The sequence below is a fragment of the Dyadobacter jiangsuensis genome (assembly GCF_003014695.1).
GTDB classification, from domain to species: Bacteria; Bacteroidota; Bacteroidia; order Cytophagales; family Spirosomataceae; genus Dyadobacter; species Dyadobacter jiangsuensis.
The window spans coordinates 173,015-230,685 of sequence record NZ_PYAS01000015.1; the positions used below are offsets into that span (position 1 = coordinate 173,015).

General features: G+C 50.6%; 49 protein-coding genes and 1 riboswitch (2 of these 50 running past the window's edge). Of the genes, 42 read left to right on the forward strand and 7 right to left on the reverse strand.

What is annotated here, in order from left to right:
* From CLV60_RS26935 to CLV60_RS26975, 9 genes are all read left to right on the forward strand, one after another.
* Positions 1 to 633, forward strand: partial view of a SusD/RagB family nutrient-binding outer membrane lipoprotein gene (locus tag CLV60_RS26935; protein ID WP_106598498.1) — the end only. It extends 945 nt beyond the left edge of the window; the window shows 633 of its 1,578 coding nt (coding positions 946-1,578); the start codon falls outside the window, past its left edge; it ends in the stop codon at positions 631 to 633.
* 250 nt (positions 634 to 883) lie between these two features.
* Positions 884 to 2,104, forward strand: coding sequence for an aminotransferase class V-fold PLP-dependent enzyme (locus tag CLV60_RS26940; protein ID WP_106598499.1), 1,221 nt, complete (start codon positions 884 to 886; stop codon positions 2,102 to 2,104).
* 54 nt (positions 2,105 to 2,158) lie between these two features.
* Positions 2,159 to 3,412: an amidohydrolase/deacetylase family metallohydrolase gene (locus CLV60_RS26945; protein WP_106598500.1), complete on the forward strand. Its 1,254-nt coding sequence runs from the start codon at positions 2,159 to 2,161 to the stop codon at positions 3,410 to 3,412.
* A 104-nt stretch (positions 3,413 to 3,516) separates the two neighbouring features.
* A complete protein-coding gene (locus CLV60_RS26950; RefSeq protein WP_106598501.1) occupies positions 3,517 to 5,250 on the forward strand; it encodes a PQQ-dependent sugar dehydrogenase in 1,734 nt (577 codons plus the stop codon).
* A 125-nt stretch (positions 5,251 to 5,375) separates the two neighbouring features.
* Positions 5,376 to 5,807, forward strand: a complete 432-nt coding sequence (locus CLV60_RS26955; protein WP_106598502.1) for a c-type cytochrome — start codon at positions 5,376 to 5,378, stop codon at positions 5,805 to 5,807.
* Positions 5,808 to 5,871: 64 nt separating this feature from the next.
* Complete coding sequence (locus CLV60_RS26960) at positions 5,872 to 7,353, forward strand: PQQ-dependent sugar dehydrogenase (RefSeq protein WP_106598503.1); 1,482 nt, start codon at positions 5,872 to 5,874, stop codon at positions 7,351 to 7,353.
* 37 nt (positions 7,354 to 7,390) lie between these two features.
* On the forward strand, positions 7,391 to 7,858 hold the full coding sequence (locus tag CLV60_RS26965; protein ID WP_106598504.1) for a RidA family protein: 468 nt from the start codon (positions 7,391 to 7,393) through the stop codon (positions 7,856 to 7,858).
* Positions 7,859 to 8,174: 316 nt separating this feature from the next.
* Complete coding sequence (locus CLV60_RS26970; RefSeq protein ID WP_106598505.1) at positions 8,175 to 8,786, forward strand: RNA polymerase sigma factor; 612 nt, start codon at positions 8,175 to 8,177, stop codon at positions 8,784 to 8,786.
* A 120-nt stretch (positions 8,787 to 8,906) separates the two neighbouring features.
* A complete protein-coding gene (locus tag CLV60_RS26975; RefSeq protein ID WP_106598506.1) occupies positions 8,907 to 10,082 on the forward strand; it encodes an acyltransferase family protein in 1,176 nt (391 codons plus the stop codon).
* Here the strand turns inward: CLV60_RS26975 and CLV60_RS26980 are convergent.
* Positions 10,066 to 11,019 (reverse strand): type VI immunity family protein, encoded by a 954-nt coding sequence (locus CLV60_RS26980; protein WP_106598507.1) that lies wholly within the window; start codon positions 11,017 to 11,019, stop codon positions 10,066 to 10,068. The genes CLV60_RS26975 and CLV60_RS26980 overlap by 17 nt on opposite strands.
* A gap of 243 nt (positions 11,020 to 11,262) precedes the next feature.
* Here CLV60_RS26980 and CLV60_RS26985 point away from each other — a divergent pair, with 243 nt between their 5' ends.
* From CLV60_RS26985 to CLV60_RS27010, 6 genes are all read left to right on the forward strand, one after another.
* Positions 11,263 to 12,360 carry a FecR family protein gene (locus CLV60_RS26985; protein ID WP_106598508.1) on the forward strand — a complete coding sequence of 366 codons (1,098 nt, stop codon included), beginning with the start codon at positions 11,263 to 11,265 and terminating at the stop codon, positions 12,358 to 12,360.
* 252 nt (positions 12,361 to 12,612) lie between these two features.
* Positions 12,613 to 15,999 carry a SusC/RagA family TonB-linked outer membrane protein gene (locus tag CLV60_RS26990; protein ID WP_229211148.1) on the forward strand — a complete coding sequence of 1,129 codons (3,387 nt, stop codon included), beginning with the start codon at positions 12,613 to 12,615 and terminating at the stop codon, positions 15,997 to 15,999.
* A 14-nt stretch (positions 16,000 to 16,013) separates the two neighbouring features.
* Entirely contained in the window at positions 16,014 to 17,576 is a 1,563-nt protein-coding gene (locus tag CLV60_RS26995) for a SusD/RagB family nutrient-binding outer membrane lipoprotein (protein WP_106598509.1), read from the forward strand.
* Positions 17,577 to 17,745: 169 nt separating this feature from the next.
* On the forward strand, positions 17,746 to 19,020 hold the full coding sequence (locus tag CLV60_RS27000; RefSeq protein ID WP_106598510.1) for an amidohydrolase/deacetylase family metallohydrolase: 1,275 nt from the start codon (positions 17,746 to 17,748) through the stop codon (positions 19,018 to 19,020).
* A gap of 104 nt (positions 19,021 to 19,124) precedes the next feature.
* Positions 19,125 to 20,057: an RraA family protein gene (locus CLV60_RS27005; protein WP_106598511.1), complete on the forward strand. Its 933-nt coding sequence runs from the start codon at positions 19,125 to 19,127 to the stop codon at positions 20,055 to 20,057.
* A 96-nt stretch (positions 20,058 to 20,153) separates the two neighbouring features.
* Positions 20,154 to 21,260, forward strand: a complete 1,107-nt coding sequence (locus CLV60_RS27010) for a bile acid:sodium symporter family protein (RefSeq protein WP_106598512.1) — start codon at positions 20,154 to 20,156, stop codon at positions 21,258 to 21,260.
* A gap of 200 nt (positions 21,261 to 21,460) precedes the next feature.
* Here CLV60_RS27010 and CLV60_RS27015 read toward each other — a convergent pair whose 3' ends face one another.
* Complete coding sequence (locus CLV60_RS27015) at positions 21,461 to 21,964, reverse strand: GNAT family N-acetyltransferase (protein ID WP_106598513.1); 504 nt, start codon at positions 21,962 to 21,964, stop codon at positions 21,461 to 21,463.
* A gap of 141 nt (positions 21,965 to 22,105) precedes the next feature.
* A riboswitch (TPP riboswitch) is annotated at positions 22,106 to 22,202 on the forward strand.
* 73 nt (positions 22,203 to 22,275) lie between these two features.
* On the opposite strand from CLV60_RS27015, the gene thiS reads away from it, so the two are divergent.
* From thiS to CLV60_RS27070, 11 genes are all read left to right on the forward strand, one after another.
* Positions 22,276 to 22,476, forward strand: coding sequence for a sulfur carrier protein ThiS (gene thiS / locus CLV60_RS27020; protein WP_106598514.1), 201 nt, complete (start codon positions 22,276 to 22,278; stop codon positions 22,474 to 22,476).
* 38 nt (positions 22,477 to 22,514) lie between these two features.
* Positions 22,515 to 24,392 (forward strand): phosphomethylpyrimidine synthase ThiC, encoded by a 1,878-nt coding sequence (gene thiC, locus CLV60_RS27025; RefSeq protein ID WP_106598515.1) that lies wholly within the window; start codon positions 22,515 to 22,517, stop codon positions 24,390 to 24,392.
* Entirely contained in the window at positions 24,392 to 25,765 is a 1,374-nt protein-coding gene (locus CLV60_RS27030; protein ID WP_106598516.1) for a thiamine phosphate synthase, read from the forward strand. Before thiC ends, CLV60_RS27030 begins: the two co-directional genes overlap by 1 nt.
* Positions 25,759 to 26,526, forward strand: a complete 768-nt coding sequence (locus CLV60_RS27035) for a thiazole synthase (protein WP_106598517.1) — start codon at positions 25,759 to 25,761, stop codon at positions 26,524 to 26,526. The genes CLV60_RS27030 and CLV60_RS27035 overlap by 7 nt, the downstream gene beginning before the upstream one ends.
* Positions 26,516 to 27,634 carry a 2-iminoacetate synthase ThiH gene (thiH, locus tag CLV60_RS27040; RefSeq protein ID WP_106598518.1) on the forward strand — a complete coding sequence of 373 codons (1,119 nt, stop codon included), beginning with the start codon at positions 26,516 to 26,518 and terminating at the stop codon, positions 27,632 to 27,634. The genes CLV60_RS27035 and thiH overlap by 11 nt, the downstream gene beginning before the upstream one ends.
* A gap of 41 nt (positions 27,635 to 27,675) precedes the next feature.
* Positions 27,676 to 28,722, forward strand: a complete 1,047-nt coding sequence (gene moeB / locus CLV60_RS27045; RefSeq protein WP_106598519.1) for a HesA/MoeB/ThiF family protein — start codon at positions 27,676 to 27,678, stop codon at positions 28,720 to 28,722.
* A gap of 6 nt (positions 28,723 to 28,728) precedes the next feature.
* On the forward strand, positions 28,729 to 29,535 hold the full coding sequence (locus CLV60_RS27050) for a helix-turn-helix transcriptional regulator (RefSeq protein ID WP_106598520.1): 807 nt from the start codon (positions 28,729 to 28,731) through the stop codon (positions 29,533 to 29,535).
* A 74-nt stretch (positions 29,536 to 29,609) separates the two neighbouring features.
* Complete coding sequence (locus CLV60_RS27055; RefSeq protein WP_106598521.1) at positions 29,610 to 30,551, forward strand: nitrilase family protein; 942 nt, start codon at positions 29,610 to 29,612, stop codon at positions 30,549 to 30,551.
* Positions 30,552 to 30,640: 89 nt separating this feature from the next.
* A complete protein-coding gene (locus tag CLV60_RS27060) occupies positions 30,641 to 31,795 on the forward strand; it encodes an ATP-binding protein (protein WP_445438693.1) in 1,155 nt (384 codons plus the stop codon).
* A gap of 115 nt (positions 31,796 to 31,910) precedes the next feature.
* Entirely contained in the window at positions 31,911 to 32,792 is an 882-nt protein-coding gene (locus CLV60_RS27065) for a sulfite exporter TauE/SafE family protein (RefSeq protein ID WP_106598523.1), read from the forward strand.
* Between the two features lie 63 nt (positions 32,793 to 32,855).
* Positions 32,856 to 33,323 carry an NADH-quinone oxidoreductase subunit A gene (locus CLV60_RS27070; RefSeq protein WP_106598524.1) on the forward strand — a complete coding sequence of 156 codons (468 nt, stop codon included), beginning with the start codon at positions 32,856 to 32,858 and terminating at the stop codon, positions 33,321 to 33,323.
* Between the two features lie 5 nt (positions 33,324 to 33,328).
* On the opposite strand, the gene CLV60_RS27075 is transcribed toward CLV60_RS27070, so the two are convergent.
* Complete coding sequence (locus CLV60_RS27075) at positions 33,329 to 33,622, reverse strand: PIN domain-containing protein (protein ID WP_106598525.1); 294 nt, start codon at positions 33,620 to 33,622, stop codon at positions 33,329 to 33,331.
* Between the two features lie 30 nt (positions 33,623 to 33,652).
* Entirely contained in the window at positions 33,653 to 33,895 is a 243-nt protein-coding gene (locus CLV60_RS27080) for a hypothetical protein (protein WP_106598526.1), read from the reverse strand.
* A gap of 230 nt (positions 33,896 to 34,125) precedes the next feature.
* Between CLV60_RS27080 and CLV60_RS27085 the strand changes: the two genes are divergently transcribed.
* Complete coding sequence (locus CLV60_RS27085) at positions 34,126 to 34,461, forward strand: helix-turn-helix domain-containing protein (protein WP_106598527.1); 336 nt, start codon at positions 34,126 to 34,128, stop codon at positions 34,459 to 34,461.
* A 1-nt stretch (position 34,462) separates the two neighbouring features.
* Here the strand turns inward: CLV60_RS27085 and CLV60_RS27090 are convergent, their stop codons facing one another.
* Entirely contained in the window at positions 34,463 to 35,206 is a 744-nt protein-coding gene (locus CLV60_RS27090) for a hypothetical protein (RefSeq protein ID WP_106598528.1), read from the reverse strand.
* A 130-nt stretch (positions 35,207 to 35,336) separates the two neighbouring features.
* On the opposite strand from CLV60_RS27090, the gene nuoB reads away from it, so the two are divergent.
* The 6 genes from nuoB to CLV60_RS27120 all read left to right on the forward strand — a co-directional run bounded on the left by nuoB (position 35,337) and on the right by CLV60_RS27120 (position 47,543).
* Complete coding sequence (nuoB, locus tag CLV60_RS27095) at positions 35,337 to 35,867, forward strand: NADH-quinone oxidoreductase subunit NuoB (RefSeq protein WP_106598529.1); 531 nt, start codon at positions 35,337 to 35,339, stop codon at positions 35,865 to 35,867.
* Between the two features lie 9 nt (positions 35,868 to 35,876).
* Positions 35,877 to 36,419 (forward strand): NADH-quinone oxidoreductase subunit C, encoded by a 543-nt coding sequence (locus CLV60_RS27100; protein ID WP_106598530.1) that lies wholly within the window; start codon positions 35,877 to 35,879, stop codon positions 36,417 to 36,419.
* A gap of 97 nt (positions 36,420 to 36,516) precedes the next feature.
* On the forward strand, positions 36,517 to 38,196 hold the full coding sequence (locus CLV60_RS27105) for a hypothetical protein (RefSeq protein ID WP_229211149.1): 1,680 nt from the start codon (positions 36,517 to 36,519) through the stop codon (positions 38,194 to 38,196).
* A gap of 61 nt (positions 38,197 to 38,257) precedes the next feature.
* The gene (locus CLV60_RS27110; protein ID WP_106598532.1) at positions 38,258 to 40,093 is read left to right on the forward strand and encodes a BamA/TamA family outer membrane protein; all 1,836 of its coding nucleotides are present in this window, start codon (positions 38,258 to 38,260) and stop codon (positions 40,091 to 40,093) included.
* 209 nt (positions 40,094 to 40,302) lie between these two features.
* Entirely contained in the window at positions 40,303 to 43,146 is a 2,844-nt protein-coding gene (gene carB / locus CLV60_RS27115; RefSeq protein ID WP_106598567.1) for a carbamoyl-phosphate synthase large subunit, read from the forward strand.
* A 155-nt stretch (positions 43,147 to 43,301) separates the two neighbouring features.
* Complete coding sequence (locus CLV60_RS27120; RefSeq protein ID WP_106598533.1) at positions 43,302 to 47,543, forward strand: T9SS type A sorting domain-containing protein; 4,242 nt, start codon at positions 43,302 to 43,304, stop codon at positions 47,541 to 47,543.
* A 72-nt stretch (positions 47,544 to 47,615) separates the two neighbouring features.
* Here the strand turns inward: CLV60_RS27120 and CLV60_RS27125 are convergent, their stop codons facing one another.
* Positions 47,616 to 47,873 carry a DUF4834 family protein gene (locus CLV60_RS27125; RefSeq protein ID WP_106598534.1) on the reverse strand — a complete coding sequence of 86 codons (258 nt, stop codon included), beginning with the start codon at positions 47,871 to 47,873 and terminating at the stop codon, positions 47,616 to 47,618.
* Between the two features lie 127 nt (positions 47,874 to 48,000).
* Complete coding sequence (gene bshA, locus CLV60_RS27130) at positions 48,001 to 49,143, reverse strand: N-acetyl-alpha-D-glucosaminyl L-malate synthase BshA (RefSeq protein ID WP_106598535.1); 1,143 nt, start codon at positions 49,141 to 49,143, stop codon at positions 48,001 to 48,003.
* A 181-nt stretch (positions 49,144 to 49,324) separates the two neighbouring features.
* Between bshA and CLV60_RS27135 the strand changes: the two genes are divergently transcribed.
* The 9 genes from CLV60_RS27135 to CLV60_RS27175 all read left to right on the forward strand — a co-directional run.
* Positions 49,325 to 50,206, forward strand: a complete 882-nt coding sequence (locus CLV60_RS27135; RefSeq protein WP_106598536.1) for a geranylgeranylglycerol-phosphate geranylgeranyltransferase — start codon at positions 49,325 to 49,327, stop codon at positions 50,204 to 50,206.
* A 90-nt stretch (positions 50,207 to 50,296) separates the two neighbouring features.
* On the forward strand, positions 50,297 to 50,992 hold the full coding sequence (locus CLV60_RS27140) for a TapB family protein (protein WP_106598537.1): 696 nt from the start codon (positions 50,297 to 50,299) through the stop codon (positions 50,990 to 50,992).
* A gap of 134 nt (positions 50,993 to 51,126) precedes the next feature.
* Positions 51,127 to 51,696 carry a phosphoribosylglycinamide formyltransferase gene (gene purN / locus CLV60_RS27145; protein ID WP_106598538.1) on the forward strand — a complete coding sequence of 190 codons (570 nt, stop codon included), beginning with the start codon at positions 51,127 to 51,129 and terminating at the stop codon, positions 51,694 to 51,696.
* 10 nt (positions 51,697 to 51,706) lie between these two features.
* Complete coding sequence (locus CLV60_RS27150) at positions 51,707 to 52,621, forward strand: hypothetical protein (RefSeq protein WP_106598539.1); 915 nt, start codon at positions 51,707 to 51,709, stop codon at positions 52,619 to 52,621.
* Between the two features lie 24 nt (positions 52,622 to 52,645).
* Positions 52,646 to 53,701, forward strand: coding sequence for a hypothetical protein (locus tag CLV60_RS27155; RefSeq protein WP_106598540.1), 1,056 nt, complete (start codon positions 52,646 to 52,648; stop codon positions 53,699 to 53,701).
* Positions 53,702 to 53,904: 203 nt separating this feature from the next.
* Positions 53,905 to 54,546: a porin family protein gene (locus CLV60_RS27160; protein ID WP_106598541.1), complete on the forward strand. Its 642-nt coding sequence runs from the start codon at positions 53,905 to 53,907 to the stop codon at positions 54,544 to 54,546.
* A gap of 87 nt (positions 54,547 to 54,633) precedes the next feature.
* Positions 54,634 to 56,031, forward strand: coding sequence for an ArnT family glycosyltransferase (locus tag CLV60_RS27165; protein WP_106598542.1), 1,398 nt, complete (start codon positions 54,634 to 54,636; stop codon positions 56,029 to 56,031).
* A 104-nt stretch (positions 56,032 to 56,135) separates the two neighbouring features.
* On the forward strand, positions 56,136 to 56,678 hold the full coding sequence (locus tag CLV60_RS27170) for a hypothetical protein (RefSeq protein ID WP_106598543.1): 543 nt from the start codon (positions 56,136 to 56,138) through the stop codon (positions 56,676 to 56,678).
* Between the two features lie 68 nt (positions 56,679 to 56,746).
* On the forward strand, positions 56,747 to 57,671 hold the 5' portion of the coding sequence (locus tag CLV60_RS27175; RefSeq protein ID WP_106598568.1) for a DEAD/DEAH box helicase. It continues 419 nt past the right edge of the window; only the first 925 of its 1,344 coding nucleotides appear in the window; it begins with the start codon at positions 56,747 to 56,749; its stop codon lies beyond the right edge, outside the window.

The window sequence follows — 57,671 nt, forward strand, 5'->3', positions numbered from 1 at the left end:
ACGGAACTAGCCGTTGCTGCGAATAGCAATGACAACAATTCCAATATCGGCGAGCGCTGGATCCGCAACACAGGCGGCGGCTCGGCCTGGGATCGCCAGTTGGCTGTAAAGCAAGATGTAATGCATACTGCCGAGGCCTATTTTCTCCTAGCGGAAGCCGCATTGAATGGCTGGAATGTGGGCAGCGGAACCGCGCAGTCGTTTTATGAAAAAGGTATTCAGGCCTCGATGGAAGGCTGGGGCATTACCGGAGCGGCTGTTACTACTTATATTAACAGTACAAAAACACCCGTGGCTCCCGGCGACCAGCAACAATCCGCCGCGCTTTCCAACATTCCGGTAAAATGGGGAGCAACGGAAGCTATCCAGAGAGAGCAGGTCGCTACGCAGAAATGGCTGGCCCTGTATCCTGACGGCATCGAAGCATGGTCGGAATTCCGCCGCACAAGACTGCCGAAACTCTATCCGGTGGTAAACTCGGTCAACACCGACGTTCCTACCACAGCGGTAGTAAGGCGTATCCCATTCCTGTTACAGGAGAAACAAAACAACGGAGCGGCAGTAGAGGCAGCGACTAAATTGCTCGGCGGCCCCGACAACGCAGCGACACCGCTCTGGTGGGACAAAAACTAGCAATTCTGATGGAAAACAAGTGCCTTCCGGAACATTTTTAACGGAAGGCACTTTCAAAAACCCCTCCACCGGAATAAAAAGGCAACGAAACGGGTATTGACCAAAGTTTATTTTTTAAATTTTGGTTTATTAAAAAAATAATCCCACAAAACAGAGTATTGAGCCGCATAAGACGCATCCTTTCTCTGCATACTGTCTGAACCCCTTTTTTGTAAAGCCTTTAACCAATCTATTCAGTCCCTTAACCATTATGATAAACCGTAGAGATCTAATCAAGCATCTGTCCACTGTTCCCCTCCTGGGCGGGTTCCTGGGCAATGGCACTGCCGAGGCTGCGGGCCTCCTGGCCAAGGCGCCTGTCCGTAACCTCGCCAAAGAACTGGGCATCCGTACTTTTATTAATGCAGCGGGTACCTACACTATGATGACCGGCTCTCTCATGCAGGACGATGTGGTGGCAACGATCCAGGGCGCGGCGAAGGAGTTTATGATGCTCGATGAAGTCCAGACCAAGGTAGGCGAGAAAATCGCCGCCATTACCCATGCGGAGTCCGCGGTGGTGACTGCGGGATGCTTTTCGGCACTCACACTCGGCCTCGCAGGCGTGCTCACGGGCATGGACCAGAAGAAAGTGGAAGCATTGCCGCATTTGGAAGGTACCGGTATGAAATCGGAAGTGATTATTCAGAAAGGCCATAACATCGGCTATTCACACGCATTGACCAACACAGGCTGCAAAATTGTGCAGGTTGAAACGGTGGAAGAGTTGCAGAAGGCAATCAACGAAAAGACCGCATTGATGTGGTTTCTCCATATCCAGTCGGACAAAGGGCTGATCAAGCACGAACAGTGGATAGAAATCGCCAAAAAGAACGGCATTCCTACGATGATCGACATGGCGGCGGATGTACCGCCGGTTGAAAACCTTTGGCGTTTCAACGACCTGGGCTTCGACCTCGTGTGCGTATCGGGCGGGAAAGCGATGCGCGGCCCGCAAAGCGCGGGTATCCTGATGGGTAAAAAGCAGTATATCGACGCCGCCCGCCTCAGCATGCCGCCGCGTGGTTCGACGATCGGCCGCGGTATGAAAGTGAATAAAGAAGAGATCCTCGGCATGTATGTTGCGCTCGACAACTTCGTGAAGATGGATCACAAAAAAGAGTGGAAAATATGGGAAGATCGCGTGGCGACCATCGAGAATGCCGTAAAAAGCGTGAAGGGGGTTGTCACCGAAGTAACTGTCCCTGAACTGGGTAACCACACCCCCACATTGAAAGTATCGTGGGATGCCGCCAAAGTAAGCCTGCCTGTGAAAACATTACAGGAAAGCCTGCGGAAAGGCAACCCGTCGATCGAAGTAATGCCCGGCGAGAACAATTCGCTGACCATTACTACCTGGATGCTCAAACCGGGCGAGGAGAAAATCGTGGCGTCCAGATTGAAAGAAGAACTGTCGAAAGCAGTTGTTTAAATATGTACAGTACCATTTAACTCTTCCTAAACCCAAACCTTTTCAAGAAGTAAAATGCAACACAGGTCCATCCTTTTCACATTTCTGGCATGTCTGCTTGGCGTGGTTTCTCATGCCCAGACTTACAGCATACTGATCAAAGGCGGCACGGTGATCGACCCGAAGAACAATATCAATCAGGTGATGGATGTCGGTATTTTCGAAGGGAAGGTCAAAAAAGTGGCGAAGGATATCGATCCGAAGGAGGCTCGCCAGGTGGTAGATGCCAAAGGGATGTATGTCACACCCGGATTGATCGATATCCATGGACACGTGTTTTTTGGTACCGAGCCAAACCATTACCTCAGTAATGGTTTGGTGGCGTTACCACCCGACGGCTTCACCTTCCGCGTGGGCGTGACTACGATCGTCGACGCGGGCGGTGCCGGCTGGGATTCGTTTTCGGAGTTTAAGAATAATGTGATTTTCAATTCTAAAACCCGTGTACTTTCCTTCCTGAACATCGTGGGACAAGGCATGCGCGGCGGCAACTGGGAGCAGGACACGGCCGATATGGACCCGAACCTGGCTGCGGGCGTCGCCATTAAAAACCGTAACGATGTAGTCGGCTTCAAAGTAGCCCATTTCCAGGGTAAGGACTGGAAACCGGTGGATAATGCGGTGAAAGCCGGTAAATTAGCTAATATGCCCGTTATGGTGGATTTCGGAGGTAGTACGCCTCCCCTTCCGCTGGAAGAGCTGTTCATGAAACACCTTCGCCCGGGCGACATTTATACACACGCATACACATTGCTCGAAGGCAATATCAGAGAAACCATTGTGGATGAAGCCACGCAAAAAGTAAAACCGTTCGCGATCGAGGCACGCAAGAGAGGGATCGTGTTTGATGTGGGCTACGGCGGCGCAAGCTTCAACTACTCACAGGCGATCCCGGCAATGAAAGCCGGTTTTTACCCGACAACCATCAGCACCGACCTTCACACAGGCAGCATGAACGGCTCAATGAAGGATATGCTGAGCATTATGTCGAAATTCTATAACATGGGCATGGATCTGCCGGCGATCATCAAGGCCAGCACCTGGGAGCCTGCAAAAGTGATACACCGCGAACAGCTCGGCCATATTACCGAAGGCGCCATCGCCGATGTGGCTGTTTTTTCAATGCGGAAAGGTAACTTCGGCTTTTACGACAAAACCGGCTACAAAGTAGAAGGCAAAGAAAAACTCGAATGTGAACTGACCGTCATGGGCGGAAAAATAGTTTATGATTTGAACGGCATTACATCGCCGATATATTTGACGAAATAAAGTAATCGGCGGTCGGCGGTCAGTCGTCGGCGGTCAAATCCTGACCACCGACCGCTGACGACCGACCGCCGACAACAATCACCTGGACCCCTCTTAATTGACCTATGTTTAAGAAACGCTTGAAATTGTCTGCTTTCCTCCTGGTGCTGCTGGCGCTTGGATTTACGCAGCATTCCGACCGGGATTTGCCGGTTGTTAATACCAAAAACGGCGGCTTGTTTTTGCCGGATGGATTTGAGGCTACAGTGGTGGTCGATAGCCTTCCGGGCCGTGCGCGGCACATTGCGGTGAACGACAATGGCGATATTTACGTCAAAGCACGGTTTGCCGACAAGGGTGAATCCGTCATCGCCCTGCGTGATACGAACAATGACGGGCGTGCCGACATTATCAAGCGTTTTGGCGGCGCTGCCAAGGAACGCGCCTATGGAACGGCCATGCGCATTTACAAGGGTTACCTGTATTTCAGCTCCGAACTGGTTGTTTATCGCTACAAACTCACTCCCGGAAAGCTCGTTCCGGAAAGTCCGGAAGAGGTGATATTGACCGACGATCACCCGCACGGCATGCACGAGCACATCGCGAAGCCCATCACATTTGATGATAAGGGCTTTATGTACGTGCCTTTCGGTGCGAATTCCAATGCGTGCCAGGAACAAAACCGCACCCCGGGCTCCAAAGGCATGGACCCGTGCCCTATCCTGGAAGATCACGGCGGTATCTGGAAATTCGATGCGAACAAGACCGGACAGTTGCAGAAAGATGGTACCAAATTCGCTACCGGCCTGAGAAGCGTAGTGGCACTGGACTGGAATTTCCAGGACAACAACCTATATGCAGTTCAGCACGGCCGCGACGACCTTTTGCGCCTCTGGCCGCAGCTCTATAATGGCTGGCAGAGTGCTATGCTACCCTCGGAAGAGTTTTTAAGAATTAAAGAAGGTACGCACGCCGGCTGGCCCTATTGCTATTGGGACCAAATGCAAGCCAAGAAGGTGTTGAACCCGGAATATGGCGGTGATGGTAAAATGGTAGGTCAATGCGACCAGTACGAGAAGCCTTTGATCGGTTTCCCCGGCCACTGGGCACCTAATGATATCCTTTTTTATCAGGGCAGCCAATTTCCTGAGCATTATAAAAACGGCTCGTTCATCGCGTTTCACGGCTCTACCAACCGGGCACCGTATCCGCAATCAAGCTATTTCATTGGTTTTGTACCATTTAAAAACGGGCAGGTTGCGGGCGAGTACGAGGTTTTTGCAGATGGTTTCGCAGGCCTCGATCCTATCGTGAATGTAAGCGACGCTGTTTACCGCCCAATGGGTATTGCAATGGGTCCCGATGGCTCGATCTACCTCGCTGAAACTGAAAAAGGTAAGATCTGGAAAGTGACCTACAAAGGCAACAAGAAGAAATTCGCCAACGCCGCACTGGCGAAAATGGAACAGCGCAAGACCATGACGCATATCCGCACGCCTGATTTCGTTAACGACAACCTGGATAAGGACAAACCCGTTGCGGGCGGAAAAGTTTACAGCGTGTATTGCACCGCCTGCCACCAACGCAACGGCATGGGCGACTCGCAGCGTTTCCCGCCGCTGGGAGGTGCAGAATGGGTTACCGGCGACAAAGAGCGACTGATCAAGGTGTTGCTGAATGGTTTGGAAGGCCCTATCGAGGTAAAGGGACAGGCGTATAACAACGTAATGCCCCAACACAGCTTTTTGAAAGACGAAGAAATTTCAGAGGTATTGACCCACATCCGGAGCAACTTCGGAAACAATGCGAGCCCTGTCACGACGGAAGAAGTGGCCAAAGTGCGGGCATCGATCAAGTAACAAGACATTACGCCATTCATCTCCCAACCCCGTTTAAGCGGATATTACTCTCCGGCAATTGAGTGTTCCTTAGAGGGGTTGGGGGAAGAATGGCAAAGTAGCCAATTTACCTTTTCTGTATATTCATGTTGAAAAACAACATTATAGCCGCAAGCTTCATTGTACTTTCCGGAATCGGCCTCGCCGGATTTTCATCCGAAAAGCACACTTACACACACAACACCCAGGAGCCCTGGAAGGCACCTGCCTGGGCGGATACGCTGAAAAGCCCTTACCATGAAGAGCCGCTTACGCTCGCGCAAGGCGAAGAACTGTTTACATTGTACTGCTCTTCCTGTCACGGCGAAACCGGTTACGGCGACGGCGCCGCAGGCGGTGCATTGGGCCAGAAGCCAGCCAACTTTCACGACACGCTGGTAAAAGCTCAAAGCGATGGTTCACTCTTCTGGAAGATGTCCAACGGCCGTGGTAACATGCCGCCTTTCCAGGATGTGTTCACCGCCGAGCAGCGCTGGCAACTCGTGGCCTATATCCGGCACTTGGGCAAAACCGAGTAAAATTGACCACCGACAGCGGACCGCCGATACCCAACCGCCAGAATTACTAAACCCCTTAAACACTATGTTACATTACAGCCGCATTATCAAGTCCGGATTCACGTCGGCGCTCGCCTTGGGCATGACGTTCCATGTTTTCGGACAACAACGGGAGGTCACCACATCTGTCCCCAAAGCACTTCGCGACGACATTACCATTGAAGAGTACATGAAAGTAGAACCGGAAGCCGTTCGCCTGATCCAGCACCCGGTAACCGGTGAAATGTACTACACTACGTTTTTCGGAGATGTCGTTAAAATCGTGATCGAGGACGGCAAGCCTGTGAGCAAAAAGCTGCTTTCTGTCGAAGACCACGGCATTCCACGCCTGCAAGGAGCTGCATTTCATGGCAATACCCTCTTCCTCGCCGGGAATGTGAGCGTCAACAACAACAAAGGCAACAAAGGCCGGATGGTCCGCTACGAAATGAAGCAAGGCGTCGAGAAACCGGAAATGACGGTCGTGTTCAATACTGTTGAATACGGCGCCAACAAAACCACCTTCGACCATGGCTGGAACGCACTGGAAATCAGTCCCGACGGCAAATACATTTACGTGAACACCGGCGCGCGCACCGACCACGGCGAGGTCCAGGACAATGGCGGGGAATATCCGAATGCACGTGACAATGCGCTCACTGCAAACATTTTCCGATTCCCGATCAATTCCAAAGACCTCTTGCTGTCAACGGATCTTGCGAAACTAAAAGCCGACGGCTACATTTTCGCGGAAGGCATCCGTAATGCGTACGACATGGCTTTCGATGCCAAAGGCAATCTTTTTGCCGTTTCCAACTCCGGCGATTACGATCACCCCGAGGACATGTTCTGGGTAAGGAAGGGCCATCATTACGGTTTTCCCTGGGTAATGGGCGGCATTGAAAACCCGCAGCAATTCCCGGATTTTAACCCGGACCCGGAAAAGGACCCTTTCCTGAGCAAGTTTGCATTCGCATTCCTCATGAAGTACTTCCACAACGACCCCGACTTCCCGAAACGCCCTGCCGGCGTAAAATTCTCGCCTTCGGTACAGAACATGGGCCCGGACGCCAACGAGTACCGCGACCGTAAAACCGGCGTAGTTATGGACGGGGATACCACTGGTGTTACGGTGGGTACTTTCAATGCACACTCGTCGCCGCTCGGCCTTTTCTTTGACACCCACAATGCGTTGGGCAAAGAGTTCACCGGCGACGGCTTCGTGATCCGCTATACCGGTGGTCCGCGCAACGGCGTCGTTAATCCGAACCCACTGCGCCGTTACGGTAAAGACCTGCTTCACCTGGAAATGGTTTACGATAAAAAGACCGACAATTACAAAACCAAAACCACCAGCATCATCAACAACTTCACGGCCCCTACCGACGCCCTGCTAGTTGGTAACACACTGTATGTGATCGAATATGGCGGTAAGCAAGGCGGTAATAAAGCGGGCGGAAGCCTTTGGAAAATAACATTGCCAGCCAATGACAAACTGGCGAAAAAAGCCAAAAAGAAAACTTCGTAATACATCTCGTTCTACATATAACTCTAATTAATCTGTTATGAAATCTGAAAGAAGATCTCTTATCAAAAAGCTTTTTGCATCGGTTGCCGGCATCGCGGGCATCGGCGCTGTATCAAAAGTGCAGGCAGCAGTACCTGCACCGGCACCTGAAAAAGAAGTGGGCGACGTAGAAATGTATCAGGATGTGCCTCTTTTCTCGGGCCATACCAAGTTTAATAACCTCGTTTTCGTAGCCGGTAAGGGTGCACACTTCGACGGCGATATTACCGCTCACACCAAGCACGTACTCGACGAGTTGGAAAAAGAGCTGATCAAAGCAGGTTCTTCAATGGAAAAAGTATTGAAATGCTCCGTATTTCTCCACGACCTGAACGACTACAAAGCCATGAACGAAGCCTACAAGGGCCGTTTCGGCAGCAAGCCGCCATGCCGCACCACGGTGGCAGTGTACGGCGGCGTACCAGGAGACTCCTTGGTTGAGATTGACTGTATTGCTTACGTTTAGAATTAGGAGGAGGAAAGGGAGGAAGGAGAAAAGGGAGGAGGGACGAAGGTTATGCTCTCCCTCGCCACTTTCTTCCTTCCTCCCTTTCCTCCATCCTCCTTTCCTCCCTTTCCTCCCTCCTCCCCTTTCTCCCTTTCCTCCTAATTCAAGCAGTTACAAATCCGGCAGAACGGACACATACGACCCTTTTGGAAAATTTTTATTTCGGAATAATACAATTAACCAGGATTAAATTCGCTCACAAAAAATAAAGTCGGACTTATATTTTAGATTATGGCGATTTAACAGTTAATTTGTTTAACTGACCCGACAAGAATTGAACAAGAAACAACGCATCGCTGAGGAGAATGAAATTCTTTTAAATCTCTGGCACCAAAGCCAGGGCGGGGACAGTCTGGCATTTTGTCAACTTGCCGACAAACAATACCGCACGCTTTTCAATTACGCCTGCAATTTCACCGCCGACAGGGAGTTCATCAAAGACGCGATCCAGGATCTGATGATTCACATCTGGGAGAGGCGGCAGAACATTCAAATACAGTTCGTTACTATTTACTTCCTGCGTGCTTTACGCAACCAGCTCATGCAGGAATTCCGGCGCAGCAACGGGTCCCACCCATTCCTGGACATCGACGAAGCTCACCAGGTTTCCGATTATCAGACAGTCGAAACCGAAATTGAACGGAAGGAACTACTGAGTGAAAATCAGGTCAAAGTGCGGTGCGCCATCGAAGAACTCCCCCGTCGCCAAAAAGAGGCCGTTTTCCTTAAATACTTCGAGGGGATGGACAACGAACAGATCGCCGATCTCATGCAGGTAAACCGGCAATCGGTAGCCAACCTCCTTTTCAAGGCAATCACCGCGCTGAAACAGCACATTCATCCTATCAGCAACCTGCTGTTGCTTTGTTTTGCGCTGCAATTCTAGCCTCCGGACGCGAATTCCTTCGTTTCGACCGAAGCTCCTGCCTAAAACTTTCCATTATCTCGTCGCCGTATGCAACCGGGCTTTCATTTAATGCATCCTTTCGGTAACAACCCGTAGCCCATGCAACAAGCCCCCAGCCGAACTCTCTGGATTGACTACCTCCGCTCATTTCTGACCGTTCTGGTGGTTGCCCACCACTCCTCCCTCGCCTATACCACATTCGCAAGCTTCGACAAGGTTGCGTACATCCGGTCTACCCACCCTGTGGTGGACGCACAGCGCTGGATCGGCCTGGACATCTTCGAGAACTTCAACGATGTGTTCTTCATGTCGCTGATGTTCCTCATCGCTGGGTTATTCGTCATCAAAAGCATTCAGCGTAAAGGCCCCGGCGCATTTATCCGCGACAGGTTCTACCGGTTGTTTATTCCATTTCTGATCGGCGGTACCATTCTGAACCTTATCGCACATTACCCTTCCTACGTACTCGCGCACGAGAGCACAGGCTTGCGCGCATATGTGGAAGACTTTTTCATCGTGGAGCAATGGCCCGTCGGACCGCCATGGTTTATATGGGTGCTGTTTGTGTTCAACATTGCATTCGCGTTCCTCTACGTCCTTTTCCGGCCAAAGTTTGCGGCGCCAGTAAACTTCGATTCCAGCAAATACAAACCCGGCAGGATAGTCCTATGGTGGTTCTTATTCACATTTGCACTGTACGTCCCATTTGCATTCTGGCTGGGCCCATACAAGTGGACAGGCTTCGGCCCGTTCGACTTTCAAATCAGCCGCGCAGCATTGTACTTCGGCTATTTCCTGCTGGGAACCTGGCTGGGTAAGGTGAATTTCAACGAAACGATGTTCGGCTCTTCCGCTCCGCTCGTCCGTCGCTGGCCGCTCTGGCTTGTTGCGTGCGGACTGGTCTATACGTCACTTACCATCGCATCGCCATACCTGACCACGCTCGTCAAAACCGGAGCATTGACGGAGTTTCAAGGATACTTCGTTTACTTCACCATCTACGTTTTGTCCTGCACATTCAGCTGCATCGCCTTCATGACTGCATTCCGCGCTTTGGCCAAAAGGCACCAATGGGCCTGGGACTCGCTCTCCGACCACGCCTATCTTATTTACCTGCTGCACTATCCGTTTGTTCTTTGGATGCAGTATTGGTTACTGGAAGTGCCACTTCCGGCATTCGCTAAGTTTTTGATCACATTCCTGACAGCATTTGTCGGAAGTTATTTATCAGGCTATTTGCTTAGGAAAATACCTATTGTCAGGAAGTATATTTAATTGGAGGAAACCAGTCAAAACGCCTAAACCATTGCGTTGTACTTTTTTGATCGAAACCTAAGAGCGGTGCATGCTCATAGCAGCAAATGTGCCTTAGTACACTAAAAAGCTTCTTGTAATGGGCAATTCCCGCCCCGCATAAGTTATCGCCAACTCCGGGTTGTGGGCCCGCCTGAATTAAAAGTCCCTTTGTGTAAGAATGAAAAATAAATTCATTTCCCAGGTCTTTTCGCATCCAATCGACCCCTCCTAGCTGTTCGATCCAGCGATCACCCAGACAAGTGAGCCAATTAACGCCTTTGATTGTGTTCTGTAAATACAGAATATGGCTAGCCGGATAATCAACCTCCAAACCGGGAAAACGTTGTGCCAACACCCGAATCTGTTGAGAAATGCTCATTTCCTTTTTTGCGTCAGGTGAGGCCAAAACTGCAAACCCGCCACTTCCATGCAACGGCTGCAAGATGTCGCACCAATTAGTAAAGAGCTTTGGCACATCAAATGCAGGCTGATCAATAAAAAACGTTATCGGCAATGCAACATTCAAAAAACTTAGCTTATGACCCGGCGCCATAGATGGATAGCCGAATGCCTGAACTCTCCATGGAGAGCAACTGTCATAAGTCTTGCCTCCATGATAATAATATTGCCAAACATCCTGATGAGTGTCTATAAGCCAGGAACTCGGGCTCAGGCTCGGCTCAAAGGGCTTCCAAGTATATTTCTTGGGATGAGTACCCCACATCAATGGCGCATCGAAAATTCGTCGATACTCATCAAACAGATCTACACAGGCTCGACGTTTGGCAGACAAATGCCCATCCTCAAAATACAACGTCACATAAAACGATAGGCACAAGAGCGTCTCATCGCCGTTTTTCGGCAACAACGAATCAACTATTTCCTTACAGATCAGAACGTCGTCTCCGATAACCATGAAATTCAAAATCAGTTTATGACAGGCCCGGACTGTGCCCAGGCTTACGGAAAATCAAGGCAAATAATCTAATTCCCTACATTAATAAAAGCGGCGTTTATCAGAAGGTTGCGTTGGAACTCTAACGGTACATTACTTCGGAAGCTCTCTCATTTTTTTTAAAAAATTAATTTCCAAAAAGAGAGTATCGGCGTAATGTTCTCGCATCCTTATTAAAATTAGCCATATTATTATTTGCCTGATATGCTCCATTACCGCAATTTTCTTCCGGAGGAACTGGCCGCCGATCCATCTTTCAGACGCTGGGTGTTGTTCAACGACCCTGCCGATGAGGCCGTATGGACCGATTGGCTGGAACATAATCCGGATAAACTGGACCTCGTCAACAGTGCCCGGAATTTCCTGGCAACGACGGAAGCGGCATTCGATCGTATTTCGGATGAGGAAGTGGCTAATGAAATTTACAGGCTATCGCATGCCATCGGTGAAAATAATGCAAAAAAATCATCTATATGGCTGCGTTTCAGGCCAAACTGGTACCATATGGCGGCTTCGGTGCTGATCCTGATGTTTGCCGGATGGTGGTACAACAAGCAAACGCTCTCCCAAAAGCAGTCGGATCAGTATAAAGTGATCCTGAGCCAGATCAAGGAGCCGCTGATCGAGGCGGTGAACTCGGGGAAAGAGGCCAGGCTGGTGATTCTGGAAGACGGCAGCTCGGTGCTCCTGCAACCCGACAGCCGCATTACCTACCCGCGCCGGTTCGAAGGCCGTAAACGGGAAGTGTTCCTGAGAGGGGAAGCGTTCTTTGAAGTGGCCAAAAATCCCGACAAACCTTTTTACGTGTATGCACATACGCTTGCGACGAAAGTATTGGGTACGAGCTTCAAAGTAAGTGCATTCGACGACCAGGAGGTGAAAGTGGTCGTAAAAACGGGTAAAGTATCGGTATTCCCTATGACGAAGGAAGCCATTGCCAGCCAGCATGCGGATGATAAGCTCGGCGGAATGGTGTTGACGCCCAACCAGCAAATTACATTCGCACCCAACGAGTTACGACTTACAAGAAGCCTTATTCCAGATCCCAAACTTCTGGAATTACCGATACAGAGACAGTCATTTGAATTCAAGGGAACGCCAATCACCGAAGTGTTTGCGGCATTGGAAAAATCATACGGTGTGAAGATCGTTTTCGATGCGGAGGTGATGCAGAACTGTTACCTCACCGCATCGCTTTCCGACGAGCCGCTGTTCGAGAAGATCAGCCTGATTTGCAAGACGATCGGCGCACAGTATGAACAGCTCGATGCCAGCATCATCATCAACAGTAAAGGATGTTAATGAAAATACCTTTCTCTCAATACTTTATGACAAATTCACCTCTGCCTATGACCCAAAACCACTACTAATTTCTATTCTACAAAAAAGGTCGATGATGCTGCAACACCACCGACCCGATTAATCCCCCCGCTTGTGTACGCTTAACAGCATCTGATAGAGGCTGCTATGGGAATCATTATGCCGAATTTTAACCCGACAAAAATCAAAATTATGTCAAAAAGAGTACAATTTCACCATGCTTTACAGAAAATCATGCGCATTACTCTGTATCAAGCCCTGCTCTCCATCGCGTTCAGCACTTTCGTTCATGCGAACGACGTGCGCGGACAGCGTGTGTTAGAACAAAAAGTGACTTTGCGTTTAGCCAATTCCGAGATTGACAAGGCATTAGAGAAGATCGAGAATGTGACGAAGGTTAAGTTCATGTACAACCCTCAGATCTTCAACAATCAAAAAGCATCCTATAAATTTCAGGACGAATCGTTATCCGAAGTTCTCAGTAAAATTCTGACCCCGCATAAAGTTATTTACGAAGTGGTTCAGGACCGCATTATCCTGCGCCGCGAACAGGCACCTATTGAAGAAAATGCATCCAAAACAGCTCCCAAACGCAACGTAACGGGAAACGTTAAAGACGAGACCGGCGTTGGTCTGCCCGGCGTGAGCGTACTCGTGAAAGGTACCCAGCGTGGTACTTCGTCGGATGGGGAGGGAAACTTCTCGCTGGAAATCCCCGATGGCGAAGTTGAAACAGCGGTCCTGATTTTCAGCTTCGTAGGTTACACGTCGCAAGAAGTGACGGTAGGAAATCAGACTGCCGTAAATGTACAGCTAGCTCCCGAAGCAAAGGCGTTGAATGAAGTAGTGGTAACGGCTTTGGGTATCGCCAAAGAGAAAAAGGCATTGGCCTACGCGGTGACCGAAGTGAAAGGGGCTGAATTTACACAGGCTCGTGAGAATAACATCGGTAATGCGCTGACCGGTAAAATCGCCGGTGTGAACGCGACAGGTATGGCCACAGGCCCTGGTGGATCGAGCCGCATTGTAATCCGCGGTAACGGTTCCTTGAATGGTAACAACCAGCCTTTGTACGTAATTAATGGTATGCCGATGGACAACACCACGCCCGGCGGAACCGCTGCCGACGGTAACGGTATGAACGTTGACCGCGGAGACGGTATCGGTGGTATCAACCCGGACGATATCGAGTCGATCAGCGTTTTGAAAGGTGGTCCGGCGGCGGCCCTTTATGGTGCCCGCGCTTCGAACGGTGTGATTTTGATTACCACGAAAAAAGGACGTGCGCAAAAAGGCATCGGTGTGGAGATCAACAGCAACACCACATTTGAAAGCCTTGCGGTAATCCCGAAATGGCAATATGAATACGGCCAGGGTGTGGATGGTGTAAAACCGACATCACTGGATCAGGCCAAAAGCACAGGACGTCTGTCTTACGGCGCCAAAATGGATGGACAGCCTACTATTCAGGTCGATGGACAAATGCACCCGTATTCACCACAGAAAAACAACCTGAAAAACTTCTATAATACAGGAACGAACTACATTAACTCGGTAGCATTGACAGGCGGCAGCCAGGCTATCAACTTCCGTTTGGGTTTGAACAACACCAAATCAAATAGCGTAGTACCGAACTCTTCATTCGTACGCCGCATTGCGAACCTGAACCTGAATGCATTTCTGGGTAAAAAACTAAGCCTCGAAACAGTTTTCCAATACAACCTCGAACAAGGAACCAACCGTCCGAAAGTAGGTTACGCAGATATGAACCCGCACTGGGCGACATACCTGGTTGCCAACGTGGTAGATATCCGCAGCTTAGCTCCCGGATATGACGCCGTGACTGGTAAAGAATTGGAATGGAACCCGGTACCCGCTGCGCCAAACCCTTATTTTGTGGTTAATAAATTCAAAAACGATGATACCAAGCACCGCTTTTTGAGCCAGGGAAGCCTTCGTTACGACATTCTGGAAAACCTGTACGTAAAAGGTAGCGTGAGCCAGGATTTTTACAGCTTCACCTCTGAATACGTGCAGCCGACCAACAACGCATTCTTCCCCCGCGGAACCTATGAAGGAAGAAAAACCACCTCTTCCGAAACCAACGGTATGGTGACCGTGAACTATAACAAAGAGTTCGAAAACGTGAGCTTCTCAGCCATGGCCGGTGCCAATGCACAGCGCAGCGTTTTTGATCAGACTGTCATCGCAGGTAGCGAATTTACCATACCTTATTTTTACAGCTATACCAACCTGGCTGCAATGACCACCACGCCGACTTACATGAAAAGCGCGATCAACTCGCTCTTCGGTTCGGTTGACTTCGGTTACAAAGGTCTGGCTTATCTGACCGTTTCGGGCCGTCAGGACTGGTTCTCGGTTTTGAACCCTAAGAGCAACCACATTTTCTACCCGTCGATCGGTGGTTCGGTGATCCTCTCGGAAGCTATCAACCTGCCTTCGGCGATCAGCTTTGCAAAATTGCGCGGTTCATGGGCGCAAGTGGGTGGTGCTACTGTGAATGCATACCAGATTTATCAGTATTACAATATGCAGCAAGGCGGCCACAATGGCCAGCCGGTACAAGGCCTAGCTTCTTCGCAGGTACCTAACCCTGACCTGAAACCTTTGACCTCAACTACCTACGAAGGAGGTTTGGAAGCTAAATTCCTGCACAACCGTTTGGGATTGGATGTGACTTTGTACAACAGAAAAACGACTGACGACATCGTTACGACCAACATTGCATTGTCTTCGGGTTATACCTCGGCTTTGTTGAACGTTGGTGAGCTGAGCAACAAAGGGATCGAACTCTTGATCACAGGTACTCCGGTTCAGAAAACGAATTTCAGCTGGGATGTGAGCTATAACATGGCCTACAACAAAAGCAAAATCGAGCGTTTGGCCGACGGGATCAACCAGGTAGACATTGGCACCGGTGTAGGTGGTGGTATCGTTCGTAACGCCATCAACAGACCATACGGAACGGTTTGGGGCTACCGCAAGAAGACCGATGCATCAGGCAATATCGTGTACAACCCGTCGAGCGGTTACGCTGTGCGGGGCGACCTGGAAGAGATCGGACAGGGAACACCTCCTTTGACGATGGGGATCACCAACAATTTCCGTTACAAAAACTTCTCCCTGAATGTATTGGTGGATGGTAAATTCGGAAGCATTGTGTACTCAAACCTTTATCAGTATGCCTACCGCTTCGGTTTGCCGGTTGAAACACTGCCAGGACGTGAAACGGGCGTAACCGTACAGGGTGTAACAGCAGAAGGCGCTCCTTATACCAAAACCTGGGAGAAAAAGGATGTGGATACTTACTACGACAACGACAAGAACTATACAGCGATGTTTATGTTCAACAACGACTTCATCAAGCTTCGTCAGGTCGTGCTGAGCTACAACATCCCGGTCAACAAGCTGGCGTTCCTGAAACTGCAATCGGCTTCCGTGTCATTCGTAGCACGTAACCTGGCCATCCTTTTCAAAGACAAGAAACAACAGTACTTCGATCCGGAATCGAGCTACACCAGCACCAATGCACAGGGTCTGGAAGCATTTGGTGTACCAAGAACCCGCAGTATGGGCGTGAACCTGATGGTGAAATTCTAAACTTGAACTGTACGATGAAAAGCTTATTTCAAAAACTCATATATGCGGCCCCGTTGGCCATGATGATTACTTCCTGCGATAAAGGGTTCGAGGAAATGAACGTCGACCCCAATAAATACTCGAAGGTAGTTCCCGAATTTATGTTCACCCGGGCGCAGCTCGACGGCGTGTCCACGAACTTCACCGGCGCTGCTTACCTGACGATCGGCCAGTCCATGCAGCATTTTGCCACCTACAAAGAGGTGCCTGCCGCGGGTGACAAGTACTTCAATTTCACCTATTCGCAAGGAAGCTGGAATGCGTATGCCGGCACCGCGCAAGGCCAGGGCTCGGTCATTTCGATCAACCAGGTTATCGACGCGGTGAAAAATGATCCGTTGGCTGTGAACAAACTGTCGGCAGCCAGGATATGGAGGGCATATATTTTCCATCGCCTCACGGATGTCTACGGTGACATTCCTTATTTCGATGCAGGCAAGGCATTAACCGACAAAAACTACGGCCCCAAGTACGACACCCAGCAGGCGATTTATGCAGACATGCTGAAAGAGCTGGACGAGTCCATCGCGGCTTTCGACGCGAGCAAGGCCAACTTTGCCAGCGCCGACCTGATGTACGGAGGCAAAATCGACCAATGGAAAAAATTCGCGTACTCGCTCATGCTTCGCCTGGGCATGCGTTTGACGGAAGTCGACAATGCCATGGCTAAAACCTGGGTACAAAAAGCGATCGCAGGCGGTGTGATCCTGGAAGACGTGGATCGTGCGATTATCGGCTACGTGGACGGTTCGCAAACTTTGAGCCGCAATTTCATCGCTAACGGATTGATGAACACAGATTACACCACTCCGGGCGGCGACAACGTGGAAGGCGGAAAATTCGCCAAAACATTTATCGACTATTTGAAAACGACCAATGATCCACGCCTGAACGTAGTCTCGATCGTGTGGCGCGAGGTAGCCAAGGACACTTATGTAGCCGATACTTCAACCGTTTTGCAAAAGGGAATGCCTAATGCGGCCTTCAACAGCCGTCCTGCGGAATTCAACACGTTCTCCGAACCTAATCCGGCTACCGTTTTGCGCTACGCATCCCCGCTGATCGTGTTTGGGAATGCAGAAACCAACCTGTTGCTGGCCGAGGCAGCTGTGCGTGGATGGTACACAGGCAGCACGGCGAAAGCTACTTATGAGGCTGCTGTGAAGGCCGGGCTTCGTCAGTGGGCACTTTTCGGTGCAGCAGGTATGATCTCCGATGCTAAAATCAATGCCTATGTTGCTAACAACCCATACAACGCAACCGGCACCGTAGCACAGCAAATCGAGCAGATCGCTACGCACAAATGGGTGGCACTGTTCCTCGAAGACGAATATGAGATCTTCTCGAACTGGCGCCGCACCGGCTATCCCAAGCTGACGCCAACCAATTATCCCGGCAACATCACAGGCGGTAAAATACCTACCCGCTTCGTGATTCCCGACTCGGAAGAGCAGTATAACAATGTCAATTTCCTCGAAGCGCGTTCCCGCCAGGGCGGTACCAACACATTTTCGAGTGTAGTTTGGTGGGATAAATAAGCGGAGCCCATGCCCTGCCTGTTTATAAAGTAAATGACCGATACGGATTGCCGACCAAAATCGGCAGTCCGTATCGCTTTTTAAGCCTGAAAATTTTCGTCCCTTGAATGGGGTATTTCAATGTGTTTTTTTGTCTTAACTATAATAGTTCTTTCCTAAACCAAAACCCATGATCAAAAAAGTATTCCTTGCCGCCGCCCTCTTCTGTTCTGCCGGTTTTGCCGCACAGGCTCAGAAGTATTCGATCGTCATCAAAGGCGGTCATGTGATTGACCCCAAAAACAATATCAACAGCATTATGGACGTAGCGCTGAAAGGCGATACGGTCATGCTCGTTGCCAAAAACATCGACGCCAAGGAAGGCGTGCAGGTAGTGAATGCGAAGGGCCTTTTTGTAACCCCAGGCCTGATCGACATGCACTCGCACAATTTCTTCGGCACCAAAATGGACCAGACTTACAGCAATGGTCCTAATGCCCTCCCACCCGACGGCTTCACATTCCGCACCGGCGTTACCACGGTCGTGGATGCAGGTTGTGCCGGCTGGAAATCCTTCCCTGATTTCAAAAAACAAACCATCGACGCTTCCCGCACCCGCGTGCTCTCGTTCCTGAACATCGTGGGCGAAGGCATGCGCGGCGGCACGTACGAGCAGAATGTGGAAGACATGGACGCTGCCGCTACTGCCAAAGTCGCGAAAGAATATCCCGAATACATTGTGGGTATCAAGCTCGCCCACTTCAACGGCTACAACTGGGCCCCTACCGACCGCGCCGTGGAAGCCGGTAAGCTGGCCAACATCCCGGTCATGATCGATTTCGGTGGCAGCCAACCGGTATTGCCCATCGAAGAGCTTTTCATGAAACACCTCCGCCCCGGCGACATTTTCACGCACTGCTTCGGCCAGCTGGCCAGCCGCGAACCGATCGTGGATGTGAAGGCAGGCAAAGTGAAGCCGTTCGTATATGAAGCACGCAAGAAAGGCATCATTTTCGACGTGGGTTACGGCGGTATCAGCTTCGCATTCTCACAGGCGATTCCGGCCATCAAAACCGGTTTTTACCCCAACACCATCAGCACGGATATCCACACGGGCAGTATGAACAACGCCATGAAGGACATGCTGAATGTGATGTCCAAATTCCTCGCCATGGGCATGGACCTGCCGGCGGTGATCAAGGCCAGCACCTGGGCTCCCGCACAAGCCATCCATCGCGAAGAGCTGGGTAACCTTTCCGCAGGCTCGCGTGCGGACGTATCCGTACTCCGCGTGCTCGACGGCAAGTTCCAGATGAACGACACCGGCACATTCGGTTTCTTCGATTACACCGGCGCAAAAGTGCAGGGCAAGCAGAAGCTCGAAGCCGAAGTAACCATCCGCGCTGGCAAAGTGGTTTACGACCTCAACGGTCTGACCAACCCGATCGTCGTTTCCAGAAGATAACAGTCACATATGGAAGTCCTTGCGGCCGCATCCAAAAGGGCTTCCATTTATATTTTGCCTAATTTTACCTACTCAATATCCCTGCCGTACATTTTTCTTGTCTTATGAAACTACCGATTCTCTCTTTAACGACCATCCTGACCCTAACCTTCGGAGCCCTGCAAACCGCAAAGGCGCAGACCATGCCGAAAGAAGAGCTGATTTTCCTGACCTCGGAATGGAAAGGTGAGCGCTTCGCCGACGGCCGCCCGAAAATCTCCGACGACCTCGTCCGCCGCGCAAAGGACATCAATATCGAAGAAGCCTGGGTAGTACTCAAAAACGAAGGCTACAACTGCCAGTTTGAAGGCAACTGGAAAATCGTACACGACGACGTGGTGATCGCCGGACGCGCATTGACGGCACAATTTATGCCATCGCGCCCCGACATCGAGAAGAATATCAAAGATCGCGGTGCCAAGCAGGGCCGCATCGGCAACACCAACTCATGGCCGATCGACATGCTTAGCAAAGGCGACGTATATGTGGCCGACGGTATGGGTAAAATCGTGGAAGGAACGCTGATCGGCGATAACCTTGCCAACTCTATTTATGCCAAAACAGGCAACGGCGTGGTATTCGACGCATCCGTGCGCGATCTCGACGGCCTTTCCAAAATCCCGGGTTTCAATGCATTTGTCCGTGACTTCGATCCGTCCTATCTGAAAGACGCGGTAGTAACCGGTATCAACACGCCCATTCGCATTGGCCGCGCCGTGGTACTGCCGGGAGATTTGGTTTTAGCCAAAAAAGAAGGCGTAATCTTCGTCCCCTCCCATATGGTGGAGAAAGTGGTGCAAACGGCTGAGTTCATTGCATTGCGTGACAAATTCGGCATTCAAATGCTGAAAGAAGGCAAATACACCCCGGGCCAGATCGACAGCCAATGGACCGACGCCCTGAAAACCGACTTCCTGAAATGGCTCGATAAAAACCCGAACGAAATCCCGATGAAACGTTCGGAGCTGGATGAGTACATGAAAAAAAGAACCTGGTAAGCGAGTAATCCGGCCTGGTTTTCCGCATTTCCTGTTTGGTGAAACAGACAGGAATTTTCTTTCGCTTTTTCAAAATTGCATTTTAAATACATTTATATGAATATTTACAAGCTCATGTCCGCCGTCGCCGCGGTTAGCCTGCTGACAGCGCTTTACCTCGCTTTCACGGGAAGCCTCCCCTCGGCCGGCCCCTTCTTTATTGCGTTCTTCCTTTCGCTGGCCATCAGTTTCAGAGGATATGAAAAATTAAAAGGTTTCACTTACACCACCGTGATTTTCGCGGCGGTAACCACTGCATTGTATTATCCGCAGCATTTCCTGACTGTGGGCGATTTCAAGCTTTCGACACTCATTACTCCGTTGATCCAGATCATCATGTTCGGGATGGGTACTTCCATGAGTTTCGGTGATTTTGTGGGTGTCGTTAAAATGCCCAAGGGCGTGCTGATCGGCGTGGTGAGCCACTTTATCATCATGCCGACCATCGGCTATACGCTGGCTAACATCAGCGGCTTCCCGCCTGAAATCGCGGCAGGGATCATTCTCATCGGCTGCTCACCGAACGGTATGGCCTCCAACGTGATTTCTTACCTGGCGAAAGCGAATCTGGCATTATCCATTACCATCACCGCCATTTCCACCATGCTCGCGCCGATTGTAACGCCTGTGCTCATGAGTATGCTCGCGGGCGCGTTCGTGAAGATCGACACGCTGCATATGATGTGGGATATTATTAAAATGGTGATCATCCCCATCGGTGCCGGGTTGATTTTCAATAAGCTGTTCAGCGGAAAAGTGAAATGGCTGGATGCCGCTATGCCATTGGTTTCGATGGGAGGTATTGCATTCATTATCGTGATCATCACTGCTGCGGGTCGCGACAGCCTGCTGTCGATCGGACCTGCATTGCTGCTTCTCGTACTGATCCACAACCTCTCGGGCTACACGCTAGGCTACTGGTCGGGGCGCCTATTCCGCATGAGCGAGCGCGACTGCCGCACGATAGCCATCGAAGTAGGGATGCAAAATGGCGGTCTGGCTTCCGGTATTGCCAAGGAAATGGGTAAAATGGCGACCGTCGGTCTCGCACCGGCGATTTTCGGGCCATTGATGAACATCACCGGCTCCATCCTGGCCTCGTGGTGGCAAGGCAAACCCACCGGCGACGAAGACACTTACGTAGAAACGGGCAGAGCCCACTAAAAAATGGCGCGAAGGTCTTTCCTTCGTGCCAAAATATTCGAAGGCCTCCGGCCGGTCAATACCGCAAAACGATGCGGGTATCATGACCGGCCGGAGGCCTTCGAATAATATGTACACAAATCAAGAGATTTGCACCAGCCTTCACAGCATTATATTTTTACCTTCTCCCTTTCCTCCATCCTCCCTTTCCTTCCAATTAATCAATCCTCTTCCAGCAACAGCTGCATATATACCAGATCCAGCCACTGATCAAACTTATAAGCCACCTCTTTCAAATATCCCTTTTCCACAAACCCGTATTTCTTGTGAAACTCAATACTCGCGCGGTTGGAGGCGTCAATGCAGCCGATCATTGTGTGCAAGCCTGATTCCTTCGCACGCTGGATAAGGCTGCCCAGCAATTTGCCGCCCACACCCATCCCACGCGACTTCTCGTCGAGGTAAATGGAATGCTCCACACTGAATTTGTATCCGATTTTCGGACGGAAAATATTGTAGGACCCATAACCGATCACTTCGCCTTCCAACTCTGCTACAATCACCGGCATACCATCATAGAACATCTGTTCAAACCAGGCGTTTTGTTGCTCTAAGGTCCGGGCTTCGTAGTCATAAATAGCCGTGGTGTTCAGAATAGCGTGGTTGATAATTTCCAACAGCGAAGGCAGATCCTTAGGAGCCGCACTTCTGATGATCAAATCCATCAAAATAAAGCAGGTCGTTATACAGGTTTAATATTAAGGCCAAAAATACCTTATTATTTTAAAAAATTTCACGCTTAATCCCCGATCCGTCTTACGTTTTTTTCTAATTCTTTTGAAAATCCTGAATTTCGAATAGCTTTGCCTCAACTTTAGGGGTGTCCCGACATGCGGACTGAGATCATACCCTTTGAACCTGATGCAGCTAGTACTGCCGATAGGGAAAAGCAGGAGTTACCATGCACGTAGCTCCGTCTATTCTTTCTTCATAGGTCCATTCCTAAGGTTTTTTGTATTTAAAACTGAAATCAGGAATGGAAATCATCCTAAACGGTCAGGCAAAGCAAATAGCCGCTGATTATTCGGTAGGGCAACTCGTATCCGAGCTGTTTCCGTCCGGCAAAGGCATCGCCGTAGCCATCAACCAATCGGTAGTCCCGAAATCCGCCTGGCCCACACGCCGGCTCTCTCCCAACGACCAGATCACCCTCATTACCGCCACGCAAGGCGGCTAGTGCCCTTTTGTCCCACCATTTCACCAGAAAACAATATCATGAAAACAGAAAAAACACCGGAAACCATCACCCGCGACCCGTTTCCCAATTCGAAGAAAATATATGTAAAAGGGCACATCCACGACATTTCCGTCGCCATGCGCGAGATTTCGCTGAACGATACGCGCATTCACGGGAAGCTAGGTGCAAGCGAGCCCAACGAGCCGGTAACCGTGTACGACACGAGCGGCCCCTACACCGATCCTAACATTGAAATAGACGTCAAAAAAGGCCTTCCCGGATTGCGTGCTGAATGGGTACGCTCGCGCGGCGACGTGGAGGAACTGGAAACGATTTCGTCCGAGTACGGCCGGATGCGCCTCGCGGATACCAAACTCGACCATTTGCGGTTTGCGCACAATGCGAAGCCGCTCCGCGCCAAAGCCGGACAGAATGTTTCGCAGCTGCATTATGCAAAAAAAGGCATTATCACGCCGGAAATGGAGTACATCGCCATCCGCGAAAACCAGCGCATCGATGCGCATCTGGCATCGTTGAATGGCAAAGCAGGTGCACTGGCGCATCAGCACGCCGGACACAGCTTCGGGGCGAATACACCGAAAAGCCACATTACTGCGGAGTTTGTGAGGCAGGAAGTAGCAGCGGGACGAGCCGTCATCCCGTCCAATATTAACCACCCGGAAAGCGAGCCGATGATCATCGGGCGGAACTTCCTGGTAAAGATCAATGCCAATATCGGTAACTCGGCAGTATCGTCGAGCATAGAGGAAGAGGTGGAAAAAGCCGTGTGGGCATGTCGCTGGGGCGCCGATACGATCATGGACTTGTCCACCGGCAAGAACATCCACGAAACCCGCGAGTGGATCATCCGCAACACACCCGTGCCGATCGGTACCGTACCTATTTACCAGGCATTGGAAAAAGTAAATGGTAAAGCCGAAGACCTGACCTGGGAGCTTTTCCGCGATACACTCATCGAACAAGCCGAACAGGGCGTGGATTACTTCACGATCCATGCAGGCGTGCTGCTGCGCTACATTCCGCTGACGGCCAAACGCATTACCGGCATTGTTTCGCGCGGAGGCTCCATTATGGCGAAATGGTGCCTGGCGCATCACAAGGAGAATTTCCTGTACACGCATTTCGAGGAAATCTGCGAGATCATGAAGGCCTATGATGTGGCATTCTCACTCGGCGACGGTCTCCGCCCCGGCAGCATTGCCGATGCCAACGACGCCGCGCAGTTTGGGGAGCTGGAAACGCTGGGCGAGTTGACCAAAATCGCCTGGAAGCACGACGTGCAAACCATCATCGAAGGCCCCGGACACGTGCCGATGCATTTGATCAAGGAGAATATGGAGAAGCAATTGCAGCATTGCCACGAAGCGCCATTCTACACGCTCGGGCCATTGACGACCGACATTGCACCGGGTTACGACCACATCACCTCAGCCATCGGCGCGGCGATGATCGGCTGGTTTGGTACCGCCATGCTTTGCTACGTAACCCCGAAAGAGCATTTGGGATTGCCGAATAAAAAAGACGTGAAAGACGGCGTAATCACCTACAAGATCGCCGCCCACGCTGCCGACCTCGCCAAAGGCCACCCCGGCGCGCAGTACCGCGACAATGCGTTGAGCAAAGCCCGCTTCGAGTTCCGCTGGGAAGATCAGTTCAATCTCTCGCTCGACCCGGATACCGCGCGTGAATTCCATGATGAAACCCTACCAGCCGAAGGTGCCAAAGTCGCGCATTTCTGTTCCATGTGCGGGCCGAACTTCTGCTCGATGAAAATCACGCAGGATGTCCGCGATTACGCGGAAGAAAACGGACTGGCTACCGAAGAAGCCGTAGCAGAAGGCATGCAGCAGAAGGCGCGGGAGTTTGCGGAGAAGGGCAGCGAAATTTATCTGTAATGGAACTGATCGTTATAACTCATCCCGAAATGCTGCCCGGAGAAGCTGCTATTATTAACCAGCTCTTCGCACGCGGGCTTGCGCGCTTGCACGTGCGCAAGCCCGACGTGGCCGAGGCGGAGCTGCGGGCATTGCTGGAACAGATCGATCCGCAATTCCGCAGTCGCATTGCATTGCATCAGCATCATGAGCTGGCGGGGGCTTTCGGCATTACCGGTTTGCATTTTACAGAAATGAGCAGGTTAGCCCAAAGCCGGGAAGCATTTGAAGTGTTAAAAAACAGTGGGTTCAAAATCAGCACTTCCTTACATGGGCCTGCCGAATTGGAAAGACTGTTCCATTGCTTTGATTATGCATTCCTGGGGCCTGTTTTTGATAGTATTTCAAAGGAGGGTTATTCTTCAAAGCTGCCGGCCGATTTCAAATTGCAAAAACACAACTTCCCGGGCAAAATCATCGCATTAGGAGGCATTGATGCAGAAAACTTGAAATCTGCATTAGAAATGGGCTTTGACGGCGCAGCAGTGCTTGGCAGCATTTGGCAAAATCCTGACAATGCTATTGCTCAATTTGAAAATCTAAAATCATTGCAATCATTTCTAAAATCATCTCAACAATCTTCTTCTCAACAATCATCATTTCAGCAATCATCCTGCATCCCCGGGTTAAAACCCGGGGCAATAGATTCAATAGCAGTCCATTGCCCCGGGTTTCAACCCGGGGATCCGGAGAAAAAGGGTGAAGCTGGTTTTGTTGACAAATTGCATTTCATATCCAATGAAACTGGCACAATGTCGCATATCGACAGCATCCAGCTCGCTTTGGAAGCAGGCTGCCGGTGGATTCAGTTGCGGGTGAAGAACCGGATTGCGGAGGAAGTGCTGCCGGTTGCTTCGAAAGCCAAGCAGTTGTGCGATAGCTACGGCGCCAGGCTGATCATCAATGATTTCCCACATGTAGCCCAAGCTGTGGAAGCCTATGGCCTGCATCTCGGCCTCACGGATATGCCCGTACCCGAGGCGCGCGCACTCGTGGGAGAAAAAATGATCATCGGCGGCACAGCCAACAGCTGGGAGGATATTACACGGCGGATTGAAGAAGGGGCGGATTACATCGGACTCGGGCCGTTCCGGTTTACGAATACCAAACAAAACCTCAGCCCGATTCTGGGCATAGACGGCTACTGCGCTCTAATGCGCCAAATGCAGGAAGCAAGCCACTCCACACCCATCATTGCGATCGGCGGCATTACGTCCGACGACGTCAATGGGCTTCGGAAGGTGGGGCTTCATGGCGTGGCCATGTCGGGCGCATTGATCGGTTCTGCCGATCCGCAAAAAACATTTTACCAAATCCAACAAGCATTATGCTGACTATCGCAGATAAAACATTTCAATCCCGGCTCTTCACCGGTACCGGCAAGTTCAGTTCGGCGGCGGTGATGGAGGAAGCCCTGCTGGCTTCCGGCTCCGAACTGGTGACGGTAGCCCTGCGTCGCGTGGATGTACACGACGCGGGCGACGATATCCTGAGCCATCTGACACACAGTCATATCCATTTGTTGCCGAATACCTCCGGGGTGCGTACGGCCAAAGAAGCGGTTTTCGCCGCCCAGCTCGCACGTGAGGCATTGGAAACCAACTGGCTGAAACTTGAAATCCATCCCGACCCCAAATACCTCATGCCTGATCCCATCGAGACTTTAAAAGCGACCGAGGAACTGGCGAAACTGGGCTTTGTGATATTGCCCTACATTCACGCCGATCCCGTGCTTTGCAAAAGACTGGAAGAAGCAGGCGCATCCGCGGTAATGCCGTTGGGCTCGCCGATTGGCAGTAATAAAGGGTTAAAAACCATCGATTTTCTTGAAATTATCATCGAACAGAGCAAGGTCCCGGTGGTCGTAGACGCGGGCATCGGTGCGCCGTCGGATGCCGCGAAAGCGATGGAGATCGGGGCTGATGCGGTACTGGTGAATACGGCCATTGCGGTAGCCGGAGATCCCATAGCCATGGCAGAGGCTTTCAAACTCGCCGTGCAATCGGGAAGAATGGCTTACGAAGCCAAATTAGGATCGAAAGGGAGCCTGGCCGTGCCTAGCAGCCCGTTAACCGCATTTCTGGATGAGCTTTAAAGAAGAATTTGCGCGGTACTCCTGGGATACAGTGAAGGAAGCCATTTATGCCAAAACCTCCGCCGACGTGGAACGGGCATTGGCCGCTCCGAAAAGGACGTTGGACGATTTCATGGCGCTGATTTCGCCCGCAGCGGCGGCTTATCTGGAACCGATGGCCAGGCTGAGCCGGCAGCTCACGCGAAAGCGGTTTGGTAATACCATTCAAATGTACGTGCCGTTGTATTTGTCCAATGAGTGTACCAATATATGTACCTACTGCGGATTCAGTCTGGATAATAAGGTACGCCGACGCACCCTCAACGACCGCGAGATCCTGCAAGAAGTGGAGGTAATCAAAAGCATGGGTTACGAACACGTGCTGCTGGTTACGGGGGAAGCGAACCAGACCGTGCATGTGGCATATTTCAAAAAAGTACTGGAACTGATCCGCCCGCATTTTGCCCAGGTTTCGATGGAAGTGCAGCCGCTCGATCGCGATGAATATGAGGAACTGATTCCGCTCGGCCTGCATTCCGTGCTGGTTTACCAGGAAACCTATCACCAGGACGACTACCGGAAACACCATCCGAAAGGTAAAAAAGCAAATTTCAATTACCGGCTCGAAACACCCGACCGGCTCGGCCAAGCCGGTATTCACAAGATGGGTTTGGGAGTATTAATTGGTTTGGAAGATTGGCGCACCGACAGTTTTTTCACCGCCCTGCATTTAAATTACCTTGAAAAAACCTACTGGCAAACGCGGTACAGCCTCTCCTTCCCCCGCCTGCGCCCGTTTTCGGGCGGGCTGGAACCCAAAGTGGAAATGAGCGACCGGGAATTGGTACAACTCATTTGTGCCTACCGGATTTTCAACGAAGAGGTCGAACTGTCGCTCTCCACGCGTGAATCCGAGAAATTCAGGAACCATTGCATTCAATTGGGTGTAACATCCATCAGCGCCGGCTCCAAAACCAACCCGGGCGGCTACGCGGTCGAGCCGGAATCGCTCGAACAATTCGAGATCTCGGACGAAAGAACACCCGCAGAGATTGCCCGAATGATCCGGGGGGCAGGCTACGAGCCGGTTTGGAAGGACTGGGACGCTTCTTTAATTTTGAATGAGTGAATATATTCTCCATTCACTCATTCATTCATTCACTCATTACCATGTTTACTCCAATCGAACGCAAACGCTACGCACGCCAGATTATCATGCCGGAAATGGGCCTGGCGGGCCAGGAAAAGCTGCGCGCCGGCAAAGTGGCGGTCGTGGGCGCAGGCGGGCTCGGCTGCCCGGTCCTGCAATACCTGGTAGCCGCAGGCGTAGGCGAGATCGGCATTATCGACGACGACACCGTGGACCTCACCAACCTGCACCGGCAAATACTCTATTCCGCCGATGACGTGGGGAAAAACAAAGCCATTACCGCCGTCGAAAAGCTCTCGGTACTTAACCCGTTTGTGCGCCTTACCGCCTACCCCGACCGGCTGACTGCCGAAAACGCGGCCGATTTGCTCCATGGCTACGACCTGGTCATCGACGGTTCCGACAATTTCGAGACGCGTTACCTTGTCAACGATTTTTGCGTGAGACTGGACAAACCTTTCGTATTCGGCTCCATTCTGCGCTTCGAAGGACAAATTTCGGTATTCAACTACCAGGGTGGGCCTACCTATCGCTGCCTTTTCCCCGACGCCGAGGAAGGCGATAATTGCGCGGAAGCGGGTGTAATGGGTGTACTGCCTGGCATTATAGGCACCTATATGGCCAATGAGGCGATCAAGATCATTGCGGGCATAGGCGAACCGCTGTCCGGCAAACTTCTGGTTATTAACACCCTTTCAAATACCCAATCCGTTTTCGAGTTTTCGAGATCGGCCGCAACAATTCCTGTAAAATCTCCGGAACCAGCTACCAAACAACCTCTTGAGGAAAATACGCGCGAAATGTCCTACGACGAATTCGAGGCATTGCGGGAAGCCGACCCCGAACAGGTTTTACTTGTAGATGTACGCGAATATTATGAATTTGAGGCGGATAACTTCGGCGGCGAAAATATTCCGCTCTCCGAAATCCCCGAAAGTATCGGGACATTCCCTTCGGGCAGAAAAGTCGTTTTTTACTGCAATAGCGGCAAACGAAGCTTGCAGGCAGCGAAATTGCTGACGCAAAGCGGTTACGAAGGGCAAAGCTTCTGGGCACAGCATTGGTAATCGATTATGCAGGTCAAACCGACACCCCTCCTTTCCGGCATTGTGCGGCATTTTCTGGTTATAGAAAGTGACACGCAGTCGGCCATGCGGATTTTCTCGGATGGCAATACGGGAGTGGTGTTCAACTACGGTGATCCGCTTTTCTATCAAAATGAAATGCATTCGGGCGCGGCTCTGCTTCCTGCCGGCTTTTTGTATGGCCAATTGGATACTTACAAGAACGTTTGGACAGTGGGGAAAATCCGGCTACTCATCGCGGTGCTACATCCGTTCGGGGCAGCGGCATTGTTTAAAATGCCGGCGTCGGAACTGAGAAACCAGATCATCGAATGCGCAGATTGTTTTGGAACCCATTTTGAATGGGTGAATGACGAAATTGCCTGCTCACCAGCGATTCATGACAAAATCCGGGCGGCCGAGCATTTTTTGCTGTCTCAATTACGGGTGGCAGGCAGCAGTAATGCACTGGTAACGAATACTGTCAACATTATCCATACGCAAAACGGCCTGGTTTCCGTCTCACAGCTTACCGCGGTGACCGGCACCACCGAGCGTCAGCTTCAACGCAAATTTGAGGAACATATCGGCATTTCCCCGAAACGTTACGCGGGCATCATCCGCATGCAATACGCGTTGAGAATGCTGCGAAAAAAATCCACCCATTTGTCATTAGCGGGCATCGCCTGCGAATCGGGCTTCTTCGACCAGGCACACCTGATCCGTGAAATGAAGAACCTTTCGGGACTTACGCCGGGCCAATACCTCAGCCCGCAAAACGTCCTCGCTGCCAATCTGATCCGGCTCGTTCATTAGTTTCTACCGCTTGTCGGGTTTGTACAATACATGTGCAGTCCGCGCATTTACTTTTGGGTAAAAAAATCAGAGCTATGAAACCGATCAAAATCGCAACAGCCCAGTTTGAAAACAAAAGCGGCGACAAAGCGTACAACCTCGGCGTGATCCGGCAGCTTGCCGGAGACGCGTCAAAAGCAGGTGCACAGGTCATCGCATTCCACGAATGTTCGATAACCGGCTACACTTTTGCGCGAAACTTGTCGCGGGAGCAACTGCTGGAAGTTGCCGAACCCATTCCCGACGGCCCCAGCATTCACGCATTGCAGGAGATTGCTGCCGAACATGACATTGTCGTCCTGGCCGGTTTGTTCGAGAAAGATGCGGATGATAAAATGTACAAGGCCTACGTTTGTGTAGATAAAAACGGCCTCGCCGCCAAGTACCGCAAGCTGCACCCCTTCATTAACCCCCACCTTACACCGGGCGACCAATATGTGGTTTTCGATTTGTTCGGTTGGAAATGCAGCATACTCATTTGCTACGATAACAATATCATCGAGAATGTGAGGGCTACCAAACTGCTGGGTGCCGACATCGTTTTCATGCCGCACGTAACCATGTGTACGCCTTCCACGCGCCCGGGTGCCGGGTTTGTCGACCCTGCCCTCTGGTACAACCGGGAAGCCGACCCAACTTCGCTGCGCCAGGAGTTCGACGGACTGAAAGGCCGCGCCTGGCTCATGAAGTGGCTCCCCGCCCGCGCCTATGACAATGCCGTTTACGCTATATTCTCCAACCCCATCGGCATGGACGAGGACCAGCTCAAAAACGGCTGCTCCATGATCCTGGACCCCTTCGGCGATATCATTGCCGAATGCCGCAAGCTCGACAACGATTTCACTATCGCAACCCTTACTCCCGAAAAGCTCCAACAGGCCGGTGGCCACCGCTATATCCAGGCCCGCAGACCGGAATTATACAAGGATATTATCGGCCGAGGACACGTTTCCGAGCAACGGGTGATCTGGCTGTAAAACCTAAATTCGTTGAACTCGCTCAATGAATTTAGCTAAATTTGTTGAGTCAATTCAATGAATTTAGCTAAATTTGTTGAGTTAATTCAATGAATTTAGCTAAAATGGACTTCCCAAGGCATATTCTCTCTCAGATAGTCGACAAGACAGCTTCCAACAAGGTGCTTATCGTTTACGGCGCGAGACGTGTCGGCAAGACGCACTTAATGAGAGCTGTCGAGAAACAATTTGTCGGCAAGTCGCTATTTCTAAATGCGGAAGATCTTGATACAGTCACCCTGCTGGCAGACAGGCGTGTCGCCTCGTTCCGTCGTTGGGTAAATGACATTGACCTCCTTATTATCGACGAAGCACAGGTTGTGCCTGAAATAGGCAAGTCGTTGAAACTGCTTATCGACTCGTTTCCCAAACTGACTATACTTGCGAGCGGCTCATCGGCATTCGAGTTGTCAAATAAAACCGGAGAGCCACTGGTGGGGCGCCAGGTTCGGTTCCAGCTTTTCCCGATCGCTCAAATGGAGCTGTCAAAAGAAGAAAACTATCTTGTAACAAAGCAGCAGTTGGAAACCCGGCTTATCTACGGCAGCTATCCCGAAGTTTTGAAAAACGAAACTGCCGATGCCAAAACCGATTACCTGAAAGAGTTGGTCAGTGCTTATCTGCTGAAAGATATCCTAATGTTTGAGCAGGTCCGCTACTCGCATAAAATGTTGCAATTGCTGCAATTGGTTGCCTTCCAAATCGGGCAGGAGGTATCGTACGACGAGCTTTCCAAAACATTACAAATCGACCGGAATACCGTTGAGCGCTACCTGGATCTGTTTTCGAAAGTATTCATCATCACACGCATTGGCGGATACAGTAAGAATCTCCGCAAGGAGGTAACCAAGTCGTCTAAATGGTATTTTCTTGATAACGGGATACGAAACGCATTGATCAACAATTTCCTTCCCATGAATCAGCGCACAGATACCGGCGCATTATGGGAGAATTACCTGGTTGCGGAAAGGCTTAAATACAACTCCTATACCCGCAAAACGCCCCTTACCCACTTTTGGCGCACCTACGACCAGCAGGAACTCGATTGGCTCGAAATCGCCGACGAGCAGCTCAGTGCCTATGAATTTAAATGGAAAGATACCAAGGTGAAGTTTCCTAAGGCATTTTTGGAAGCCTATCCCGAGGCCGCCACGCATTGGGTTAACCAGGGAAATTTCATTGATTTTGTGACGGGAGAAATATAAATCGGAGTTACCGTGAGACACTTTAAGTAAAATTTAATAATCTATCAATTACGTAGATTAAATAGTTTTGCTATTTTTGTAAACTCTATATTCCAAAATTCTAAAATTCACGGTAATGCTTGCCAAAGTGCTCTCGCTTAAACTGCCCTCGTCACCGACCTGGTATATCGTCCCGATTGCAGCGATTCTTCTGTTGCTTGGACTTCTGCTGACAAATGGCGTCATCAGCGTCAGCACCGAACAGGTGACGGATTTCCTCACGGGCGATTTCGCATTGTACGTACTGGTAGGTCTGGCGGCGCAGCTGGTGGACGGCGCGTTGGGAATGGCCTACGGCGTTACTTCCAATTCGTTTTTGCTGAGCCTTGGCGTTACGCCGGCAGTGAGCAGCGCCAGCGTGCATTTCGCCGAAATGTTCACCACCGGCGCTTCGGCCATCTCGCATTTCCGCTTTAAAAATATCAATAAAAAGCTTTTCAAAAGCCTGCTTATCCCCGGTGTATTGGGCTCAATTACAGGCGCATACCTGCTATCCGATGTCATCGATGGCAACGCCATCAAGCCATTTATCGCATTTTACATGCTGATACTGGGCGTGATCATCATCCGCAAGGCACTGCAAAAGACCTTTGTTAAAAATAAAACCAAGCGCATCAGCGTGCTTGCCGCCACGGGAGGTTTCCTGGATTCGATCGGCGGAGGCGGCTGGGGGCCGATCGTTACTTCCACCTTGCTCGGGCAAGGCCGCGATCCGCGCTACACCATCGGGTCGGTGAATGCCGCTGAATTTGCCGTGGCATTCGCCAGTGGCATTACCTTCATGCTCTTTACAGGGGTAGACAGCTGGAAAGTCGTTCTCGGATTGATCGTCGGTGGTGTAATGGCTGCTCCTTTCGGCGCCATGCTCGTGGGCAAAATCAAACGCAAGCCGTTGATGCTGATCGTCGGCATACTGGTAATCGGCCTGAGCATCCGTACCATCCTATTAAGCATTTAATAGTCCCATTTTCGCGATATCCGGCGCATTTTGCCTAGTTTTGCACAAAACAGGCTCATTACCATGCTCACCGATTTCGGTTATATCCTGCTCTTCATCATCGCCGCGCTGATATTGCTCGGTGTTATGCTCACTATTGCGAAATTCCTCCGCCCGCATAATCCCAACGAAGAGAAGCTGACCACCTACGAATCCGGTGAAGAACCGCTGGGTAATGCCAATATCCAGTTCAATGTCCGGTTCTACGTCGTCGCATTGATCTTCGTGTTGTTTGAAGTCGAATTGCTGTTTCTTTTTCCCTGGTCGGTGGTGTTCGGAAGTGAAGAGCTCATCGCGCAAACGAACGGCCGATGGGGCTGGTTCGCGATGGCAGAAATGACCGTTTTCATCGGCATCCTCATCTTCGGCCTGGCCTATGCCTGGGCAAAAGGCTACCTCGATTGGGTTCTTCCCAAGCCTCAGATCCCGGAAGTCAAATCGCCCGTTCCGGCTGATTTGTATGCAAAAGTCAATGAGCGGTACAAGAAATAGGCCTTCTAATCCAGCCAGTTTTCAAGCTTTATCAGATCAAATTCCCCGGTAGGAAGTCCGGCTTGCCGTAAAGCGGATTTCTGCCTGGCATATTCTTCAAAGCTTGCTCCTATTAACAATATCCGGTCAGAAAAAGCAGCACGCAACCAATCCAGATTTTCCCGGTTTGCAGAACAACGATTCGCCGCGCTATTTTCCACGCCAAACATCAGTTCCAAAATGGTGATTTCTGATAGATGACAAGAGTTTAGCCCAACTGTTTCGAGCCTGCCAACAACACTTTCATTTCCTTTGAACAAGTGGATGCATATTGGTATCCAGCAGGTAGCTCATAGATCCACCTCCCGTGACCGATCGCTACGCGCATTGTAGATCATTGTTTCCAGCTCCTCAGCAGTCTCGTCCCCTCGCCAGGTACCTATAAATTTTTTCATTGCAGCCGCCTGGTCGGCATTTCGTATCGAATCACCGCCATGATTTTCCTTAACCGGTAGCCCCAACCGCTCGGCCAGCCCTTTCAACAGCGCAAAATCGTTATCGCTTTCTGTCTCAATAGTGATTGTATGTGCCATATATCGCTTTTTCAAGAAAAATTCCGAGCCGAGGACCTCCGTTCCAATTTACGGAAAATCTCCGGGTTGTTCAATGCCTCCCTCCTCTACCTTAAATATATAACTTTCTGATAAACAACTCCATAAATTATCCAATGGACTGTTTGTTTTATCGAATTATATTGACAGTTACTTAAAAAATACCGATTTTTCCGGCTTGTTACCGATTCTGTCATCATCAACAAAATACTATGGAGGCTTTCACAAAAAACTTACGCGCAGGGCGTGAGCGAAAAGGATTATCCGTCGCTCAAATGGCATCATCGCTCCAAATCAGCGAAGAAGAATATAACGAGCTGGAAACCGGGCATATCGCTCCTTCTGTCGACACCCTCAGACAACTCTCACAAGTTCTTAACAGTACCGTGCCGGAGCTGATCACCGACCGCCCCGTGCAGCAGATCGTCCGGGACATTCCGCTTGGGCAGTTTTCACCCGAATCGCTGAGCGAGATAGATAAGGATACGTATATTAAAATCCTCGAAAATCAGCTGCGCACGTTACTCGCCGAGAAAAAAGGTGCCTGACCTAGTGCATTCCGCCCCATTTTTTCATGTGCGGACGCGGGAAGAACACAAATCCCAGTTGCAGGTAAAGCTGGTTGACCTTTAAACGGGACAAATCGTCGACCGTCACGTTGTCTCCTTTCCACTTGCGTCTGCCCAGAATCGGCTGATGGTAAGTCAGCTTACCGCTCAGGTACACTTTTTCGTGAATTTTAGGCAGGAAATCCATTTTGTAATCCACTCCTATACCGCCGTGCAGATTGATATTGGCTGTGTACAGCTTTACAGCCTGGTAAGCCGACGGATTGTTCAGCAGCTGTTGGGCAGATACCGAAGCATTGCTCTTGATATTCAGCCTGTACAGCATGAAATCGGCGCCCAGCGGTATGGTCACATTCCAGCGTGCATTATTCACTAGTTTCGGCCCGCCGTCGGTGCCGATACCGAACCCGTTCAGGTATGCCTTGCGCGTATCGCGGTGGGAGGTGTAGTTGGTGCTATTCATAACGATAAGCCTGGCCTCGGAGAACCATCGCTCCGACTCGGTGCGGCGGGCTAGCACGAGGTTTCCCATGAAAGATGTAAACGGCTTTACCTGCAAACGGGCAAGCTGATCGCGCAGGGTCTTGTTGTTTGGAAGCATGCCCAGCTCCGCATAAACAGCCATTCCGCTTTTGAATATCCTGACTGTGGAATCCGACTGAGCCGACGCGGCGCCGGTGCAAAAGGCCGAAAGCAGGAAACAGATGAGTAATTTTCGTTTCATATAGTTGATGGTTTGTATTTGTTTTGTAACGCCTCCTGAAACAGTTTCTTGCCAAATATGGTTAGTTTTGCAGACGGACAATGTATTTTAAAGCAATATCCGTACCAAAATCCGGCATCTTCAAATATTCATGAGTGAACGAATCAAAACCGGCGACGGCGGCATCATCCTGACCAATGCGGAAGACCTGATGAACTGGGCCCGCCTGTCGTCGCTATGGCCCATGGGCTTCGGTTTGGCGTGCTGCGCGATTGAAATGATGGCTACCTACGCGGCCAACTACGACCTCGAACGCTTCGGGATTATGCCGCGGCCTTCGCCCCGGCAGTCGGACGTGATGATCGTCGCCGGAACCGTCACTTTCAAAATGGCCGACCGTATCCGCCGGCTGTATGAACAAATGCCTGAACCGCGGTATGTGATCTCGATGGGCAGCTGCTCCAATTGCGGTGGTCCTTACTGGGAGCATGGATACCACGTCGTGAAGGGCGTCGACCGGATTATTCCCGTGGATGTATATGTACCCGGATGCCCGCCCCGGCCCGAGGCGCTGATCGGCGGCTTTATGAAATTGCAGGAAAAAATCCGCGGCAAGCAGGAGCAGGTCCCCGAGCTGTTTCTGGAAATGGAAGCCGCAGGCCAGCCAGCCGCTTTATCCTAATCCTTTACTATGACTTTTCAGGAAATCACCGATATGATTGCCGGCCAGTTCCCGGAATACGCGATCACGGCCGAAACCAAGAACCCGCAGCCTGCTCTGGTTGTTCCGGTGCAGGGCATTGCTGCCATCTGCCGTTTTTTACATGAAGACGAAAGACTGTATTTCGATTACCTGGCCTGCATTACGGCCATCGATAACGGCACCGCCGCCGATACGATGGAGCTGATTTATAACCTTACTTCCATTCCCTACGGCCTGGATCTTACCCTGAAAGCCGTGTTCCCAAGAAATACAGCTGAGGCCTCCCTGCCATCCGTACCGACGGTGAGCCATATCTGGCGCACGGCCGACTGGCATGAACGCGAAGCCTTCGACCTGATGGGCATTACCTTCGAGGGACACCCTGATCTCCGCCGGATCCTGCTTCCCGAAGACTGGGAAGGCCATCCGCTCCGCAAGGATTACGATGCCCAGGAAAGGTACCATGGCATTTATGTCCGCTATGAAGATGGCAAGACACTGGAACCGTCCACTGACCCGGACAGAGCCTAGCTTTTGTTTTCTGTGCATTCGGGCAAATAATCATTCATATTTGGTAGCATGAAAAAGCCTCGTTATTTTTCGTTACCAAATTTTAATGATCACCCGCATGCGCTTCATCATACTGACAGCCCTCTTTCTCGGCTTTTTGCACTCAGCATTCGCAGTCACCGACTCACTTATTATAAAAGGTCGGATCAATAACCTCAACGGACGCCTCTACCGCCAGGCTCCGTTCATTACTTTTTCACGAAACAACATCCTGCAACCGCAATCGGAACTGAGCAAGCAGGCCGATTTGCAAGCCGACGGGACTTTCCGCGTGTCGCTTCCTATGCTTTTCCCGCAGGAGGAAATTTATATGGATTACGGCGGGAAGGCGTTCACTACCTTCCTCGGGTCGCCGGGGACAGTGGAAATTATTTTCAATGGTGATTCCATCGGGAGGGCTAAAAAGTTGTTTTACTTCGCCGGAGCCAATGCCGACGCCAATAATCAATATCCGTTGTACCTGGCCGCAGAAAACCAGCGGTTGAACGGAAGCAGGACATTAGGTACCGATTTTTTCAAGTCATTTTGGGACAAAAGCCCGTCCGATGCCCGCTTTATCGCAGAAAGTCGCGGTGAATTTCGCCTCGGATCTGTAAAAGCTGCAACACAAAGCACGGTAACCTCACCCGTTTTGTACAATTGGGTCAAATCGGTGACGGATGAGGAACAGTTGCAGCTTTTGTATGAGCACGCATTGAGCAATCAGTACCAGGTCGGAAAGGCATTGCTCGACAGCCTCAAACGCCTGGACCGGGCTCCGCTAACCGGACAGCGCGTGATCTGGGCAAACCGGTTCGGTAACTACGCCGACCAGATGGTGGAAGGAAAGAAGTTCGATAATCCCAGCAGAACCAATTCCCTCCCAGTGAAACTAATGGCCGCGCTGATCCGCGACAATTCCAGAAACCTTTCTGCGGACGATCGCCAGCACCTGAACCAGATCGCAGCCAACGGCCTGGCCGAAAAAGGCGAGCTCGACTTCATGAACAAACTTTTTGCCCGTAATGAAATGGTCCTGAACCTGCTTTTCAACTACGAGCGCGAAAGCCGCATTTACGGGGATCTGTACGACAGCACCGCCACCGAGTTTCTCAAAGTACGTTACCTGGCCAAAAACCTTTACAAATACACCTACTCGCAGCAATTACTACTCAATAACCACATTAAGTCCCGCACAGGCATTCCACAGTTCAAGCAATCGCTTGACGAGATCATCCAGCTGGAAGTGAAGGACAGCGCGAATATCCGTAAGTTGGTGGATTTCAAAAACGTGCGCACCGCGCCGATCGAGGTATTGCCCGGCTACTACCTCAGCGCTTCAAACGACCGGGGTACTCCGTGGTTCAACGGCATTGTCGATGGATTGAAAGGAAAAACCATTTACCTCGTGAAGTGGAACATTGAGGATGCCAAGAGCCGTGAGGAACTGGATTTCATTCCGACACTGCAAGCCCGGCTCCCGGAAAACATCGTGTTCCTCTTCGTGCATTTCTCCACCGAGAACTACACGGTTTCGGACGCGATATTGCGGCAGTACATCGTTCGGCACCGATTAAAAGGCATTCACATGTCGATCGATGATAACCAGGCCATGGACCTGCTGTTCCGCCTCAACCCACTGGATTTCGCAACATTTTCCATTATCCGGCCTAACGGCAAGTTTGCCACCAAAAATGCCCCGGCACCAAGCGAAACAGAAAAGACGGCCAAGGCGCTGATCGAGGTCAACAGCCAGTAGTGTATACCTCGCATTGCTGCGTTTGCGTTAAGAAACAGTTGATTTGGAATCCGGATAGCCCATGTGCAAATATTTGCTGTTGTTTCTGATGCTTTCCTTCTGCGCGTCGGCACAAAACCCCGACAGCCTGGAAGTGCACAGCCGCGACAGTATCCGGTATACGAACCTCAAAGCCCGGATGTCGAAAACCAAGTTCTCGCGGGCTGTTTACCGGCTGCTTTTCAGGGACGTTTACAACCAGGGCAAGGTTACCGAGGTGAAGGAGATCGAAACCAACCCGTTTACCCCTTACGAGGGCATGGTGATCCGGAAAATCTACATCCGGCAATTGAACATTCTCGGCGAATCGGTTTATGATACCACCCGGAAAGGCAACCAGCTCGAAAGGTTTTTGAGTAAAAGTGTCCATACCAATACTCGGGAAGGTATTGTCCGGAAATCCTTCCTGCTGTTTTCGGAGGGTGACGATATCCAGGCGCATGTTTTAAAAGACACCGAACGTCTTTTGCGTTCCAACCGGATGTTCGTCGATGCGCGTATCATTGTCATTCCCCGAAAGGATGTTACCTGGATGGCCGACATTATCGTGCTCATTCAGGATGCCTGGTCGCTTAATTTCTCGGGGAGTTTCAGTTCCTTCAACAAATTCGGCCTGGGGCTTGAGAACATCAACGTCCGCGGGACCACGCATTCCCAGCGAACGGCCATTCGCTGGGATTCGAAGGATTCCGTGCGAAAGTTTCAATTCCGGGCCATTTACACTGTTCCTTATATCGGTAAAACCTTCATTACTGCCCAGGCCAGCCTGATCTTCGAGCGCGACCTGCAAGAGCAATCCATCCGGTTTAACCGCAGGTTTATTACAACGGAAACGAAATATGCCGGTGCTTTGGAAGTGGGCCACTATAAGACGAGGCAAGTCAAGCGGGAACTGCAATCGAAAGATTCGCTGACGCTGCTGGAGACCGACTACAAATATTATGATTTCTGGATCGGGCGGGCATTCAAATTCCCTTTCCCCGACAGCAAACTGGCCCAGAACTCCCGGATCGTAACCGCATTCAGGCATAACAAATACAACTACGACGAGCGACCAGAGGTGGCACCGAACCTCAACAAGAACTACTGGAACCGCACTGCGACGCTCATAAGCCTGGGATTTTCCAACCGGAACTACAAACGGGACGTCTTGATCTACGGTTTCGGACGAACGGAGGACGTGCCGGTAGGTAGCCTTTTCGCGCTCACCATCGGGCGCGAGAATACCGAATATGGCGCACGGGGCTACGGTGGTCTCCAATTCGCGACGGGCAAATACCTGCCCCATAACCTGGGTTACTTTTACGGACTGGCCAATTTGGGTACCTATTCCAAAAAAGGCGTTGCACAGCAAGGAGTTATCAATGGGGAGATTACCTATATCAGTAACCTGATCCCCTTCCGGCACAGCTTCTTCCGGCAATTTGTCAACATCCGATTTGCAAAAGGCATCAACAGAGACCCGCTGGATTATCTCAATATCAGCGGGAACCAGGGCATCAGGGGCATCAATAACGACCGGCTGATCGGCACCAAGAAGCTAACCATCGGAACTGAGACCGTGTTCTTCTCCGACAAAAGCCTTTTGGGTTTCCGTATCGCCTACTTCGTATTCGCGGATTTAGGCCTCGTCAATGGCGTTCCGCATCTCTGGAAGAGCCCGCTGTACCAGGGTTATGGGTTAGGCTTACGGCTCCGGAATGAAAATCTGACCTTCAATACCCTGCAGGTACGCTTCGGATATTACGTCAATATCCCCGAGCTTTCCTCACCCACCCGTTTCGCCGCTTCGGGCAACGTTCCCCTGCGCCTGCGCGACTTCGACATCTCCGCCCCGGCCATTGCGCCGTTCCAATAGCTTACAAGTCAATTTCACAACTTCCTGACTTACTGACCATTAATGACACCATTTTAAAATTTTACAGTTATTTCGGGCCACAACCTGTCCTTTTTCGGATATGAGAATTAACTTTGTGGAATTTTTGGACGTACCCCTGCTCAAAATCGTCAGGCAACTGCCAAAAGTTGTTCAAGTATTTCCTTCATTTCTACAAATTACCATTTACTGTGCCCAAAAATACGAGTATCAAATCCGTTCTGATTATCGGTTCAGGCCCCATCGTCATCGGTCAGGCGTGCGAGTTTGACTATTCTGGCTCTCAGGCAGCCCGTTCACTACGCGAAGAGGGGATTGAGGTAGTTCTGATCAACTCCAATCCTGCAACCATCATGACTGACCCTATCAGTGCAGATCATGTGTACCTGTTGCCACTCGAAAAGAAGTACATCGTTGAGATTCTGGAAAAACACAAGGCGATGGGCAAGCCCATCGACGCGGTACTTCCTACCATGGGAGGCCAAACGGCGCTGAACCTGGCTATCGATTGCGATAAGGCAGGTATCTGGAAAAAGTATGAGGTGGACATTATCGGTGTGGATATCAAAGCGATTGAAACGACCGAGGACCGGGAGAAATTCCGTCTGAAAATGCTCGAACTAGGCGTAAACGTGTGCCAGGGCCGCACAGCCCGCTCTTTCCTCGAAGGAAAAGAGATCGCACAGGAAATCGGCTTCCCGCTCGTAATCCGTCCTTCATTTACCCTGGGTGGTACAGGAGGTGGATTTGTGGAGAAAGAAGAAGATTTCGACAAAGCGCTTAACTACGGCTTGCACGCATCACCTGTACACGAGGTACTGGTGGAGCAAAGTGTAATGGGCTGGAAAGAATACGAGCTCGAATTGCTTCGCGACAGCAAAGGTAACTTCATCATTATTTGCTCGATCGAGAACTTCGACCCGATGGGTGTGCACACCGGCGACAGTATCACAGTAGCGCCTGCAATGACGCTTCCGGATACATTGTACCAGCAAATGCGCGACCTTTCGATCAAAATGATGAACGGTATCGGCAAATTTGCGGGTGGCTGTAACGTACAATTCTCGGTGAACCCCGCGGACGACAAGATCATCGCGATCGAAATCAACCCGCGTGTATCGCGTTCATCGGCATTGGCTTCGAAAGCGACGGGTTACCCTATCGCAAAAATCGCTGCGAAAATGGCGATCGGTTACGACCTCGACGAGCTCATCAACCCTATTACCGGCAGTACTTCCGCATTCTTCGAACCTTCGATCGACTATGTAATCGTGAAAGTTCCTCGCTGGAACTTCGATAAATTCAAAGGCGCTGATCGCTCACTGGGTCTTCAAATGAAGTCGGTAGGTGAAGCAATGGGTATCGGACGTAACTTCCAGGAGGCATTGCAAAAGGCTTGCCAGTCACTGGAAATCCGCCGCAATGGTTTGGGTGCCGACGGCCGCGAGCTTCGCGACCAGGAAGCAATCAAATACAGTCTGCAACACCCAAGCTGGGACCGCCTGTTCCACATTTATGATGCATTCAAAATAGGTCTGTCGTTCAAAACGATCCAGAACCTGACTAAAATAGATGCGTGGTTCCTCAAACAGATCGAAGAGCTGATCGAGCTGGAACACCAAATCGAGAAATTCGACCTTGAAGACCTGCCAAAAGACCTTCTTTTGACAGCGAAACAGAAAGGTTATGCCGACCGTCAGATCGCCCATTTGCTTGGTACCAAAGAAAGCAAGGTATACGATCGCCGGAAAGCATTGGGCATAAAGCGCGTGTACAAATGCGTTGATACCTGCGCGGCTGAGTTCGAAGCCAAAACACCTTACTACTACTCTACTTTCAATACCTCCCAGGAATTCCCTGACAACGAGTCGGTCGTAAGCGACCGCAAGAAGGTGATCGTATTGGGTTCCGGACCTAACCGTATCGGACAAGGGATCGAATTCGACTACTCTTGTGTACACGGTGTATTGGCCGCGAAAGAAGCCGGTTATGAAACGATCATGGTGAACTGTAACCCTGAAACCGTTTCAACCGACCCGGATATTTCCGACAAACTGTACTTCGAACCCGTTTTCTGGGAGCACGTTTTCGACATTATCGAGCACGAAAAGCCTGAGGGCGTAATCGTTCAACTCGGTGGTCAGACGGCCTTGAAAATGGCTGAGAAGCTCGAAAAATATGGCGTGAAGATCATCGGTACCGACTTCCACTCGCTCGACTGGGCAGAAGACCGCGGCCGTTTCTCGTCATTGCTCGAAGAACTGGGCATCCCTTATCCGAAATTCGGCACTGTAAGAGATTCCGATACTGCGGTGGAACTCTCGCGCACGCTGGGCTTCCCGCTGCTCGTTCGTCCAAGCTACGTTTTGGGTGGACAGAGCATGAAAATCGTGATCAACGAGAAGGAACTGGAACAGCATGTGGTAAAAATCCTGCACGACATTCCGGACAACAACATCCTCCTCGACCACTTCCTCGAAGGTGCATTGGAAGCAGAAGCTGACGCGATCTGCGATGGCGAAGACGCCTACATTATCGGTGTGATGGAACACATTGAGCCTGCGGGTATCCACTCCGGCGACTCTCACGCTGCATTGCCTCCATTCGACCTCACAGCCGACGAAATCCGTCAGATCGAAGAGCATACCCGCAAAATCGCACTGGCGATGAACGTGAAGGGGTTGATCAACGTACAATTTGCGGTGAAAGACGGCGTCGTGTACGTGATCGAGGCGAACCCGCGTGCGTCGCGTACCGTACCATTCATTTGCAAGGCCTACGAAGAGCCTTACGTGAATTACGCTACCAAGCTGATGCTGGGCGACAAGAAGGTGAAGGATTTCGATTTCAAACCGGTTAAAAATGGCTGGGCAATCAAGATTCCTGTATTCTCATTCAACAAATTCCCGAATGTGAACAAGGAACTGGGCCCTGAAATGAAATCGACCGGTGAAGCGATCTACTTCATCAAAGATTTGGAAGATGAGTTCTTTCAGAAAATCTACGGCGAAAGGAATCTTTACCTGAGCCGGTAGTAATAATGATTTGCAGTAACATCAAGCCTCGGAGTGATCCGGGGCTTTTTGCATTCAATGCATTTGTAAACCAGAATAAAATAGTGGTAACATTCCCCCCGGATAATTCTCCATTATGTGCTATTTTCGGGAATTAATTGTAACCACTCCCCTACATGTCTAAGTTTTACGCTTGCATTCTTGCAATGTGGCTTTGTATTCAATCGGCTGCATTTGCACAAACGCCTACAATTTCCTTCAATAGCGATTATTCCTGGAATGCCTGCCTGAACACGACCTACCGGTATGGCATCAACACGACAGGGACGTTCAATCCGGACAACAAATTTTCTATCCAGGTTCGCAAAGCCGAGACCCTCTCCGTTGTAGAAGAAGTTCCCGCGACACTTACCAACGGAAGGCTCGAATTCGTGCTTAAAGACTCTGTTGCGTATGCCAACATCTCTGTTCAGTTCAGGGCGCTCGCATCTTCTCCGAAAGTCCAGAGCGAATGGTCGTATGGCATTTTAGTGTATTCCAAAGGGCGTATCACCCTCAATCCCGACAACAGGCGTGATACGCTTAATACTTTCGACATCGTCGATATCAACTTTGCAGGTATCGGCATCGGTGATATACGCGTGACTTTGAACGATAGCAGCAAATTCAACTTATACGGCAATCCGGGAGGATTTACATCGTCCCAGGCGCTAACAGTGCCTGGGACTTATCCCCTATATAACATAGCTCACGCGGAAAACAACTGCGGGGCCATGCAAGTAAGCGGTCAATATCAACCCGTAATCAATTCAACATCTGTCAAAACTGTTTCGGTCTCGCCTACGCAAATTTGTGAGAACAGCGAGGTGAAAGTAACATTCTCAACGCAAGGAACTGCCTTCACCGCCCAAACCCGCTACCGGCTGCGCTTCAAAGAACTTTATCCGACCGGGACGCCCAAAGTGATTGAAGTGCCCGCCACGTTGCAAGGTAATTTTCTGGTTGGTACATTTCCCGCCTACGTGAAATTATCCAACAGCCAGCAATTAAGCGTCCAGGTTATTACAAGTAACCCTGCGACTGTATCTTCCATTGCACCGACCGCCTTGACACTATACCCCAAAACCGGCGCTAGTTTCAGTACACCCAGCCAAACCGTGGATATCAACTCCTCCATTTATTTGTCTGTGAAAACCTACGGTGTGCCTCCCTTTTCGGTGGAACTGACCGACGGCAACAAGGCAACTTCTTTCTATGGCGATATTTCCTTCCAGATTTCGCCGACTGTCGACAAAAATTACAGCATTAAATCCGTCACTTCGGCTTGCGGCACGGTTGATATCACCGAACCCGAGGTCGTACGGATCAAAGTGCGCCCTGGCATCCGGTTCGCCGAAGGCAAGCAAGTAGTTTGCGCAGGGCCAAATATGCGTGTTAAATTCGTGAGTAGTGCGCAGCTTACCGACGCGACCAGGTTTAAGATCGGGGTCAGTCCAGGCAATGGCACCAGGTTTTTCATCGATGCAAAACGCTCTGGCGACTACCTTGAATTTGCATGGCCTGCCGGTCAAAGCGGCTCCTACTACCACCAATACCAGATTATAACCACTAATCCAAGCCTCGAATCGCAGCCTACTTCTGATCTGGTTGTTCAAACTACCCCGACAATACGTTATTCGGTCAGCGGCTGGGGGTCCACGACATTAACCATACCCTCCCGAGTTTCGCTCAACTATGGTCTGGATGGCGGCGGCCCCTATACGCTGGAAGAAGCCGACGGCACGATCAAGACCACACAGTACTCCGACATCGGAGGGGTCCAAATGTTTGTTAGGCAAACGACTGAATATAAAGTCAAATCGGTGTCTAATGGATGTTTCAAAAATGATAATCCAGCCAGTGTAACACTAAAATTACAACCGGGCAGCGAGCCGGCTGCTTACATTGAGCCTCTCAAAAATGCGATTTGCAACAACGACAGCCTGGAAATAACTTTCGGCACGGTGGGGCAATTCGGCGCGGGAAACAAATTCAGCATTCAAGTTAACCAGCCATGCTGCGACTTCAGTACACTGCGAGTGGTGGAGCAAGGCGGAAAGTATAAAGTGAAAGTAGCCATTACCCAGTATTTTCCCTATGAACTGGAATTTCGGATCGCCTCTTCGAATCCGGTGCTTTTCAGCAATGTCGAGCGCATCAGGCTACATACTCCGCTAACGGAATTCTCTCTTTCGCCACAGGGGCGGCCAGAAGACCCTCAGCGATACATTATCAATCCAACTCCCGCACAACTGTACCTGGGGTCGAACTCCCAGATTCAGAGTGTTACCTATACCGAAAACGGCGTGGAGAAAAAAACTGTATTTAGCCAGAATGTCAACTCTGTATACGTAACACCAAAGTCGGGTGAAACGAGTACTTACGTAGTAAAAACGGCTTCCAATGAGTGTGGAACGTTCCCCGTCGACAAGACAGCTTATTACCGGGCTATGCCTGGCCTTTTACAGATTACCTCATTACAGTCGCAGGTATATTGCACAGGAACACCACTCAGCCTTTCTTTCGATCTTGTAGAAGGAGTTGAAATCGGCGACCCAACATATTCACTCGAAATTTCTCCCGTAAACACCTTCGATTTCAAAGCATTGGTGACCGGGCAGAAAGGCAAGCGATTCAACACGCTAATTCCGGATGAGTTGCCCACAGGCAATTACAGCCTGCGCGTCGTGTCATCGGACGGCTCCAGGTCAGAGCCGCAGAGCATTCAAGTCTCAACACCTGTAAAGGCTACGCTGACGGCGGATAACTCACAGGCGGACCCGGTAAAGGTAGACGCGGGACAAAGCGTCGTATTGCGAATCCGTACGGAAGGAGCGCCTCCGATTATCGGTATTCTTAGCGACAACACCCGCCAGGAACTCTACAACGAGCAGGGCTGGTATGTCTATCCCAGAAAAAGCCAGGAGTACAGTATCCTTTCGATAAGTAATGTATGCGGTTACGGCACAGCGACCGGAAAAGTAAACGTGTCGGTAAATCCTAAACTTGTAGCCAATACCTCGTCGTGGAGTGTCTGCGAAGGGGGGTCGATCAATGTTGACTATGAGCTGATGGGGGATGTGAACCTTTCCGACGGCTATGTGCACTTTTCGATCGTAGACCAAAATAATAAAAGTACGATCCGCCTCGACTCCACGCGCACGCTCAAAGGCAGTATGTTGTTGAAACTGCCCAACACGTTACCTGGCAGCTATTATGTCATTGTTTGTTCGGTGCCTAAATATGGTCTCACTGCTAATTTGGGGGTGAGCGTCACCACGAAACCCAACGTAACACTGTATGGCAACACAACAATCAACAGCGGCGAAAGTACGCAGCTGGTGATCCGGTCCAATAAATACAATACTGATGCCCCTAATTTCGTCCTGTCGGATGGCACTAAGGGCAGCATTTACACCGGCGTAGGAGCTCTTAATAATATCAATGTCTCTCCAACGAAAACCACCACCTACACCATTGCCTCCATCACCAACGCGTGCGGTAATGGAATCGCAACCGGATCCGCGACGGTCGAAGTCAACCCACCTTCGGAGCGTACTGTCACAGTTACCAGGATCATCACCAAATCGGGTTTTAACGCGTGCACGGGCGATACCATCGGTGTTGATTACAAGACAGCCGGAACATTCTCCGCCGGCAATACTTTTACAGTACAAATTTCGGACAGCACCGGACGGAATTTCCGGAATATAACGACCATCGGAAACGCCAAACCCATCCAGGCTGTCGTGCCGGGAGACCTCTCTCCCACTGCGCAATACCGCATCCGGGTAACTGGATCCGACCCGAACACAGGCAGCGGCGCCTTCGGAGCACCGCTTACTGCGATGCAAAAAGCGCGGGCCCGTTTCGCATCCGAAACCGTGATCTTCGATGGCGTCAACAACCCGAAGGTAACTGTTCTACTTGGCGGCGGCGGTCCATGGTACTACCAGTTCGGCACCGATGGCTCGGTGATGAACCGGCAAGCTTACACCTCTACCGACGTCGTTGAATTATTTCAGGCATCCCCCAGCCAGTATTATCGGCTGTTCCGGGTTTCTAATGGCTGCGGCATCGGTATCATCGAGTCCCCGTCTACGGTAAAAGTGGAAGTAATAACCGCAACGGAACCAAATGCACCAGCATTCCACGTCGTTGTCGCACCAAATCCTGTACAGGACATCCTTACGGTAAAGTCTGAAAACAGCGATGAGAAAAACATTCAGCTTATTTCGCAAAATGGTACAGTTGTCCACACTATCAAAACCCGCAGGCGGGATGAAGCCCTTGATATCCGTAGCCTTTCCCCCGGCATTTACCTGCTTCAAGTAAATTCCAAAGGCAAGAATGCTACATTCAAGGTGATCAAGCAGTAAATGCATTGATACCAAACAAACGAAGCCCGGATCGCTCCGGGCTTCTTGCATTATATCGATTTCTAAATCTTCCTATTTCACTTCTTCATAATCCACATACTCCCCCCCTTTGAACCTCGACGACTCGCTGTTGTTCTGCGGAGGGCTGTCGACCCGGATTCCTCCCGGCTTCGTGCGGGCGCGCTCGGCTTGCTGTTGCGCGCGGTATGCTTTCTCCTGTTGCTTGATCAGCTGCCTGCCCACCAGCAAGTGGAAAAGGAAGCGCCGGAAAAATGGCACAAATGCAATCAGGAGCAGGAATATGAATAATATATTAAATAGCACTTTCATCTTTCAACAATGTTTTTTACCTCAATCAATAACGTAAACCTAACATAATTAGCACACGAATATAAGGAAAACCGCATGAAAGACGAAACCGTAAACTGAGCGGCGCTATCCGTTTACCAGCGGTTGTCTACGCCAGATCGACCGCTTTGCTGTTCTCTACCACGCGTTCGTAGTAGGCTTCGTAATGCGGCAGGATCTTCGCCACATCGAATTCACGCGCCCTTGCCAATGCATTCGCTTTGAAGGTAGGCAGGTTGGCATCGTCCAGGATGTAAGCGGCGTGCTTCACCATGTCTTCTACATCGCCCACGTCGCTCAAAAAGCCGGTTACTCCGTGCACGTTGAGTTCGGGCAGACCGCCCGCATTAGACGTAATGATAGGCACCTCGCAAGCCAGCGCTTCCAGCGCAGCCAATCCGAAGCTTTCGGATTCGGAAGGCATCAGGAACAGGTCGGCCACGGAGAGTACTTCTTCGATCGCGTCCAGCTTACCCAGGAAACGAACGTCCGAAAGCATATCCAGATCTTTGCAAAGGCGCTCGATGCGCATCCGGTCGGGGCCGTCACCTACAAGAAGCAGCTTGCTCGGCAGGAGCTTGCGCAGCTTTTCGAAGATCATGATCACGTCGTCGATCCTTTTCACTTTCCTGAAATTGGAAGTGTGGACGATCAGTTTCTCGTTGTTGGGGCAAATGGCGAGTTTGAAATGGTCTTTCTTCTGCCTGTTGAATCGGTCGAGGTCGATAAAATTGGGGATTACTTCAATGTCTTTGGTGATCTTGAAATGATCGTAGGTATCCTTTCTGAGCGAGTCGGAAACTGCGGTAATGCCATCCGACTGATTGATACTGAATGTTACCACCGGCTCGTAGGAAGGATCTTTTCCGACCAGGGTAATGTCTGTACCATGCAAGGTGGTGATCACCGGAATGTGAATGCCCTGCGCGGCGAGGATCTGCTTCGCGAGGTACGCCGACGACGCGTGGGGGATCGCATAATGTACGTGAAGCAAATCAAGGCCCGCATTGGCCACTACATGCACCATTTCGCTCGATAGCGCCGACTCGTAAGGCGGGTACTGAAACAGCGGATAGGCAGGTATATTTACTTCATGATAGTAGAGGTTCTCATTAAAAAAGTCCAGTCGTTGAGGCTGGGAATAGGTAATGAAATGAACCTGGTGGCCGGCTTTCGCAAGCGCTTTTCCAAGCTCGGTAGCTACCACACCGCTTCCTCCGAAGGTAGGATAGCATACGATACCAATTTTCATATTAAGTCAGCAAATGGTTGAACATCCGGGATGAACGGCCGTCCGGATAACGGCTCAAAATAGCTAACAACAAATGCACGTTTTTTATCCCACAAATGGATAAAGAAGTGAAGAATTGTCGTTAATGGGATAAAATGAATAATTTTATTGCCTAAACCTTCTTTTTCCAGCGTCAAACTTCATGAATGTGTCGGCCAGACCCAAGATCACAACGTGGGATTATGTCACCGGGAGTGCGCGTCTTGTGCGCATGACCAACCTCGTCATTGTGGCCCTGACACAGTACCTTACACGCATCCTGCTCATCGGCCCGCGCCATGAATGGAAGTCGATCGTGACCGACATCGATATGTTCGTGCTCTCGCTGTCAACGGTATGCATTGCCGCCGCCGGGTACATCATCAACGACTATTTCGATGTCAAAATCGACATTGTCAACAAACCTGAAAGAGTGGTGGTAGGCCGTTACCTGAAACGCCGCTGGGCCATGGGTGCCCACCAGGTGCTGAATGTCGTCGGTGCGATATTAGGTTTGGTTGTCAGCCCGTACGTCTTCATTATCAACGTATTCTCTATCACGTTGCTCTGGTTCTACTCCGAGCGTTACAAGCGGCTGCCATTCATCGGCAACTTCATCGTTTCGCTGCTTACGGGGCTTACGTTGCTCATACTCACCGTGCATTATCCGGCCAACAGGCATCTGGTATTCATTTATGCGGTCTTTTCCTTTTTTATTTCACTGATCCGCGAGGTGGTGAAAGACATGGAAGACATTCGCGGTGACGAAGCGCACGGCTGCCGCACGCTCCCCATCATCTGGGGTATCCGACGCACGAAAACATTCCTGTATTCGGTCATCGTGGTATTTGTGCTGACGCTGTTCGTCATGGCGCGTGCATTACAGAATAACTTGCTCACCCTCCTCTTCCTGCTGCTCCTGATCCCGATTGCATTACTCGTGCTGCGACTGTACCAGGCCGATACCCGCCGCGATTTCAAGGATATCAGCAGCCTTTGCAAGATCGTGATGCTGCTCGGGCTGATCACCATGATCTGGGCCTGACGCACCGATTAATTTAACAGTTCACGCCGTTTAATTGACCGGCTGAAAAGCTATATTTGGTTACCCCAAAACTAAATTGCTGTTACAGATATGAAAAAGTTAATCCTATGGAGCATCGCCTGCCTGATGATGCTCAGCCTGAGGGCATATGCCCAGGAATGCGCCGGTTTTGCCTTTAAAGAAGGAGGCGGATTTGAAATGAACAACTACGACGGCAAAGGCAAAGCGCTCGGCAAACTCACCTATAAAATTGCCAAAGTAGCCAAAGAAGGCAGCAACACAGTGGTAACGATTGATATGGAATCTTTCAACACGAAAGGTAAATCCGAGCTAAAAAACACTTACCAGATGAAGTGCGACGGAAATGTGCTGACGCTCGATGCAGCCTCGCTCATTAACCAGGAGCAGATGAAATCGTTTCAGAATATGGAAATGAAGTTTACCTACGACAATATCGAAATTCCCTCGAAGCTTTCGGTCGGCGAGAAGTTGAAAGACGCGGCCGTCAAAGGCGAAGGTAAATCCGGACCCATGCCGGTGGTTTTCAATATGTTTATCAAAAACCGGACGGTGGCAGGCCAGGAAAAGCTCACTATCGCTGCGGGCACTTATGATGTTTACAAAATCAATTCGGATATGAACATGGAAATGGTCATGGGTTTTCCGGTTAAAATGGAGATGCAGACCGTTTCGTACCGTGCCACCGGTGTTGTATGGGACCTCAAAACCGAGACGTATCGCAAAGGGAAACTGATGGGATATAGCGAACTGTCCAAAATATATTGATATCAGACAACTCAATATTAACATTTCCCTAAAGAACGGCTTCCGGTTCGTCGGCAAGCCGTTCTTTTTATAGCTTTGTCCGGGTATTTTTTCACCGATACTCCTTATCTATCATATATCAACTACGCTTAATAATGAAGAGAATTGCCATTTTTGCCTCCGGTTCAGGGTCCAATGCCGAAAAGATCTGCGAGCATTTCGCGGACCGCGACGACGTGGATGTGTCGCTGATTTTCACTAACAATCCTATGGCCGGAGTGATCAAAAGGGCGCTCAAATTACAGGTTCCGGTTGTGTTTTTTGACCGAAAAACGTTTTACCATACCGGGAAAATCCCCCAGATCCTCCAAAACGAAGGCATAGATCTGGTAGTACTGGCCGGTTTTATGATGCTCGTGCCGCCGGTACTGGTAGAGTCATTCCCGAACAAAATGATCAATATTCACCCGGCATTGCTGCCTAAATATGGCGGAAAAGGCATGTACGGGCATTTCGTACACGAGGCAGTGGTGAATGCAGGTGAAACCGAATCCGGTATCACGATCCATTATGTGAACGAGCATTACGATGAGGGTAACATCATTTTCCAGGCTAAATGCGAGGTCGTGCCCGGCGACACGCCCGACGACGTTGCGCGCAAAGTGCACGCACTCGAATACGCGCATTATCCGCGTGTGATCGACGAAATCCTTACAGGACGATAAACGCTGCATCATGCTGTTTTTCCTGCTCGCGGTAGTTTTCACTGTCATGCTCTACCTGATCATGCGCGCTTACCCGCGCTATCAGGTGGATTCGTTCCATGCGGTGGTTTTCAACTATTACTCCTGCGTGCTTACAGGCCTTGTGCTGACACCCGACCTGGGCCTTTTTACGCAGGTACAATGGGCCTCGGAAGGCACAATCCTTACGATGGCGCTGGGAGCGATGTTCGTCACGGCATTTATGCTCATAGGGCTTACTGCGCAAAAAGTGAGCGTAACAGCCACGTCGCTGGCAGGGAATATGTCGCTGGTGATCCCGGTGCTTTTCGGGCTTTTTGTTTTCAGAAACAATAATAAAGACTTTACGGCGCTCAATTACCTTGGGCTCGTGCTGGCGCTCGTCGCGTTGGCATTGGGGGCGATCCAGCGTTCGCCCCAATCATCCGACACAGCAAATGGCCGCCAGGCCGCCAGGCAGGCATTATGGATTTTGCCGGTACTGACATTCTTTGCCACCGGCACAAACAATACGCTGATCAATTTTTTATCTTCCAGGTATTACCCCGCCGGCCAGATCACCGTTTTCATGATCATCGCCTGTTTTGGCGCCGTGGTGATCGGCACTTCCATCCTCATTTACCGCATCATTGCGCACGGCCATTCACTGAAACTCCGGAGCGTCGTCGGTGGGCTGGTGCTGGGCGTACCCAACTTTTTATCGCTCTATTTTCTGTTGCTCGCGCTCGCGGCATTCGGGAATAGCGCGGCTTACGTTTTTCCGATCTACAACATCCTGACCATGCTCGTTTCGGCCCTTGCGGCCTGGGCATTATACAAGGAACGTCTCAATACGCTGAATAAGTGGGGACTGGTACTGGCGGTAGCGGCCATTGTGCTGATTTCCTACCAGGAACTGAACCTGTGATCCCGCAAGCGCTGTTTACTGACCATGACCGACACCGCCATCCTGCATATTCCCGAGCAAGACAAACCGCTCAACAAAAAACAAAAGGAGTTCAATATTCTTTCCGACACGATCGAGGCGCTCGACCGCCAGATCGCCGACCTTCAACAGGCTTACGATGAAATGCTGCGGCGGATCCCATCCGACCTCGATCCCCTTGTGCGGGAATACCAGGGTTACCGGGCCGATATTGTCAACCTATGGGACCGTACCTACGAAGCGGAGCATTTCCGGAAAGCCTACCAAACCAAACTGGCCTTCCTGATCACCGAGAATGCCTACGACCTCATTAAAAATCACGCGCTGTCCGATCTGAAACCTGTTTTTAACAAATACAGCCCGGTGGACATTGATGTGCTGCTGGAAGAAGAGCGCCTGAGAGAAGTTTCCCGCATTAAAGACCCCGCTTTTTTATTGGAAAGTGCGTATGAGCCAGAACCCGAAGTATCGTTTCACGAGCTGTCGGAAGAAGAGCAGCAACGCATTAAGGCGGAAAGACGGGAACAGCGCATGGATCAGCGTACACGGGAAGCTCAGCAGGCCAAAACCACAAAATCGGTGCGGAGTGTGTACATGGAGCTCGTGAAAACCTTCCATCCCGACCGGGAAACAGACGAGGCCGAAAAGCTGCGTAAAACAGAGACCATGCAGCGCATTACGAAGGCGTACCAGGCCAACAACCTGCTCGATCTCCTGAAACTGCAAATGGAGCTTGAACAGACCGACCGCAACGGGCTTGAAAACCTCAACAAAAACCAGCTGAGTTATTACAACAAAATCCTTAAACAACAAGTAGAAGAGCTGGATCAGCAAAAAACCGCGATTCAGCAGAAGATTTCGGCTATCTGTGGCCTACCCTGGCAGCACGCCAATTCCCAGGTAACCGTTATCGCGAAATTCAATACCAATATCAACGAGTTGAAGGCCGAGATCAAGAATATCAAGAAGGTATATAAACACTGGCTAGTTCCGTCGCAGCTCAAAGCCTATCTCAAACCATTCCAGATCCCCAACCAGCCCGAAGACGACTCCGATGAATAGCCGGAAAACGGCAGTTTTTGCGGGAAACGTATACAATGCGTAGATGTTTTTCCACGATATTCAACATTCATTTAAATGTGATTTTATAAATACAGCTACACACGTTGCTAATGTTTAGCTGGTTAGGCGAAATGACGCACAAAATGCGCCAGTGGCATATAATTTGTGTTTATCGGCATTGACGCACCCAAACTCACATTTAAATGAAAAATTGCATTTTTTTGCTGCTCGTAGTCGTATTTTGTAGCTCACGGGCACAAGCTCAGGAAAACGTTTCCATCGGCCCGCTGGTAGGATTATCGATTGCCAACTTCCGCGGCGATGTTGCTAACACCGATTGGAAACCCGGATTGACCATTGGCGGCTTCTACAATTACAGCTCCGAATCAGGCTTTGGTTTCAGCGGCCAGTTGCTTTTCACGCAGCTCGGTGCACAGATCAACAACAAAACCAATGAAATTAACCTAAACTACATCCAGGCTCCATTGCTGGCTACCTTCTTTTTCGGGCGTTACGGCGACCGCCTGCGGCCTAAGATTTTTCTCGGCCCTAACCTCAACTTCCTGGTTGGTGCAAGGGACAAGAACGGCAACAACATCAATGGAGACTCCAACAACCGCATTTACGCTCCGTTTGACCTTGGCCTTACTTTCGGGGGTGGATTGAACTACCGCCTGCAACAAAAGATATGGCTGAACTTCGATGTACGGTACGGCGTCGGATTGCTCGATGTCACAAGGCTCGACAATGCGAAAATCAGAAACAACAACTGGGGTATCAATGTGGGGTTGAGCTTCCCGCTCGGCACCTACAACAAGCATACCGGAAGGCTACGTACGCGCTGACACACTATAATCCATGAATAGAAGGGCATCCAAATTTGAGTGCCCTTCTTTACTTTTGCTACCGGTAGGTTTTAACGCACACTGCCTATGCTTCAAAAGGATTTGTTGAAAATTAGCAAATGGGGCTTGGGAGCTGCCGTGCTGATCTGGATGATCGGCTGGCTGATGCTGATTCCCGAAGATTTATCTGCCCAAATAGCCGCTATCTCGGCCGAAGCGGTAAAGAATGGTCGTTTGGATGAACAAACGGGCATTTCTCCGCCGATTATTTCATTCTCCGTCGGCGCTATGAGGCTTTTCGGTGTCAATCAGTTGTCGCTGCATATTCCTGGGTTCCTGGCTATTCTGTTCAGTTTGTTTTGTACCTACCGCTTCACGCGCGCGCTTGCGGGTGCAGCGCCGGCCGTGCTTTCCGTGCTGATATTGGGCACGTCGCAAGCTACATTTCTGGTCAACAATGAACTGGGGGATTCGAGCTACCTGGCGGCATGCTTCATTTTCGCATTGTGGCAACTCAACGCCTACCTCGAAACCCGGAAAGTGATCAGCCTGCTGCTTTCGCTTGTCGGGATCGCCGGTTTGATATGGGTTAAAAACACTTTCCCCGACACTTCAAACCAGTGGCCGGTGGATCCGCTGCTGACGTTGCTCGTGACATTCTCTCCCTGGACGATCTTTTTCATTCTCGCGATAATCGATCTCGTGCAGCGGGTTATTTTTCCAGATCAAGGCAAAGAGCAGAAGCATGAACTGATTATCCTGCTCTCGATTATCATGCCCTTTATTTTTGCCTATCTCAACCCATTCAGGGCAACTTTTGACGTATATATGGCCTACCCGGTGGCAGCGGTGGTGACGGCCATCTATATGATCCGCCGTCTTGAAAGCGTTCCAGATACTTTCTCGGGATTACTGGCGTATTTGCACGCAGTAGCCGCATATACCGCTCTCGCGCTGCTGTTTTGCCTGGTGTGGTTCACATTTCCGGCCGACAATTATTATGGCCTCGTTCATTTCATGGCACTCCTCGCCGTTCTCACCTGGCTCATTTTCTTTTCGTCTGTCCGTAACAAGCTCATCGCTGGTTGTGTGGTGTTTGCAATCGGCGCCAATATCGTGCTGACGACCTATTTTTACCCCAATATCTACGAGTACCAGGCCCCTGCCAAGCTAGGCATCATCGCCAGGGCAAACGGCGCTTCACATGAGCAGCTTTTCAGTTATCAGGCCGGGACACCTTACAGCCTTCGCTTTTACTCGGGTACACAGGTGACCGAAATGGACGACTTTGGAAAACTGGTTGGGATGAAAAATTGTCTGGTTTACACGCACCAGAACTTCGTGGGGGAATTCAAGGCTATCCGGCCCGATCTGCAAATCCTCGGAAGCTGCGAGGAATACCCCAGAAGAATCCTCGACTTCCGCTTTCTGGACCCGAATACCAGAGCTTCCTATGTGCAATCCAAGGTGTTGATCAAGCTATAAATCAACCATATACATTGGTCTAAAATATAGTTTTCAAATTTTACTTTGAAATACAAAGTACTTTTATAATTTTGAGCAATCAAACTTAAACGATCACCTGCCTTATGCAAACCATTAACACCAGATTGTCGCCCTGCCATATTGTGGCCGTCGGCGTGCTTGTTCCGCTGCTACTCACCTGTCTTGCCCTCTGGCAATGGAAACCGGGCGTTTTTGTGCTCGCGTCGGTACTCGCGCTCGGGGGCGCACGCATCGCCTACGAGCTACTTATTATGAAGAAAATGAGTAACCGGGCTTATCAACTGGCTTTCGGGCTCGCCGTCGTTGCGGTAGCGCTGTTAGTTTGGATAAATGTGGCAGTAGGTGGCATTCTGGGCGACAACCCTGCAAATATGATGTATTTCGGAGTGTTGCTGGTGGGACTTGCAGGCGCCATTATCTCGCGGCTCGAACCTAAGGGAATGTCGCACGCATTATTTGCGACGGCATTTGCTATGGTACTAGTGCCGTTGGTAGCCTGGGCTATCGGCACGCCTGCGTTTGCGAACGGATTGGCTGCCGTCTTTGGCTTGCATGCATGTTTTGGCTGGTTATTTGCGGGATCCGCATTGTTGTTCAGGCGCGCCGCGCTTTCTCCGCACGAGTAGATAAAACGACTTGCGTAATGCGTTCAGAGGGATTAGCCGTACCTTTGTGGTCTTTGACGAACTGCATTATGACTTTTGAAGATTTAAATCTCACTAAACCGCTTCTGAAAGCGCTTTCAGAAGCGGGATATACGACGCCCACTACTATCCAGCACAAAGTCTTTTCGGTCATGATGTCCGGAAAGGATGTTTGCGGTATTGCCCAAACAGGTACCGGAAAGACATTCGCCTATTTGCTGCCGACACTTCGGCAGATTGAGTATGCCAAAGATCGCCTGCCGCAATTACTGATCCTCGTACCTACGCGCGAGCTCGTGGTGCAGGTACTGGAAGAAGTACGCAAGTTGGCAGCTTACACTACGTTGCAAGCCGTAGGCGTGTACGGCGGCGGGAATATCAAGGTACAAATGGCGGAGCTCCACGAGGGTGCCGATGTGGTGGTGGCCACGCCCGGACGCTTGTACGACCTTGCATTGAATGGCTCTTTGAAGAGTAAAAACATCAAAAAGCTGGTGATCGACGAGGTAGACGAAATGCTGAACCTCGGGTTCCGGCCCCAATTGAAAAACATCCTCGATTTACTTCCGCAGCGGCGCCAGAACCTGCTTTTCTCAGCTACCATTACCCAAGAAGTGGAAGCGCTGATGAAAACGTATTTCAATGACCCCGTGCGCATTGAGGCCGCGCCCGTCGGAACACCGTTGGATAATATCGAGCAGCAGGCTTATGATGTTCCCAATTTTTATACCAAAGTAAACCTGCTTGACCTTTTGCTCGACCGGCACGAGGAAATGAGCAAGGTCCTGATTTTTGTGGCTACCAAAAAGCTCGCCGACCAGCTTTACGGCCAGCTGGAACTCGGCTACATGAATAAAATCGGGGTTATCCATTCCAATAAGGACCAGAACCACCGTTTCAATACGATCAGGCAATTCCACGCCGGCAATTACCGCATCCTGATCGCCACCGATATTATCGCCCGCGGGCTCGACG

Coding starts and splice junctions, on each gene's coding strand:
- CLV60_RS26940 (WP_106598499.1), top strand. CDS start 884: ATGATAAACCGTAGAGATCTAATCAAGCATCTGTCCACTGTTCCCCTC.
- CLV60_RS26945 (WP_106598500.1), top strand. CDS start 2,159: ATGCAACACAGGTCCATCCTTTTCACATTTCTGGCATGTCTGCTTGGC.
- CLV60_RS26950 (WP_106598501.1), top strand. CDS start 3,517: ATGTTTAAGAAACGCTTGAAATTGTCTGCTTTCCTCCTGGTGCTGCTG.
- CLV60_RS26955 (WP_106598502.1), top strand. CDS start 5,376: ATGTTGAAAAACAACATTATAGCCGCAAGCTTCATTGTACTTTCCGGA.
- CLV60_RS26960 (WP_106598503.1), top strand. CDS start 5,872: ATGTTACATTACAGCCGCATTATCAAGTCCGGATTCACGTCGGCGCTC.
- CLV60_RS26965 (WP_106598504.1), top strand. CDS start 7,391: ATGAAATCTGAAAGAAGATCTCTTATCAAAAAGCTTTTTGCATCGGTT.
- CLV60_RS26975 (WP_106598506.1), top strand. CDS start 8,907: ATGCAACAAGCCCCCAGCCGAACTCTCTGGATTGACTACCTCCGCTCA.
- CLV60_RS26980 (WP_106598507.1), bottom strand. CDS start 11,019: ATGGTTATCGGAGACGACGTTCTGATCTGTAAGGAAATAGTTGATTCG.
- CLV60_RS26985 (WP_106598508.1), top strand. CDS start 11,263: ATGCTCCATTACCGCAATTTTCTTCCGGAGGAACTGGCCGCCGATCCA.
- CLV60_RS26990 (WP_229211148.1), top strand. CDS start 12,613: ATGCGCATTACTCTGTATCAAGCCCTGCTCTCCATCGCGTTCAGCACT.
- CLV60_RS26995 (WP_106598509.1), top strand. CDS start 16,014: ATGAAAAGCTTATTTCAAAAACTCATATATGCGGCCCCGTTGGCCATG.
- CLV60_RS27000 (WP_106598510.1), top strand. CDS start 17,746: ATGATCAAAAAAGTATTCCTTGCCGCCGCCCTCTTCTGTTCTGCCGGT.
- CLV60_RS27005 (WP_106598511.1), top strand. CDS start 19,125: ATGAAACTACCGATTCTCTCTTTAACGACCATCCTGACCCTAACCTTC.
- CLV60_RS27010 (WP_106598512.1), top strand. CDS start 20,154: ATGAATATTTACAAGCTCATGTCCGCCGTCGCCGCGGTTAGCCTGCTG.
- CLV60_RS27015 (WP_106598513.1), bottom strand. CDS start 21,964: ATGGATTTGATCATCAGAAGTGCGGCTCCTAAGGATCTGCCTTCGCTG.
- thiS (WP_106598514.1), top strand. CDS start 22,276: ATGGAAATCATCCTAAACGGTCAGGCAAAGCAAATAGCCGCTGATTAT.
- thiC (WP_106598515.1), top strand. CDS start 22,515: ATGAAAACAGAAAAAACACCGGAAACCATCACCCGCGACCCGTTTCCC.
- CLV60_RS27030 (WP_106598516.1), top strand. CDS start 24,392: ATGGAACTGATCGTTATAACTCATCCCGAAATGCTGCCCGGAGAAGCT.
- CLV60_RS27035 (WP_106598517.1), top strand. CDS start 25,759: ATGCTGACTATCGCAGATAAAACATTTCAATCCCGGCTCTTCACCGGT.
- thiH (WP_106598518.1), top strand. CDS start 26,516: ATGAGCTTTAAAGAAGAATTTGCGCGGTACTCCTGGGATACAGTGAAG.
- moeB (WP_106598519.1), top strand. CDS start 27,676: ATGTTTACTCCAATCGAACGCAAACGCTACGCACGCCAGATTATCATG.
- CLV60_RS27050 (WP_106598520.1), top strand. CDS start 28,729: ATGCAGGTCAAACCGACACCCCTCCTTTCCGGCATTGTGCGGCATTTT.
- CLV60_RS27055 (WP_106598521.1), top strand. CDS start 29,610: ATGAAACCGATCAAAATCGCAACAGCCCAGTTTGAAAACAAAAGCGGC.
- CLV60_RS27060 (WP_445438693.1), top strand. CDS start 30,641: ATGAATTTAGCTAAAATGGACTTCCCAAGGCATATTCTCTCTCAGATA.
- CLV60_RS27065 (WP_106598523.1), top strand. CDS start 31,911: ATGCTTGCCAAAGTGCTCTCGCTTAAACTGCCCTCGTCACCGACCTGG.
- CLV60_RS27070 (WP_106598524.1), top strand. CDS start 32,856: ATGCTCACCGATTTCGGTTATATCCTGCTCTTCATCATCGCCGCGCTG.
- CLV60_RS27080 (WP_106598526.1), bottom strand. CDS start 33,895: ATGGCACATACAATCACTATTGAGACAGAAAGCGATAACGATTTTGCG.
- CLV60_RS27085 (WP_106598527.1), top strand. CDS start 34,126: ATGGAGGCTTTCACAAAAAACTTACGCGCAGGGCGTGAGCGAAAAGGA.
- CLV60_RS27090 (WP_106598528.1), bottom strand. CDS start 35,206: ATGAAACGAAAATTACTCATCTGTTTCCTGCTTTCGGCCTTTTGCACC.
- nuoB (WP_106598529.1), top strand. CDS start 35,337: ATGAGTGAACGAATCAAAACCGGCGACGGCGGCATCATCCTGACCAAT.
- CLV60_RS27100 (WP_106598530.1), top strand. CDS start 35,877: ATGACTTTTCAGGAAATCACCGATATGATTGCCGGCCAGTTCCCGGAA.
- CLV60_RS27105 (WP_229211149.1), top strand. CDS start 36,517: ATGCGCTTCATCATACTGACAGCCCTCTTTCTCGGCTTTTTGCACTCA.
- CLV60_RS27110 (WP_106598532.1), top strand. CDS start 38,258: ATGTGCAAATATTTGCTGTTGTTTCTGATGCTTTCCTTCTGCGCGTCG.
- CLV60_RS27120 (WP_106598533.1), top strand. CDS start 43,302: ATGTCTAAGTTTTACGCTTGCATTCTTGCAATGTGGCTTTGTATTCAA.
- CLV60_RS27125 (WP_106598534.1), bottom strand. CDS start 47,873: ATGAAAGTGCTATTTAATATATTATTCATATTCCTGCTCCTGATTGCA.
- bshA (WP_106598535.1), bottom strand. CDS start 49,143: ATGAAAATTGGTATCGTATGCTATCCTACCTTCGGAGGAAGCGGTGTG.
- CLV60_RS27135 (WP_106598536.1), top strand. CDS start 49,325: ATGAATGTGTCGGCCAGACCCAAGATCACAACGTGGGATTATGTCACC.
- CLV60_RS27140 (WP_106598537.1), top strand. CDS start 50,297: ATGAAAAAGTTAATCCTATGGAGCATCGCCTGCCTGATGATGCTCAGC.
- purN (WP_106598538.1), top strand. CDS start 51,127: ATGAAGAGAATTGCCATTTTTGCCTCCGGTTCAGGGTCCAATGCCGAA.
- CLV60_RS27150 (WP_106598539.1), top strand. CDS start 51,707: ATGCTGTTTTTCCTGCTCGCGGTAGTTTTCACTGTCATGCTCTACCTG.
- CLV60_RS27155 (WP_106598540.1), top strand. CDS start 52,646: ATGACCGACACCGCCATCCTGCATATTCCCGAGCAAGACAAACCGCTC.
- CLV60_RS27160 (WP_106598541.1), top strand. CDS start 53,905: ATGAAAAATTGCATTTTTTTGCTGCTCGTAGTCGTATTTTGTAGCTCA.
- CLV60_RS27165 (WP_106598542.1), top strand. CDS start 54,634: ATGCTTCAAAAGGATTTGTTGAAAATTAGCAAATGGGGCTTGGGAGCT.
- CLV60_RS27170 (WP_106598543.1), top strand. CDS start 56,136: ATGCAAACCATTAACACCAGATTGTCGCCCTGCCATATTGTGGCCGTC.